The 56,590-nt window shown below is 61.1% G+C and carries 54 protein-coding genes, 1 tRNA gene and 1 riboswitch (2 of these 56 only partly in view); of the genes, 18 read left to right on the top strand and 37 right to left on the bottom strand.

From position 1 onward, the window contains the following. From pstB to tadA, 4 genes are all read right to left on the bottom strand, one after another. A protein-coding gene (gene pstB / locus OKC41_RS01115) for a phosphate ABC transporter ATP-binding protein PstB (protein WP_010675264.1) crosses the window boundary here: on the bottom strand, positions 1–18 show its beginning. Its footprint begins 801 nt before the window's first position; only the first 18 of its 819 coding nucleotides appear in the window; the start codon lies at positions 16–18; its stop codon lies beyond the left edge, outside the window. A 104-nt stretch (positions 19–122) separates the two neighbouring features. Then, complete coding sequence (gene pstA / locus OKC41_RS01120) at positions 123–1,772, bottom strand: phosphate ABC transporter permease PstA (RefSeq protein WP_219595921.1); 1,650 nt, start codon at positions 1,770–1,772, stop codon at positions 123–125. A gap of 17 nt (positions 1,773–1,789) precedes the next feature. Then, complete coding sequence (locus OKC41_RS01125) at positions 1,790–4,027, bottom strand: ABC transporter permease subunit (protein WP_182951640.1); 2,238 nt, start codon at positions 4,025–4,027, stop codon at positions 1,790–1,792. Positions 4,028–4,196: 169 nt separating this feature from the next. Then, the gene (tadA, locus tag OKC41_RS01130; RefSeq protein ID WP_080768115.1) at positions 4,197–4,745 is read right to left on the bottom strand and encodes a tRNA adenosine(34) deaminase TadA; all 549 of its coding nucleotides are present in this window, start codon (positions 4,743–4,745) and stop codon (positions 4,197–4,199) included. A gap of 378 nt (positions 4,746–5,123) precedes the next feature. On the opposite strand from tadA, the gene OKC41_RS01135 reads away from it, so the two are divergent. The 4 genes from OKC41_RS01135 (at position 5,124) to aceA (ending at position 9,281) form a co-directional block, all read left to right on the top strand. Continuing rightward, positions 5,124–5,200: transfer RNA gene (locus OKC41_RS01135), tRNA-Pro, on the top strand. A 257-nt stretch (positions 5,201–5,457) separates the two neighbouring features. After that, complete coding sequence (locus tag OKC41_RS01140) at positions 5,458–5,598, top strand: hypothetical protein (protein WP_010675269.1); 141 nt, start codon at positions 5,458–5,460, stop codon at positions 5,596–5,598. A 692-nt stretch (positions 5,599–6,290) separates the two neighbouring features. Continuing rightward, a complete protein-coding gene (gene aceB, locus OKC41_RS01145; protein ID WP_201893614.1) occupies positions 6,291–7,898 on the top strand; it encodes a malate synthase A in 1,608 nt (535 codons plus the stop codon). A gap of 69 nt (positions 7,899–7,967) precedes the next feature. Then, positions 7,968–9,281 carry an isocitrate lyase gene (gene aceA, locus OKC41_RS01150; RefSeq protein WP_041213155.1) on the top strand — a complete coding sequence of 438 codons (1,314 nt, stop codon included), beginning with the start codon at positions 7,968–7,970 and terminating at the stop codon, positions 9,279–9,281. A 100-nt stretch (positions 9,282–9,381) separates the two neighbouring features. Here the strand turns inward: aceA and hda are convergent, their stop codons facing one another. The 3 genes from hda to upp all read right to left on the bottom strand — a co-directional run bounded on the left by hda (position 9,382) and on the right by upp (position 11,985). Next, a complete protein-coding gene (hda, locus tag OKC41_RS01155) occupies positions 9,382–10,083 on the bottom strand; it encodes a DnaA inactivator Hda (protein WP_010675272.1) in 702 nt (233 codons plus the stop codon). Between the two features lie 102 nt (positions 10,084–10,185). Beyond that, positions 10,186–11,214 (bottom strand): DUF2066 domain-containing protein, encoded by a 1,029-nt coding sequence (locus OKC41_RS01160; protein WP_042864114.1) that lies wholly within the window; start codon positions 11,212–11,214, stop codon positions 10,186–10,188. A 144-nt stretch (positions 11,215–11,358) separates the two neighbouring features. Beyond that, positions 11,359–11,985: a uracil phosphoribosyltransferase gene (gene upp / locus OKC41_RS01165; protein WP_005302745.1), complete on the bottom strand. Its 627-nt coding sequence runs from the start codon at positions 11,983–11,985 to the stop codon at positions 11,359–11,361. Between the two features lie 176 nt (positions 11,986–12,161). Here upp and purM point away from each other — a divergent pair, with 176 nt between their 5' ends. Both purM and purN read left to right on the top strand, forming a co-directional pair. After that, the gene (purM, locus tag OKC41_RS01170; RefSeq protein WP_010675274.1) at positions 12,162–13,199 is read left to right on the top strand and encodes a phosphoribosylformylglycinamidine cyclo-ligase; all 1,038 of its coding nucleotides are present in this window, start codon (positions 12,162–12,164) and stop codon (positions 13,197–13,199) included. 32 nt (positions 13,200–13,231) lie between these two features. Continuing rightward, complete coding sequence (gene purN, locus OKC41_RS01175; protein ID WP_201893612.1) at positions 13,232–13,870, top strand: phosphoribosylglycinamide formyltransferase; 639 nt, start codon at positions 13,232–13,234, stop codon at positions 13,868–13,870. A 114-nt stretch (positions 13,871–13,984) separates the two neighbouring features. On the opposite strand, the gene OKC41_RS01180 is transcribed toward purN, so the two are convergent. The 5 genes from OKC41_RS01180 to OKC41_RS01200 all read right to left on the bottom strand — a co-directional run bounded on the left by OKC41_RS01180 (position 13,985) and on the right by OKC41_RS01200 (position 19,896). Further along, positions 13,985–14,746, bottom strand: a complete 762-nt coding sequence (locus OKC41_RS01180) for a Nif3-like dinuclear metal center hexameric protein (protein ID WP_201893610.1) — start codon at positions 14,744–14,746, stop codon at positions 13,985–13,987. A gap of 107 nt (positions 14,747–14,853) precedes the next feature. Then, positions 14,854–16,188, bottom strand: coding sequence for a sigma-54 dependent transcriptional regulator (locus OKC41_RS01185; RefSeq protein ID WP_010675277.1), 1,335 nt, complete (start codon positions 16,186–16,188; stop codon positions 14,854–14,856). 70 nt (positions 16,189–16,258) lie between these two features. Continuing rightward, complete coding sequence (locus OKC41_RS01190) at positions 16,259–17,293, bottom strand: PAS domain-containing sensor histidine kinase (RefSeq protein ID WP_201893602.1); 1,035 nt, start codon at positions 17,291–17,293, stop codon at positions 16,259–16,261. Between the two features lie 105 nt (positions 17,294–17,398). After that, positions 17,399–18,817 (bottom strand): sigma-54 dependent transcriptional regulator, encoded by a 1,419-nt coding sequence (locus OKC41_RS01195; RefSeq protein WP_270671645.1) that lies wholly within the window; start codon positions 18,815–18,817, stop codon positions 17,399–17,401. A gap of 239 nt (positions 18,818–19,056) precedes the next feature. After that, positions 19,057–19,896 (bottom strand): DUF2726 domain-containing protein, encoded by an 840-nt coding sequence (locus OKC41_RS01200; protein WP_201890787.1) that lies wholly within the window; start codon positions 19,894–19,896, stop codon positions 19,057–19,059. Positions 19,897–20,154: 258 nt separating this feature from the next. On the opposite strand from OKC41_RS01200, the gene OKC41_RS01205 reads away from it, so the two are divergent. From OKC41_RS01205 to ppx, 3 genes are all read left to right on the top strand, one after another. Continuing rightward, positions 20,155–20,667, top strand: a complete 513-nt coding sequence (locus tag OKC41_RS01205; protein WP_010675281.1) for a glycine cleavage system protein R — start codon at positions 20,155–20,157, stop codon at positions 20,665–20,667. A 76-nt stretch (positions 20,668–20,743) separates the two neighbouring features. Beyond that, complete coding sequence (gene ppk1, locus OKC41_RS01210) at positions 20,744–22,813, top strand: polyphosphate kinase 1 (protein ID WP_010675282.1); 2,070 nt, start codon at positions 20,744–20,746, stop codon at positions 22,811–22,813. Next, positions 22,803–24,293 carry an exopolyphosphatase gene (ppx, locus tag OKC41_RS01215; protein ID WP_041214872.1) on the top strand — a complete coding sequence of 497 codons (1,491 nt, stop codon included), beginning with the start codon at positions 22,803–22,805 and terminating at the stop codon, positions 24,291–24,293. The genes ppk1 and ppx overlap by 11 nt, the downstream gene beginning before the upstream one ends. 58 nt (positions 24,294–24,351) lie before the next feature. Here the strand turns inward: ppx and mgtE are convergent, their stop codons facing one another. The 14 genes from mgtE to OKC41_RS01285 all read right to left on the bottom strand — a co-directional run bounded on the left by mgtE (position 24,352) and on the right by OKC41_RS01285 (position 38,886). Further along, the gene (gene mgtE / locus OKC41_RS01220) at positions 24,352–25,695 is read right to left on the bottom strand and encodes a magnesium transporter (RefSeq protein ID WP_201893601.1); all 1,344 of its coding nucleotides are present in this window, start codon (positions 25,693–25,695) and stop codon (positions 24,352–24,354) included. A gap of 123 nt (positions 25,696–25,818) precedes the next feature. Next, positions 25,819–25,988: riboswitch (M-box (ykoK) riboswitch) on the bottom strand. A gap of 177 nt (positions 25,989–26,165) precedes the next feature. Next, entirely contained in the window at positions 26,166–27,374 is a 1,209-nt protein-coding gene (gene flgL / locus OKC41_RS01225) for a flagellar hook-associated protein FlgL (RefSeq protein WP_010675285.1), read from the bottom strand. Between the two features lie 3 nt (positions 27,375–27,377). Beyond that, on the bottom strand, positions 27,378–29,375 hold the full coding sequence (flgK, locus tag OKC41_RS01230; protein WP_039040236.1) for a flagellar hook-associated protein FlgK: 1,998 nt from the start codon (positions 29,373–29,375) through the stop codon (positions 27,378–27,380). Positions 29,376–29,378: 3 nt separating this feature from the next. After that, positions 29,379–30,479 (bottom strand): flagellar assembly peptidoglycan hydrolase FlgJ, encoded by a 1,101-nt coding sequence (gene flgJ / locus OKC41_RS01235; RefSeq protein WP_042017546.1) that lies wholly within the window; start codon positions 30,477–30,479, stop codon positions 29,379–29,381. Positions 30,480–30,525: 46 nt separating this feature from the next. Continuing rightward, entirely contained in the window at positions 30,526–31,623 is a 1,098-nt protein-coding gene (locus tag OKC41_RS01240; RefSeq protein ID WP_010675288.1) for a flagellar basal body P-ring protein FlgI, read from the bottom strand. Between the two features lie 60 nt (positions 31,624–31,683). Next, on the bottom strand, positions 31,684–32,355 hold the full coding sequence (gene flgH / locus OKC41_RS01245; protein WP_010675289.1) for a flagellar basal body L-ring protein FlgH: 672 nt from the start codon (positions 32,353–32,355) through the stop codon (positions 31,684–31,686). Positions 32,356–32,371: 16 nt separating this feature from the next. After that, positions 32,372–33,160: a flagellar basal-body rod protein FlgG gene (gene flgG / locus OKC41_RS01250; RefSeq protein WP_010675290.1), complete on the bottom strand. Its 789-nt coding sequence runs from the start codon at positions 33,158–33,160 to the stop codon at positions 32,372–32,374. A 14-nt stretch (positions 33,161–33,174) separates the two neighbouring features. Further along, on the bottom strand, positions 33,175–33,921 hold the full coding sequence (flgF, locus tag OKC41_RS01255) for a flagellar basal-body rod protein FlgF (protein WP_010675291.1): 747 nt from the start codon (positions 33,919–33,921) through the stop codon (positions 33,175–33,177). 146 nt (positions 33,922–34,067) lie between these two features. Then, the gene (gene flgE, locus OKC41_RS01260; protein ID WP_039040233.1) at positions 34,068–35,414 is read right to left on the bottom strand and encodes a flagellar hook protein FlgE; all 1,347 of its coding nucleotides are present in this window, start codon (positions 35,412–35,414) and stop codon (positions 34,068–34,070) included. A gap of 10 nt (positions 35,415–35,424) precedes the next feature. Next, on the bottom strand, positions 35,425–36,162 hold the full coding sequence (locus tag OKC41_RS01265; protein WP_010675293.1) for a flagellar hook assembly protein FlgD: 738 nt from the start codon (positions 36,160–36,162) through the stop codon (positions 35,425–35,427). A 90-nt stretch (positions 36,163–36,252) separates the two neighbouring features. Then, positions 36,253–36,672, bottom strand: coding sequence for a flagellar basal body rod protein FlgC (gene flgC, locus OKC41_RS01270; RefSeq protein ID WP_005329775.1), 420 nt, complete (start codon positions 36,670–36,672; stop codon positions 36,253–36,255). Continuing rightward, complete coding sequence (gene flgB / locus OKC41_RS01275; RefSeq protein WP_042076352.1) at positions 36,669–37,070, bottom strand: flagellar basal body rod protein FlgB; 402 nt, start codon at positions 37,068–37,070, stop codon at positions 36,669–36,671. The genes flgC and flgB overlap by 4 nt, the downstream gene beginning before the upstream one ends. A gap of 62 nt (positions 37,071–37,132) precedes the next feature. Further along, complete coding sequence (locus tag OKC41_RS01280) at positions 37,133–37,957, bottom strand: protein-glutamate O-methyltransferase (RefSeq protein WP_270671603.1); 825 nt, start codon at positions 37,955–37,957, stop codon at positions 37,133–37,135. Between the two features lie 17 nt (positions 37,958–37,974). Continuing rightward, entirely contained in the window at positions 37,975–38,886 is a 912-nt protein-coding gene (locus tag OKC41_RS01285; protein WP_010675296.1) for a chemotaxis protein CheV, read from the bottom strand. 237 nt (positions 38,887–39,123) lie between these two features. Here OKC41_RS01285 and flgA point away from each other — a divergent pair, with 237 nt between their 5' ends. The 3 genes from flgA to OKC41_RS01300 all read left to right on the top strand — a co-directional run bounded on the left by flgA (position 39,124) and on the right by OKC41_RS01300 (position 40,548). Continuing rightward, complete coding sequence (gene flgA / locus OKC41_RS01290) at positions 39,124–39,729, top strand: flagellar basal body P-ring formation chaperone FlgA (protein ID WP_309295569.1); 606 nt, start codon at positions 39,124–39,126, stop codon at positions 39,727–39,729. A gap of 94 nt (positions 39,730–39,823) precedes the next feature. Next, a complete protein-coding gene (gene flgM / locus OKC41_RS01295; RefSeq protein WP_270671604.1) occupies positions 39,824–40,135 on the top strand; it encodes a flagellar biosynthesis anti-sigma factor FlgM in 312 nt (103 codons plus the stop codon). Further along, positions 40,132–40,548, top strand: coding sequence for a flagella synthesis protein FlgN (locus tag OKC41_RS01300; protein ID WP_052815062.1), 417 nt, complete (start codon positions 40,132–40,134; stop codon positions 40,546–40,548). Before flgM ends, OKC41_RS01300 begins: the two co-directional genes overlap by 4 nt. A 43-nt stretch (positions 40,549–40,591) precedes the next feature. Here the strand turns inward: OKC41_RS01300 and yfcE are convergent, their stop codons facing one another. Together yfcE and OKC41_RS01310 are read right to left on the bottom strand one after the other, a co-directional pair. Then, entirely contained in the window at positions 40,592–41,134 is a 543-nt protein-coding gene (yfcE, locus tag OKC41_RS01305) for a phosphodiesterase (protein ID WP_270671605.1), read from the bottom strand. A 10-nt stretch (positions 41,135–41,144) separates the two neighbouring features. Continuing rightward, complete coding sequence (locus tag OKC41_RS01310) at positions 41,145–42,782, bottom strand: peptide ABC transporter substrate-binding protein (protein WP_270671606.1); 1,638 nt, start codon at positions 42,780–42,782, stop codon at positions 41,145–41,147. A 289-nt stretch (positions 42,783–43,071) separates the two neighbouring features. On the opposite strand from OKC41_RS01310, the gene OKC41_RS01315 reads away from it, so the two are divergent. After that, the gene (locus OKC41_RS01315; RefSeq protein ID WP_270671607.1) at positions 43,072–43,974 is read left to right on the top strand and encodes a DMT family transporter; all 903 of its coding nucleotides are present in this window, start codon (positions 43,072–43,074) and stop codon (positions 43,972–43,974) included. Positions 43,975–44,075: 101 nt separating this feature from the next. Here the strand turns inward: OKC41_RS01315 and rsuA are convergent, their stop codons facing one another. Then, positions 44,076–44,768, bottom strand: coding sequence for a 16S rRNA pseudouridine(516) synthase RsuA (gene rsuA, locus OKC41_RS01320; RefSeq protein WP_124244230.1), 693 nt, complete (start codon positions 44,766–44,768; stop codon positions 44,076–44,078). A 172-nt stretch (positions 44,769–44,940) separates the two neighbouring features. Here rsuA and OKC41_RS01325 point away from each other — a divergent pair, with 172 nt between their 5' ends. Beyond that, positions 44,941–46,131, top strand: coding sequence for an HD-GYP domain-containing protein (locus OKC41_RS01325; RefSeq protein WP_270671608.1), 1,191 nt, complete (start codon positions 44,941–44,943; stop codon positions 46,129–46,131). Between the two features lie 128 nt (positions 46,132–46,259). On the opposite strand, the gene OKC41_RS01330 is transcribed toward OKC41_RS01325, so the two are convergent. After that, positions 46,260–47,486 carry a transposase gene (locus OKC41_RS01330; RefSeq protein WP_270671609.1) on the bottom strand — a complete coding sequence of 409 codons (1,227 nt, stop codon included), beginning with the start codon at positions 47,484–47,486 and terminating at the stop codon, positions 46,260–46,262. Positions 47,487–47,543: 57 nt separating this feature from the next. Between OKC41_RS01330 and tnpA the strand changes: the two genes are divergently transcribed. From tnpA to OKC41_RS01345, 3 genes are all read left to right on the top strand, one after another. After that, positions 47,544–47,948, top strand: coding sequence for an IS200/IS605-like element ISAs26 family transposase (gene tnpA / locus OKC41_RS01335; protein ID WP_010674034.1), 405 nt, complete (start codon positions 47,544–47,546; stop codon positions 47,946–47,948). Between the two features lie 268 nt (positions 47,949–48,216). Beyond that, positions 48,217–49,110 carry an EamA family transporter gene (locus tag OKC41_RS01340; RefSeq protein WP_010675306.1) on the top strand — a complete coding sequence of 298 codons (894 nt, stop codon included), beginning with the start codon at positions 48,217–48,219 and terminating at the stop codon, positions 49,108–49,110. A 135-nt stretch (positions 49,111–49,245) separates the two neighbouring features. Then, complete coding sequence (locus OKC41_RS01345) at positions 49,246–51,051, top strand: extracellular solute-binding protein (protein ID WP_270671646.1); 1,806 nt, start codon at positions 49,246–49,248, stop codon at positions 51,049–51,051. Positions 51,052–51,358: 307 nt separating this feature from the next. On the opposite strand, the gene OKC41_RS01350 is transcribed toward OKC41_RS01345, so the two are convergent. Then, positions 51,359–51,751 (bottom strand): DUF2750 domain-containing protein, encoded by a 393-nt coding sequence (locus tag OKC41_RS01350; RefSeq protein WP_039040225.1) that lies wholly within the window; start codon positions 51,749–51,751, stop codon positions 51,359–51,361. Positions 51,752–51,845: 94 nt separating this feature from the next. After that, positions 51,846–52,394: a hypothetical protein gene (locus tag OKC41_RS01355; RefSeq protein ID WP_045524136.1), complete on the bottom strand. Its 549-nt coding sequence runs from the start codon at positions 52,392–52,394 to the stop codon at positions 51,846–51,848. 246 nt (positions 52,395–52,640) lie between these two features. Between OKC41_RS01355 and OKC41_RS01360 the strand changes: the two genes are divergently transcribed. Further along, positions 52,641–52,889, top strand: a complete 249-nt coding sequence (locus OKC41_RS01360) for a TIGR02647 family protein (protein ID WP_010675310.1) — start codon at positions 52,641–52,643, stop codon at positions 52,887–52,889. Here the strand turns inward: OKC41_RS01360 and OKC41_RS01365 are convergent. From OKC41_RS01365 to pdhA, 5 genes are all read right to left on the bottom strand, one after another. Beyond that, the gene (locus tag OKC41_RS01365; protein ID WP_089503662.1) at positions 52,876–53,187 is read right to left on the bottom strand and encodes a hypothetical protein; all 312 of its coding nucleotides are present in this window, start codon (positions 53,185–53,187) and stop codon (positions 52,876–52,878) included. The two genes, OKC41_RS01360 and OKC41_RS01365, sit on opposite strands and share 14 nt — an antisense overlap. Positions 53,188–53,263: 76 nt before the next feature. Further along, positions 53,264–53,473 (bottom strand): cold-shock protein, encoded by a 210-nt coding sequence (locus tag OKC41_RS01370; RefSeq protein WP_005302803.1) that lies wholly within the window; start codon positions 53,471–53,473, stop codon positions 53,264–53,266. Between the two features lie 206 nt (positions 53,474–53,679). Then, the gene (locus OKC41_RS01375; protein WP_270671610.1) at positions 53,680–54,780 is read right to left on the bottom strand and encodes a dihydrolipoamide acetyltransferase family protein; all 1,101 of its coding nucleotides are present in this window, start codon (positions 54,778–54,780) and stop codon (positions 53,680–53,682) included. Positions 54,781–54,874: 94 nt separating this feature from the next. After that, complete coding sequence (locus tag OKC41_RS01380; protein ID WP_052814703.1) at positions 54,875–55,861, bottom strand: alpha-ketoacid dehydrogenase subunit beta; 987 nt, start codon at positions 55,859–55,861, stop codon at positions 54,875–54,877. Next, positions 55,858–56,590 carry the 3' portion of a pyruvate dehydrogenase (acetyl-transferring) E1 component subunit alpha gene (gene pdhA, locus OKC41_RS01385; protein ID WP_041213175.1) on the bottom strand. It continues 356 nt past the right edge of the window, so the window shows 733 of its 1,089 coding nt (coding positions 357–1,089); its start codon lies off the right edge, out of view; the stop codon is at positions 55,858–55,860. The genes OKC41_RS01380 and pdhA overlap by 4 nt, the downstream gene beginning before the upstream one ends.

A 56,590-nucleotide genomic window follows, 5' to 3' on the forward strand; every position in this document is an offset into this window, starting at 1 on the left:
CGGTGTTACGTTGATCATCTGTTTACCTCAAATTCTCTTGGTGGCAGCGGGCAAACGTCTTGCCCGCTGCCGGAATATCTGGTTGGCAGGGAAGGTCCCTGCCCGTCTCTGTAATGGCTGGATTAATGTTCCAGCGACCGGAATTTCTCGCGCAGGTGGTTACGAATACCGATCGCCGTCAGGTTGAGGCCGACGATCACCGTCACCAGCAGGAAGGAGGTGGCGTAGACCAGAGGACGCGCCGCCTCGACGTTCGGGCTCTGGAAGCCCACGTCATAGATGTGGAAGCCCAGGTGCATGAACTTGCGCTCCACGTGCAGGTACGGGAAGTTGCCGTCCATCGGCAACGTGGGAGCAAGCTTCACCACCCCCACCAGCATTAGCGGCGCCACCTCGCCCGCCGCACGGGCAATCGCCAGGATAAGGCCGGTCATGATGGCTGGGCTGGCCATGGGCAGCACGATGCGCCAGAGGGTCTCGGCCTGGGTGGCACCCAGCGCCAGCGAACCCTGGCGAATGGTGCTCGGGATCCGGGCCAGCCCCTCTTCGGTGGAGACGATCACCACCGGCAGGGTCAGGATGGCCAGGGTCAGGGCAGACCAGATGACACCGGGGGAGCCAAAGGTCGGGCTCGGCAGCGCTTCCGGGTAGAAGAGGCGGTCGATGCTGCCCCCCAGGGTGTAGACGAAGAAGCCCAGGCCAAACACGCCGTAGACGATGGAGGGCACCCCCGCCAGGTTGATCACCGCGATGCGGATGATCTTGGTCAGGCTGTTCTTGCCCGCGTACTCGTGCAGGTAGACCGCCGCCACCACCCCGAGCGGGGTCACGATGATGGCCATCAGGATCACCATGAAGACGGTGCCGAAGATGGCCGGGAAGACGCCGCCCTCGGTGTTCGCCTCCCGTGGGTCATCGGAGACGAACTTGCCAATCTGGTGGAACCAGTGACCCACCTTGGCCATCAGGCTCATGTCGTTGGGCCAGACCACATCCAGCACCCGGGACATGGGCATGGTCACCAGCTCGCCGCGCATGTCCTTGACAGTGATGCTGTCTCTGTCCGCCTGGGTACGCAGGGAGAAGAGCTCTTTCTCCAGCACCTGGTAACGGTCGTTGAGCGCCTGACGCTCGCTCGCCAGCTCAGTTTTAAGCTGATCGGTCAGCTTGTCATCCAGCTCGGCCTTGCGCTCTTTCAGGCGCAGGCGCTCCAGCTGGTAGTTGATGCTGCCGATGGCCCCTTTTTGCAGGTCGTTGGCTTGGCTTGAGAGGCCGTTGGCACGGGCCAGCACCCGCTGCAAGGCGGGATGCAGATCCGTGGTCAGCTCCTGGCCATCTTCCTTCACCGAGGTGATGTAACCATAGAAGTTGCCGTTGGTGGCGCGTTCAACCATGGCGAGCTCCGCCGGCTGGGTGCGCGATTTGATATCGGTCTCCAGCACCCAGCGAAAATCGAGGTCCACGAACTCCCGGTTGCCGGTCTTGACCAGATAACGGGTAATCTCTTCGCGATCCTCCCCTTCCAGCGCCTGGCCTGCGGCGCGCAGGCGCTCCACCGGCACCAGCTCCCGGTCGTTGATCTCGCCAATCAGGACGCTCTTGTTGCCGCTTGCATCTTCAAGTTGCCACTCATAGATGGGATGGGGCCAGAAATAGACCAGACCACGCCAGCCAATCAGCAACAACAGACCCAGTACGGCCACCAGACTCAGGCTGACGGCGCCCCCCGTCATCCAGATCCAGGGGGCCCCCGATTTAAACCACTTACCCATTGTCGATTCCTTAGTCCTTACAGAGAGCTGTACTTTTCACGCAACCGCTGGCGGACGAATTCGGCCAGGGTATTGAACAAGAAGGTGAACACAAACAGCACGAAGGCGGCGAGGAAGAGCACCCGGTAGTGGGAGCTGCCCACTTCCGATTCCGGCATCTCCACCGCAATGTTCGCCGCCAGGGTCCGCAGCCCCTGGAACATGGAGAAGTCCATGATGGGGGTGTTGCCGGTGGCCATCAGCACGATCATGGTCTCGCCCACGGCGCGGCCAAGGCCCATCATCACCGCCGAGAAGATGCCCGGGCTCGCGGTGAGGATCACCACCCGGCTCAGGGTCTGCCACGGGGTCGCCCCCAGCGCAAGCGAGCCCTGGGTCAGGTGCTTGGGCACCGAGAAGACCGCGTCTTCGGCGATGGAGAAGATGGTGGGGATGACCGCAAAGCCCATGGCGATACCGACCACCAGGGAGTTGCGCTGGTCAAACTTGATGCCCATGTCGTGGGTCAGCCAGATGCGCGAATCACCGTGCATGAAGGCGTTCTCGATGATGGGGCTCAAGGCGAAGGCGCCCCATCCGATGAACAGCAGCACAGGGATGAGCAGGATGGCGTGCCAGCCTTCCGGCAGCCAGGTGCGGCCGCGCTCCGGCAGATAGTTCCACACCAGGGCGGTGAGCAGCATGCCCATGGGCAGTAGGATCAGCAGCAGGATCACCCCGGGCAGGGCCCCTTCGATGATGGGCGCAAGCCACAGACCCGCCAGGAAGCCGAGGATGACGGTCGGCAGCGCCGCCATGATCTCCACCGTCGGCTTGACGTATTTACGCAGCCCCGCCGACATGAAGTAGGCGGTATAGATGGCGCCGGCGACGCCGAGCGGCACCGCGAACACCATGGCATAGAAGGAGGCTTTCAGGGTACCGAACACCAGGGGCACCAGGCTCAGCTTGGCTTCGAAGTCGTTGCTGGCGGAGGTGGACTGCCACACGTACTGGGGCTCGGGATAGCCTTCATACCATACCTGTTGCCAGAGGGCAGACCAGGTTACCTCGGGGTGATCGTTCTCGACGTCAAAGACCTTGAAGTCATCCCCCTGCTGGGTCAACAGCAGGTTGTGGCGAGGAGAGATGGCAACGGCAGCCAGGTTGCCCCCGTCAACCTTCTCGCCAAGCAGCTTGGCTTCGCCGGTGGCATGGAAGAAGTTGATGGTGCCGTCGCTGCCTGCGCTGATGAAGCCCTTGCGAAAGTGCTCGGGGGTCAGCAGGGCGACCGGCGCGTCACCCTTGAAGTCACGGATCTGGGTGAACTGGCGCTTGCCATCCTTTGCCACCTCGAACCACTGGGAGATGACGCCGTTGTCGTTGCCCACCAGCAGGGAGGACGCACCGGAGAGCAGGGCCACCTGGGTCACGCTGGCATTGGGGGCGTTGATCTCCATGACATTGCGCAGGGAGATGTCGCTCAGGTTGTGGATGTCATAGACCGACAGGCGGTTGCCCTCGCGCACGAACAACAGACGCAGGTTCGGGGTCAGCAGCATCTGGTCAACATGGCGTGGCAGGGACGGAATGGTGTAAGTCTGATTGCTCCACTCGATTTCGCCGGAGAGGAAATTCTCCTCACCGCTCATCACCATCAGCACACCACGACCATCTTCGGTCACGGCCGCGGTGGCCATCTTGTCCTTGGTCGCCTCGAAGACCATGCGCGTCAGCGCCTTGCCCTGGGGATCGATTACCACGGGGGTCTCGCCGAAGGGATATTGCAGGCTGGGCTCAATGACGCGCACGTCATTGGGATAGGAGATCTTGAAATAGGGTTGTACCACCTGAGCCTTGCCGTCGGCAAACCCGTAGGCGATGAGTTTCTGGCCTGGCGCAGGCGGCGCGACCGCCGTGATCTCGCCGTTCACCTGCGCCTCGCCAATCACCTGTCCGGTCTTGATCTTGCCATCCGGTTGCACGGCAAAGAATTTGACCTTCCCCTGGTCGCTGAAGCGGTAACCTATCTCGTTTTGCTCCTCGACCCCGAGCCAGGCGGTCTTGCCCTTGATGGGCAGGGTGAAGGAAGCGGTGCTCTCCATGCTGGCGCCATTGAAGATGGGCTTCACCACATAAAGCAGGTAGAAGAAGATGAGCAACAGCGCCACCAGCACCAGGGCTCCCCCTGTGGTGACGCCATATTTGGCCAATTTATCCTTGATCCGGCGTTTTCGACTGCCCGCCATGACCAGATTTAACGATTCCGATGACATGCAAGACCTCAATGTGAGCTAGGCTTGGCGGCATTATATGGCGGATGCATGACAGTTTTGTTACATCAACAGCGGCAAAGAGCGCAGGCTCCATCGGGGGGTGTGGCAGTTGGTATTCGGGGGGAAGCAGGCCGCCGGTCTGGCAGTGAAATAAAAGCAAACGGGGCCATCAGGCCCCGCTGTCATCTTGAGGAAGCGCCTCTTTCGCGGCGAGTCTGGCCGCCTTCTTCTCGGCGCGGCGCCGTTTGAAGAAATCCGACAGCTGGGCCGAGCAGGCGTCGGCGAGCACCTCCCCCGTCAGTGCCACCTGGTGGTTGTGGCGGGGATCCAGCAGGATGTCGAACACAGAGCCTGCCGCCCCCGTTTTCAAATCCCGGGCACCATAGACCACCCGCTTGACCCGGCTGTGGATGAGGGCGCCGGCACACATGCAGCAGGGCTCCAGCGTCACATAGAGGGTGGTGTCGAGCAGGCGATAGTTTTCAAGCTGCTTGCCCGCTTCCCGAAGCGCCATCACCTCGGCATGGGCGCAGGCGTCGTGCTCGCTGATGGAGCGATTCCACCCCTCTGCCACTATCTTGTCCCCCAGCACCAGCACGGCGCCCACCGGGATCTCGCCTATCCCCTCTGCCCTGGCGGCCAGGGCCATGGCATGGCGCATCCAGCGTTCGTCCTCCTCGCGCTGGCTGATCTGTGCTGCAACTTCAGATGGTTTCACGCCCTGATCCTCTCGTCGATATGATGTCGGCTTGCCTGGCCCCTGCACGGCATCGGCCTCGCACTCCCGGATTTCTGCGTCCCGGCTCTGGGCACAGCGGGCCCCTTCCCCCTCGCGCTAGCCGGTAGCCCCCGGCAGAAGATGCTGTCAATGAAAGAGAGGCCAAAGGCCCCGGCGACATCGGAACGCCCCGAGTTGGGTGTTCGCCACCCTGTGCCCGCCTAAGGGGGCGGCGATTATGCCAAAACTCCGGCCAGGGCCCAAGTTGCATCTTGGCTGAACAATAAAGAAGCAGTCGGCATCTCCCTGATAAAAAAGGAGTTGCGCCCGCCAAATCATCCGATTAGACTTCCTCCCCGTCAGCCGAGCTGACTCCGTCGGTGTGTAGCGCAGCCAGGTAGCGCATCTGCATGGGGTGTAGAGGGTCGGAGGTTCGAATCCTCTCACACCGACCAAATTCCCCGAAAATAGCCCAGTCAAACGACTGGGCTATTTTTTTGCCTGCACGCCCGACGCTTGCCTCTTTTTCCTCTCGCCTCCCCCGTTCATCGGGTCGCCGCTTTTTATTGGCATGAATTTTATACAGAACCACTTGAAGCTTTCATAAAGTGCCGCTAGGATACGCAACTTTTCCGCCGGCCATAAAAACAGGGAGGTGGACACTAGGGTGATGGAATCACCGACCGGCTTGCAATCAATGAGGCAAGCATCCATGACCCAAGCTGTTGACTCCCAGCCCGTTCAGCCCCTGATCTCCCCCACGCCCTCCGAGCTCGATTCCGCAGAGCACGGGTTTGGCAGTTCAGTGCACCTCGATGTGATCGATCTCGCCGCCCCGGATGAAGATTACTGAGACGAGCCCGTGCCATAGTGCGGTTCAAGACGCCGGTTTTGCTGTCCGGCACCGCCCTTGACCCCGGCCAACAGACCGCCACCGCAAATAACGACAAAATGCTGGTTTTTCTTAAAAAATCAGTTTAATTGACTATCTGCTGCGTTCCAACCTCCCTCTCCTTCATGGACACGCCTTGATACAAACCTACGTTATTGCTCGTCATTTCCCTCTCTCCTGTTCGCCTTCGCCATTTTGACTCAATTTGACATTTTAGTTTTAAACGCCAGTTCACTACCCGGTTACTTCATAGCCCCCATCCAGGCTGGATTGAACGAAGGCATTTCATACAGCTGTTTTTGCAAAGCTTGGAGTAATGTCGGGATTTGTTTTTGCACTTGTAATTTTATTACGTAATTAATTACATTTTTAACCCATCCCCTCTACCGAAATCCTCCCCCCTGCCGCCCCGGCAACCCAAGAGCATAACCATCTGCAAAGAGCTTTTGCACTAATCACATAAACCCATTTAAAACAGCATCTTAACTATCATCAAAAAACACCTGTTTTAAAAATCAAGTTGACGAATCCGCCATTCTTTTGCACCTTATGAATCGTGTTACCCCGCTGTTACGGGGAGTTTGAAAGAAAGGGATATAGACGTTAGTCGTAGTTAATAAATTCAAAATGTAACTTTTGGAGGAGTACCCACTATGTCGGCACCGGCCCAGACCATCAGCAGCACCCGCCTGCGCATTCAAGGCGAGATGCTTCCCGATTACGCGCAGATCCTGACGCCGGATGCGGTGGCCCTAGTGTCCGAACTGGTGGAACGTTTCGCTCCCCAACGCAACGAGCTGCTGAAGCAGCGAGTCGCACGCCAGGCCCGTATCGATGGCGGCGAGTTGCCGGACTTCCTGCCAGAGACCGCCCATATTCGCGATGGTGACTGGACGGTGCGCGGCATCCCCGCCGATCTGCAGGACCGCCGTGTGGAGATCACCGGCCCGGTCGAGCGCAAAATGGTGATCAATGCCCTCAACGCCAACGTCAAGGTCTTCATGGCCGACTTCGAGGACTCCCTGGCCCCGGCCTGGAACAAGGTGATCGAGGGCCAGATCAACCTGCGCGATGCGGTCAACGGCACCATTGCCTACCAGAGCCCGGAGGGGAAGGCCTATACCCTGAATCCCAATCCGGCCGTGCTCATCTGCCGGGTTCGCGGTCTGCATCTGCCGGAGAAGCACGTCACCTTTGATGGTGCCCCCATTCCCGGCGGCCTCTTCGACTTCGCCCTCTATTTCCTGCACAACCACAAGGCGTTGCTGGCCAAGGGATCCGGTCCCTACTTCTACGTACCCAAGCTGCAGAGCCATCTGGAAGGGCGCTGGTGGAGCGAGGTGTTCGCCTGGACCGAGGACAAATTCGGTCTGCCCCGCGGTACCATCAAGGCCACCGTGCTCATCGAAACCCTGCCGGCAGTATTCGAGATGGACGAGCTGCTCTATCAGATGAAGGAGCACATCGTCGCCCTCAACTGCGGCCGCTGGGATTACATCTTCAGCTATATCAAGACCTTGAAGAATCACCCCGATCGCGTCCTGCCGGATCGTCAGGTGGTGACCATGGACAAGCCGTTCCTCTCTGCCTACTCGCGACTCCTTATCAAGACCTGCCACAAGCGCGGCGCGCTGGCGATGGGGGGCATGGCTGCCTTTATTCCAGCCAAGGACGCGGCAGTCAACGAACAGGTGTTTGCCAAGGTGCACGCGGACAAGCAGCGCGAGGCCGACAACGGCCACGATGGCACCTGGGTCGCCCACCCCGGTCTGGCCGATACAGCCATGGCGGTGTTCAACGCCACCATTCCGGCGGGTGCCCAGAACCAGATCGGCGTGCTGCGCGAGCAGGATGCCCCCATCACGGCCGCCGACCTGCTGGCCCCCTGTGAGGGTGATCGCACCGAGGCGGGTATGCGCACCAATATCCGCGTCGCCCTGCAATACCTGGAAGCCTGGATCAACGGCAATGGCTGCGTGCCCATCTACGGACTGATGGAAGATGCCGCCACCGCCGAGATCTCCCGCACCTCCATCTGGCAGTGGATCCGCCACGGCAAGACCCTCTCCAATGGTCAGGCGGTGACCAAGGCGCTGTTCCGCCAGATGCTGGCCGAGGAGCAGGAGGTGGTCAGAGGCGAAGTGGGCGAGGCCCGCTGGCAATCGGGCCGTTTCGCCGAGGCGAGCGCCCTGATGGACGAGATCACCTGCGCCGACACACTCATCGATTTTCTGACGCTGCCCGGCTACGAGCGGCTGTGAGACCCGGGCCGGTAACGGCCCCCATAACAAGTCAATGGAAACGTGAAATCAATGAAAGAGGGAACTGATATGGCACTGACCCGTGAGCAACAGATCCAGGCTATCGAGAAAGACTGGGCAGAAAACCCCCGCTGGAAAGGGATCAAGCGCGGCTACAGCGCCGAGGACGTGGTGAACCTGCGTGGCAGCCTGCAGCCGGCACACACTCTGGCCCAACGCGGCGCCGACAAACTGTGGGAGCTGATCCACGGCGGCGCCAAGAAAGGCTATGTAAACTGCCTCGGCGCCCTGACCGGCGGCCAGGCGGTGCAGCAGGCCAAGGCCGGCATCGAAGCCATCTATCTCTCCGGCTGGCAGGTGGCGGCGGACAACAACCTCTCCTCCACCATGTACCCGGATCAGTCCCTCTACCCGGCCAACTCCGTCCCCTCCGTGGTGGAGCGCATCAACAACTCCTTCGCCCGGGCCGACCAGATCCAGTGGGCCAACAAGGTTGGACCAGAGGACAAAGGCTTCATCGACTACTTCCTGCCCATAGTTGCGGATGCGGAAGCCGGTTTCGGCGGCGTGCTGAACGCCTTCGAGCTGATGAAGGGGATGATTGAAGCGGGCGCCGCCGGCGTGCACTTCGAAGATCAGCTCGCGTCCGTGAAAAAGTGCGGCCACATGGGCGGCAAGGTACTGGTCCCGACCCAGGAAGCGGTGCAAAAGCTTGTCGCGGCTCGCCTCGCGGCAGATGTCTGCGGCACCACCACCCTGGTGATCGCCCGCACCGACGCCAACGCAGCGGATCTGCTGACCACGGATGCCGATCCCTACGATGCCGGCTTCCTGACCGGTGAGCGCACCTCAGAAGGCTTCTACAAGGTGCAGGCCGGCATCGAGCAGGCCATCTCCCGCGGCCTGGCCTACGCCCCTTACGCCGACATGGTGTGGTGCGAGACCGCCAAGCCCGATCTGGACGAGGCGCGCAAATTTGCCGAGGCCATCAAGGCCCAGTACCCGGACAAGATCCTGGCCTACAACTGCTCCCCGAGCTTCAACTGGAAGAAGAACCTGGACGATGCCACCATCGCCCGCTTCCAGCAGGAGCTGTCCGACATGGGCTACAAGTACCAGTTCATCACCCTGGCGGGTATCCACAACATGTGGTTCCACATGTACGAGCTGGCCTACCAGTACGCCCGTGGCGAGGGAATGAAGCACTATGTCGAGATGGTGCAGCAGCCGGAATTCGCCGCCGCCGAGCGGGGCTACACCTTCGTGGCACACCAGCAGGAAGTGGGTACCGGTTACTTCGACAAGGTGACCACCGTCATTCAGGGCGGCCAGTCGTCGGTGACCGCGCTGACCGGCTCCACCGAAGAAGATCAGTTCCACTGATAGACAGTGCCCCGTGAGATAGCAAAACCCCGGCCTGAAGCCGGGGTTTCGTTTTATTCGTGGCCTCGGCGTTGCCGAGCCTCAAACCAGCCTGACGGGCTCAGAGCTCGAGGATCTCTTTGACGAAAGGGATGGTGAGCTTGCGCTTGGCGCGGAAGGAGGCGTTGTCGAGACGATTGAGGGTGGCAAGCAGGGTGCGCATGTCGCGGGAGAGGCGGTTGAGCAGGAAACGGCCCACGTCGATGGGCAGCTTGAAACCCCGCAGCTCGGCGCGCAGTTGCAGGGCGCTGAGTTTGCCCTCGTCGTCCAGCTCGTCGAGGTGGAAGCTCACACCCCAGTCGAGACGGGACGCGAGATCCGGCAGTTGCAGCCCCAGCTTGCGTGGCGCGCTGCAGCCGGTAACGATGAGCGTCCCCTCCCCCTTCTCCTTCCAGCGATTGTAGAAGTCGAACAGGGCCCGCTCCCACAGGGCGTTGCCGGCGATCGCCTCCAGGCTGTCGAGACAGACCAGGGGCAGGCTCTCCAGTGCATCGAGCATGCTGGGGTCGAGCTGTTCGAACTGATCGAGGGAGAGATAGGCCGCCGCCGCGTCGCGGGCGTTGACCTCGGCGCAGGTGGCATGGAGCAGATGGGAACGGCCCGACCCCTTGGCTCCCCAGAAATAGAGGAAGGGCGAGCCCTGACCGATGGCCGCATTCTTGAGGGCGGTGATCAGATGGGCGTTGTTGCCGGGATAAAAACTGACGAAGGTTTCATCATCCGGTAGTTGTACGGCTAAAGACAGTTGGGCCGGTTGCTTCACTCGTTGGGCTTTGACTGTGATATTTGCGGGCAAGTGTATCACCAGCGGGGCAGATAGAGAACCGCCCGGACCATGCCGGGCGGTCAGGATCCTTCCCCGGGATCAGGGCTGCGACCATTGATAGCGCAGGCCGCTCTCGTTGTCCTCCACCTGATGCAGGCGGCTCTCCAGTTGCAACCCCCTCACCAGCTCGGCCTTGTCCCCCTGCAGCGAGAGGTTGAAGGTCACCTTGTCCCCTTCCAGCTTGCCGATGGCCACCTTGGTGACACTGGCCATCCCCTGCAACAGCTTCTGGATCTGGATCATGCCATCGATGTCGGACAGCCCCTCCACCACCAGGGTCTGGCTGGAGGCGACACCGGAGAGACGGGTACCGTACTGCTGCACCAGCCAACCGGCCAGGGCATCGGCAAAGCCCTTTGCCACCTCGGCCTGGGTACCTGAACCCGAGCCCTTGGTCAGCTCGGTCAGCTCTCCTGCCTGCGCCCCCGGCTTGGTCCCATAAAGACCCCAGTCGATGCTCCAGGCCTCCCCCTCAGGGCTCAATTTGCCGAGCACCACCATTTCGGCGCCGTAACGCTGGCTTGCCTTGAGCACGGGATCGGCAAAGCGGCCCCAGACATCGGTGGCATTGACCGCCATGTTGTCATCCAAGTCCATCAGCGGGAGACTGACCGGCAGCCCCATGGCCTGGGTCTGGGCACGCAGCGCCTCGGACCAGCCATCGCCGGACTGATCCGGCAGAATGCGCCGCTCCCCTTCGTCGACCACCAGCCAGATGGCGACCTGCGGCCGCACCGGGCCAAGCAGGGCAAACTTGCTCTGGCCGACCAGGGCGTTCACCTTGGCCACATTGAAATCCGCCTTGAGAAACTTGACCGAGCCGATGTCCTGATAGCTGTATTGCTGCACGTAATCCGCCGGCGCCGCCAGGGCCTTCACCACATCCGGCTGGGTGAGGATATCGCGCTTGCCCGTCACCTTGACAAGCACATCCCCCAGCGCCTGGGACTGGGCGGCCGTCATGTCTCCACTGGTGGGAGCCTTGCCCTGATAGAGGTCGGTTACCTGGGCGGCCGACACCACGAGTGGCAGACAGCAGCAGAGGAGAGTCGCTAAGCGTTTCAGCATAAAGAAGATTCTCGAAATGGGGGATGGTGCTTATGGTAGCGGCAAGGCGCGCATGGCAGCAAGCAAAGGGGGGGGGGAGAAACAGCGGAGCCGGCAGGATGCCGGCTCCGTTTGCGCGCCTTGGGCGCGGCGATGGGGTGATGCTTACTTGGTGCCGAAGATCTTGTCGCCGGCATCCCCCAGACCCGGGACGATATAGCCCTTCTCGTTCAGCCCCTGGTCGATGGAGGCACAGAACAGCTCCACGTCCGGGTGAGCGGCTTCCAGCGCCTTGATGCCTTCCGGCGCGGCAACCAGCACCAGCACCTTGATGGACTGGCAACCTTTCTTCTTGAGCAGATCGATGGTGGCGATCATGGAGCCGCCGGTGGCCAGCATGGGGTCGATGACCAGGGCCAGACGCTCTTCGATGTTGCTGACGATCTTCTCGAAGTAGGGGACAGGCTGCAGGGTCTCTTCATCGCGATAGATACCGACCACGCTGACGCGGGCGCTCGGCATGTGCTCCAGCACGCCGTCCATCATGCCAAGACCGGCACGCAGGATGGGCACGACGGTGACCTTCTTGCCCTTGATCTGGTCGACTTCCACAGGGCCGTTCCAGCCATCGATGGTCACTTTTTCGGTTTCGAAGTCAGAGGTCGCTTCGTAGGTCAACAAACTGCCCACTTCCTTGGCCAGTTCACGGAAACGCTTGGTGCTGATGTCGCCTTCGCGCATCAGGCCGATCTTGTGCTTGACCAGGGGGTGTTTGACTTCAACGACTTTCATTATTATCTCCTCTAACCGGCGCCAAAAAAATCGCGGAATCATACAACAAAAGCCACGGCTTGTAGAGCTTTTCGATTCAAAAACGCGCAAACGATTTTCTTTCTGGTTTTTCATGCCCGCTGGTAGAATACGCCCCGAATTTTACCCTCCACTTCTTTATATGACGGGGAATACGCGTGACTGACAAAACCTCACTGAGCTACAAGGATGCTGGCGTAGATATCGATGCCGGCAATGCACTGGTTGAACGTATCAAGGGCGTGTCAAAACGCACTCGTCGTCCTGAAGTCCTTGGTGGTCTTGGCGGCTTTGGGGCCCTGTGTCAAATCCCTGCTGGCTACAAGGAACCGGTACTGGTCTCCGGTACCGACGGGGTGGGCACCAAGCTGCGTCTGGCCATCGACCTGAAGAAGCACGACACCGTGGGGATCGACTTGGTCGCCATGTGCGTCAATGACCTCATCGTGCAGGGCGCCGAGCCCCTCTTCTTCCTCGACTACTATGCCACCGGCAAACTGGACGTGGACACTGCCGCTGCCGTGGTCACCGGCATCGGCGCCGGCTGCGAACAGTCCGGCTGTGCCCTGGTCGGCGGTGAAACTGCCGAAATGCCTGGCATGTATGAAGGGGAAGATTACGACATCGCCGGTTTCTGCGTCGGCGTGGTGGAAAAGAGCGAGATCATCGACGGCAGCAAGGTTGGCGAAGGGGATGCCCTGATCGCCCTGGCCGCCAGCGGTCCCCACTCCAACGGCTTCTCCCTCATTCGCAAGATCCTGGAAGTCTCCAAGGCCGACGTGCAGCAGCCGCTGGGTGACACCACCCTGGCCAACGCCCTGCTGGAGCCGACCCGCATCTACGTGAAGCCCGTGCTCAAGCTCATCAAGGAGTGCGAGATCCACGCCCTGTCCCACATCACCGGCGGCGGCTTCTGGGAGAACATCCCGCGCGTGCTGCCCGCCAACACCCAGGCGGTCATCGACGAGCAGAGCTGGCAGTGGCCGGCGGTGTTCAGCTGGCTGCAACAGGCAGGCAACGTCACCCGCCACGAGATGTATCGCACCTTCAACTGCGGCGTCGGCATGATCATCGCCCTGCCGGCGGATCAGCTGGACAAGGCCCTGGCCCTGCTCAAGGCCGAAGGCGAGAACGCCTGGCACATCGGCCACATCGCCAAGGCGGCCGATGGTGAGGAGCAGGTCATCATTCAATGAATGATCGGATCAACGGCCAGATGACCTCCCCTATGAAACGCATCCTCGTCCTCATCTCAGGCAGCGGCAGCAACCTGCAGGCCATCCTCGACGGCTGTGCCGGCGGCAAGATTGCCGGTCAGGTGGTCGGCGTCATCAGCAACAAGGCTGATGCCTATGGCCTGGTGCGTGCCAGGGAAGTCGGGGTGGCAACCGCCATCCTGGCCCAGCAGCAGTTCGCCAGCCGGGAGGAGTATGATGTCGCCCTGCTGGCTCTGATGGCGGATTATCAGCCGGATCTGGTGGTGCTGGCCGGCTTTATGCGGATCCTGAGCGCCGACCTCGTGCGTCACTTCGCGGGGAGGATGATCAACATCCACCCCTCGTTGCTGCCGAAATACCAGGGTCTGCACACCCACCAGCGCGCCATCGAGGCCGGTGATGACGAGCACGGCGCCAGCGTCCACTTCGTCACCGAAGAGCTCGACGGCGGCCCGGTGATCCTCCAGGCACGGGTCCCCATCTTCGAAGGGGACAGTGCCGACGAGGTCGCCGCCCGAGTCCAGGTACAGGAGCACAGCATCTACCCCCTGGTGGTGCAGTGGTTCTGTGAAGGGCGCTTGCAGATGCGAGAAGGGTCTGCCTTCCTCGATGGCAAGCAGCTTGGCCTGGCAGGCTATGCCAGCGAGTAACCGCTAGCAGCAGTAAGACACAACAAGGGAGGCTCAGGCCTCCCTTGTCATTTCCATCGACCAGCGCAATGGCTGTCATCACGTCCGATGACGCCGCTGCGCGGCTAATCGGCCCTACACCGGATTGTCGATATCGATAAAGGTCACCTCCAACCCGTGTACGGTGGCGAGCCACTCTCCCAGCGCCTTGACGCCGTAACGTTCGGTGGCGTGGTGGCCTGCGGCGTAGAAGTGCATGCCCATCTCGCGGGCGGTGTGGATGGTCTGCTCGGAGGCTTCGCCGGAGATGAAGGCATCGATGCCCTGCTCCGCCGCCTGGCTGATGTAGCTCTGACCACCGCCGGTGCACCAGGCCACGGAGCGGATGAGCTCGGGACCACTGTCACCACAATGAAGCGGCTCGCGACCGAGACGCTCGGCAATCAGCTTGGCAAAATCGCTGCCGCTCATGGGCTCCTCCAGCTTGCCCACCATGGCGACGCTCTTGCTGTTCCAGGGTTCGAGCCCGCGACGCACCTTGATGCCGAGCAGCTTGGCAAGCTGGGCGTTGTTGCCCACCTCGGGGTGCACGTCCAGCGGCAGGTGGTAGGCAAACAGGTTGATGTCGTGGGTCAGCAGAGTCTTGATGCGGCGCTGCTTCATGCCGGTGATCTGGGCCGGCTCGCCGCTCCAGAAGTAGCCATGATGGACCAGGATGGCGTCAGCATCAGCGGCCACGGCGGCATCGATGAGGGCCTGGCTGGCGGTGACGCCGGTCACCACCTTGCGAATGCGCTCGCGCCCCTCCACCTGCAGGCCGTTGGGGCAGTAATCCTTGATGGCATGGGGTTCGAGCAGGTGGTTGAGCAGGCTTTCCAGTTTACGATGAGAGATCATGGGGGTCTCCTAGCTGGGCTCCCCACACACTGTGCGGGGAGCCGGATTCCGATCGTCAGGGCCCATGATAATCGAGCCGGACCGGCAAGGCCATGCGCCTGTCAGGCCTAGGCGGGCAGCTCGATGCCGGCGTCACGCATCTGGGCCAGCTTGTAGCGCAGGGTGCGCGGGCTGATGCCGAGCTTGTCGGCCACCGCTTTGCGACTGCCGTTGCACTCCTGCAGGGTGTCCAGAATGATCTGGTGCTCCTGCTGCTTGAGTTCGCCGCCGAGCCCCTCCCCTGACAGCCGCTCGAGCGGCCGCACCAGGGTCTCGTCCGTCTCTTCCAGGATCAGGTGCTCACAGTCGATGAGGCCGTCTGGGCAGAGGATCAGGGCCCGCTGCACCACGTTGTCGAGCTCGCGCACGTTGCCGGGCCAGGGGTGAGCCATCAGACGCTCTCGGGCGTCCTCTGCGAGCTGCGGCGTCGGCAGCCCCATCTGGCTGGCATGCAGCGCCAGCAGATGCTCCGCCAGGGGAAGAATGTCCCCCGGGCGCTCCCAGAGCGCCGTCCAGCGCAGGGGAAAGACGTTGAGGCGGTAGTAGAGATCCTCGCGGAACAGCCCGTCCTGCACCGCTTTTTTCAGATCCCGGTTGCTGGTGGCAATGACCCGCACATCGAGGGGGATCATCTTGCGACTGCCGAGCCGCTCCACCTCTTTCTCCTGCAAGACCCGCAGCAGCTTGGCCTGCAGCCCCAGATCCATCTCGGTGATTTCGTCGAGCAGCAGGGTTCCTCCCTGAGCCTGCTCGAACTTGCCAGGGCACCCCTGCACCGCACCGGTGAAGGCGCCCTTCTCATAGCCAAACAGGGTCGCTTCCAGCATGTTCTCCGGAATGGCGGCGCAGTTGATGGCGACGAAGGCCTGCTCTGCCCGGCTGGAGTGGTCGTGAATGTAGCGAGCCAGCACCTCCTTGCCCGTCCCGCTCGGTCCGGTCACCATGACGGTGGCTTCGCTTCTGGCCACCCGGGTCGCCAGCTGGAACAGCTCCGCAGTCCTGGGGTCCCCGTACACCACGGCACGCTTCTCCACCTTCTGGGCCGGCACATAACGGCTGACCTGGTTGAGCAGCACCTCGGGAGAGAAGGGCTTGGCCAGATAGTCGATCGCCCCCTCGCGCATGGCGCGCACCGCCCCGTCGATGTTGGCGTAGGCAGTCATCAGGAGCACAGGCACCTGGGGATATTGCTGGCGGATATTGGCGAGCAGGGTCAGACCATCCATGCCCCCCATCTGGATGTCGGAGATCACCATGTCAAAGCGCTGACGGGACAGAGCAAGCAGGGCCCGCTCGCCGCTGTCCACCTCGCGGCACTCATAGCCACCGAGCAGCAGGGTATCCACCAGCGCCTCGCGCAGGCCGTTGTCATCTTCCACCACCAGAATGCGAGCCTGGGTCATGCCACACCTCCTACAACCAACATGGCCTTGTCGAGAATCATCTTCACCGGCGCTCCGGCTTTTGCGCGCATCATGCCACGCCCCCCAACTGAACCTGTTGCTGATGCAGGGGGAAGGACAGGGTAAAACAGGTGCCCTCGCCAGGGACCGAGGCCACGCTTACCTCCCCCTGATGGGCTCGTACCACCGACTGCACCACCGCAAGACCGAGGCCCGTGCCCTGGGAACGGGTGGTAAAGAAGGGTTCGAAGATCTGGTTGAGCAGGGAGGGGGCCATCCCCTTGCCGTTGTCGATGACCCGCATCTCCACCCGGTTGCCGCTGCGTACAGCGCTCACCAGGAGCGAATCGGCACCGGCCTGCCGGGCGTTGGCGATGAGGTTGTTGATGGCCCCCGCCAGGGCACTGCTGTTGGCAAGCAGACAGAGATCGGGCTCAGGGGCCTCCAGATGCAAGGCGCAGCCCTGCTGCTGGCAGAAGGCTTCGGCCCCCGCCTGCACTTCCGCCAGCAAGCCCTGCACCGAGAGGGGCGCCACCACCTGGTTGTCGCCATTGCGGGCAAACAGCAGGATGTCGTTGATCTGTTTTTCCAGGTCTTGCAACCTGGCCATCAATTTTTGCTGGAACTGGCTGCGGGATTCAGGCTTGAGGGTGCGGTTGGCCAGGTTGGCCGCATAGAGCATGGCGGCGGAGAGCGGGGTGCGGATCTGGTGCGCCAGAGAAGCCGCCATGTTGCCAAGGGCGGAGAGGCGCTTCATGTGGTTGACCCTGTCCTGCAACTGGCGGGTCTCGGTCAAGTCGGTAATGAACACCAGTTGGCCGGTCTGATCCGGCAGCGGCTGGGTCGACAGCTGGACCCGACGGCCGTCTCGCAAGGAGATCTCGTGACCGTCATCCTCACGGGGTTCGAAGCAGCGGGCGATGATCTGGCGCCAGGAGAGGCCTTCAAGTGGCTCTCCCAGCAGCGCCAGGGCGGCAGGGTTTGCGCGGGTGATCAGCCCCTCGCCATCGAGCAGCAGCACGCCGGTCGGCAGCGCCGTGAAGATGGCGTAAAGCTGACTCACTTCATGTGACTGGAGGGGGGCATCCTGCTGCAAGATTGTCATAAAGCTGACCTCAAACTGGCGATTGAGTCAGCTTATTCAATTTCCATGCCAGCAAAATAGACGTTATTTATCAATGCATTGGGTCAATGCGTCAAAGCATTGACCTCAATTGTCCTTGCTCATGCCGTACTTCTTCATCTTCTCCACCAGGGTGGTACGGCGCATGCTGAGCAGGTCGGCGGCGCGGGCCACCACCCCGTCCTGGCACTCCAGGGCCTGGCGGATCAGCTCCACCTCGAGATCGGCCAGCATCTCCTTGAGGTTGACCCCCTCCTGGGGCAACTGCATGGGCAGGGGCATGGCGATGCCGGGATCCAGCTCTGGTGGGGACTGAAACACGGCAGCCAGGGCGTCCCGCTCGTCCATCTCGGTGAGCCGTTCATCTCGTGGCTCGCAGGGCAGCAGGCGATAGCGGCCGGGCAGATCCGCCACATCGACGATCTGGTTCGGATAGAGGATGAGCAGGCGCTCGATGAGGTTGGACAGCTCGCGCACGTTGCCGGGCCAGGCGTACTGCATCAGGGACTCCATGGCGCGCTGGGTCAGACGGATGATCCCCTTGTGCTGTTCGGCATGGCGATTGAGCAGCTCCTGCAGCAGCAGCGGGATGTCGTCGGCCCGATCCCGCAGGGGGGGCGTCTCGATGGGGAACACATTGAGGCGGTAGTAGAGATCTTCGCGAAATACCTGGGTGCGGATCATGGCTTCCAGATCCCGGTGGGTCGCCGCGATCACCCTCACATCTGCCTGGACGGCCTTGCCGCCCCCGACCCGGTCGAACTGGCGCTCCTGCAGCACCCGCAGCAACTTGACCTGCATCGGCAGCGGCATGTCGCCGATTTCGTCGAGGAAGAGGGTGCCCCCCTGGGCCAGTTCGAAGCGGCCGCGCCGGGCGGCAATGGCACCGGTGAAGGCCCCCTTCTCGTGACCGAACAGCTCGCTCTCGAGCAGCTCCGCCGGAATGGCGCCGCAGTTGATGGGCACGAAGGGGCCCGCGCTTCGGGCAGACAGCTCGTGGATGGCGCGAGCCACCACCTCCTTGCCGGTTCCGGACTCACCGAGGATCAGTACGTTGGCGTCGGTCTCGGCCACCTGGCCGATGAGACGGCGCACCTCCTGGATGCCCCTCCCCTTGCCCACCAGCAGGCGCAGCAGGGTCTGACCCTTGTCGTGGGTCTGATGACGGGGATGCAGGGAGATGAAGGCCTGGCAGAAGTGCAGATGACGGGTGAGGGACTCATAGGTAAAGGGCGCCTCGGCCACCCCGATGAAGTTGCTGCAACCATGGCTCGCTGGCATCAGGGAGAGAAAGGGCAGACGAGGGTGGGCGGCAAGCAGCTCACTCAGGGCGCGCTCGCGCAGTTCCCCGGCCAGAATCCCCTGCAAGGGCCCGGCAGTCTCGATGGCCACATCGAGATCGCTCTCCACCACCTCCTGCCAGGGGATCCCCATGAAGGAGAGCACAGTCCCCAGTTGCTGGCGCCGCACATCATCGGCATCAACAAGCAGCACACCCATAGCCATCCTATCCATATTTTCACACCTGACGCCAAGTTATTGTTTTTTAAGTGCTTATTCAAACCAATTTCGCACAGTGTCATAAGGGGGACAAAGTGCCAAAATTCTGGCGGATTGTCAAAACTTGTCGCATCCTCCCGGACCCTGGCGGGACGGGGATCACGCTTCCAACCAGATTGAGTATCGGATGAAAACCAGCGAAGGGAAAAGAATGACGCCGACAGGGGGCGGCGTCAGAGGAGGGATCAGTGCTTCACGCTCTCCTGGGGAGCGGCATAGCGGCACTCGGGAAACCGGCTGCAGGCGAGGAACAGGCGACCGGCATGGGGACCCTTTCGTGCTTCCCGTGCCACCAGGGGCGCGGCACAGCGGGGGCAATGAGGGGTCGTCTCCCGGGGCTCCTCCTCATCCGGATCGAGGAAGGGATTCTCCCCCATCAACACGGGCATTGCCTCTTCGGCCTGGGGGGGCGGCACCTGGGGCTCCCTGGCAGCCCCCGGGTGTGACGTGCCCAGATCGACACCATCGAGCAGCAGCGGGCTGAAGGTCGGTTCGCGGCGCTCGCCGGGCAGCAGGTCATCCACCGGCGCCGTCGTTCTCGCCAGCAGGGGCAGCAGTTGCTCCCGCAACTCGTCGACCTGGTAGTGGCTGCTGGCCGGGATCTGCAACAGCGGCAGACCGGCGCCATCGCAGGCCGCCTTCAGGAAGAGATCCCGCGCCTTGCGCTTCTGGTGGCGGTGCCCCTCGTCATCCAGCTCCACGGCACACAGGAAAGAGAGATCCGCCGGGTGGCAGAGCAGAAAATCGAAGTGCTTCTCCCCTATCTTGCCGAGCGCCTGCTGGCGCTTGCCTTTGCCAAGGTGCGCCTCGGGCGTCAGTACATAGGAGGCTCGTACCTTGGCAAAGACACGGGCCTTGTCCCCCACCGCCTGATCAAGCACCCCGAAGAAGGTGCGCTCCGCTGGGCTCATCAAGGTTTCCTGCAGATCATAGGGCTCGGCCTTGCCCCCTTTCTCCCTGCGCCAGACGATCACCAGCAGGAGCAACCCCAGCAACACGGCTCCCGATACGACAAGGCTATTCATACACGCACATCCCGTTTACAAGACAAATTCAGTTCACACCAGAGGAAGGGGCACACTCTACCACGGGGAAAGCGACTCAGGCAGCGCAGAAATCAAGCCCGTCCCGGCATTCGCGTTTTTTCACTGAATTTGCGCAAGGCGGGCTTCATATGGCCTGTCACAGCAGGCACAATGCTAGAGCCCATGGACGTTCTGGCGCACTCCCCGTCACCGCCAGGCGTCAACGGACCCCACGCAGCCCCATTCAAGGAGAGCAGGATGCAAAAGCAATTGGTCGTCACCGTGATCGGCGCAGACAAACCCGGGATCGTCGAGAGCCTGGCCGATACCATCACCCGGCAGCAGGGCAACTGGCTGGCCAGCTCCATGAGCGAGCTGGCGGGGCAATTTGCCGGCATTTTGCACGTCGCCGTGCCTGACGAGCATTACCGCAGCCTGTGCGAGGCCCTGGTGATGCTGCCTGGCCTCACCGTGAGCTTCGCCGAAGGGCAGCTCAGCCCGCAACCGGCCCATCAGGTGATGCTGAGCGTCACCGGCAACGACAGACCGGGCATCGTCCACGAAGTGGCCAGCATCCTGCGCCAACTCAACATCAACGTCGCCGACCTCACCACAGGTTGCGAACCTGCGCCCCACTCAGGCGCCCCCCTCTTCTATGCCCACGCCCTGGTGGCCCTGCCGCCGCAGCTCGAGCTGGACGATCTCGTCACGGCCCTGGAGTCCCTCTCCGACGACCTCGTCGTCGACATCGATCAGGATCTGAGCGAATAGTGTCGCCTGTCATAAATTTGTCATGGTTTGACGCCATAACTTCCGCGCAGACGCAACCAGAGCAAAGAGGCACCAGATGAGCACCGACAAGCAGTATGAAGAGAAAGAGCTTAGCTGGCTCTCATTCAATGAACGGGTGTTGCAAGAGGCGATGGACAAAACGGTACCCCTCATCGAGCGGGTCCGCTTCCTCGGGATTTTCTCCTCCAATCAGGACGAGTTCTTCAAGGTACGGGTGTCGGACGTCAAGCGCCGCATCCTCATCAACGAAGTCCACGGCGGCGACGACGAGGCCAAGGTGCTGCTGCGCGCCATCCAGCAGAAGGTGATGGCGCTCGGCGAGGCGTTCGACAACACCTACAAGGAGCTGCTGATCGCGCTGGCCCGCCACAATATCTTCCTGGTGAACGAAAGCCAGCTTTCCGAGTCCATCCAGCAGTGGCTGCGGATCTTCTTCCGGGAAAAGGTGCTGCGCCACATCATCCCCATCCTCCTCAACAAGGAGGTCAACCCGGTCAAGTTCCTGAAAGACGAGCACACCTATCTCGCCATCGAGATGAAGAAGAACGGCCAGGTGATCCAGTACGCCCTGGTGGAAGTGCCCACCGACGATCTGCCCCGCTTCTTCCAGCTACCGCCGGAGGGCACCCGTCGCAAGAAGCAGATCATCATCCTGGACAACGTTATCCGCTTCTGTCTGGACGAGATCTTCAAGGGCTTCTTCGACTACGACGAGATTGCCGCCTACGCGGTCAAGCTGACCCGGGATGCCGAATATGACCTCTCCGACCAGCTGGACCTCAGCCTGGTGGACAAGATGAGTGACGGCTTGAAACAGCGCCTCACCGCCATGCCGGTGCGCTTCGTCTACGAGCGGGAGATGCCGGCGGCCATGATAAGCTTCTTGAAGCTCAAGCTGCAGATCAGCTCCTACGACGCCATCATGCCCGGTGGGCGCTATCACAACTTCAAGGATTTCATCGGCTTCCCCAATGTGGGCCGGGATTATCTGGAAAACCCCAAGCTGCCGGCCCTGGACTGCCGCGACTTTGACGGCTTCGTCAACGCCTTCGACGCCATCGCCAAGCAGGACATCCTGCTCTACTACCCGTACCACAAGTTCCACCACTTCACCGAGCTGGTGCGCCAGGCGGCCTTCGACCCGGCGGTCAGCGCCATTCGTATCAACATCTACCGGGTGGCCAAGAAGTCGCGGATCATCCACTCCCTCATCGACGCCGCCAACAACGGCAAGAAGGTGACCGTGGTGGTGGAGCTGCGCGCCCGCTTCGACGAGGCAGCCAACATCGACTGGGCCAACATCCTGACCGACGCAGGCGTCAAGGTGGTGTTCGGGGTGCCCAGCCTCAAGATCCACTCCAAGCTCTGCCTCATCACCCGCCACGAGAACGGCGAGGCGGTGCGCTACGCCCATATCGGGACCGGCAACTTCAACGAGAAAACCGCCAAGATCTACACCGACTTCTCCCTGCTGACCCGCCATCCGGACATCACCGCCGAGGTGGAAAGCGTGTTCGAGTACATCGAGTACCCCTATCGGCGCTACAAGTTCAACCACCTGCTGGTCTCCCCCATCAACAGCCGCCGCCAGCTCTATCGCCTCATCGATAACGAGCTGGCCAACGCCAAGGCGGGGCAGCCCAGCGGCATCACCCTCAAGATCAACAATCTGGTGGACAGAGACCTCATCAACCGGCTCTATGCCGCCGGCCAGGCCGGGGTGCCCATCCAGATGATCATCCGGGGCATGTGCGCCCTGCGCCCGGGGGTGCCGGGTCTGAGCGACAACATCCGGGTCATCAGCATCATCGACCGTTTCCTCGAACATCCGCGGGTGATGGTGTTCCACAACAAGGGCAATCCCCAGCTCTATATCTCCAGTGCCGACTGGATGAGCCGCAACATCGACGGTCGCATCGAGGTGGGCACCCCCATCTATGACGAGCGGCTCAAGCAGCGCATCCTCGACATTCTCGAGCTACAACTGAGTGATACCTGCAAGGCGCGGGTGATCGATGCCGACCAGAAGAACGAGTACGTGAAGCGGGGCAACCGCCGCAAGGTCCGTTCCCAGGTGGCGATTTACGACTACCTCAAACGCATAGAGTCAAACCATGGACAATAGTCTGTACGCCGCTGTCGATCTGGGCTCGAACAGCTTCCACATGGTCATTGCCCGCCTCACCGAGGGGCGGATGCAGATCATCGATCGCATCAAGGAGCGAGTGCGCCTCGCCGAAGGGATGGATGAGCAGCGCCGCATGTCCCAGGAGGCCATGGCGCGCGGGCTGGACTGCCTCGCCCTGTTCGCCGAGCGGCTCACCAACATCAAGCCGGATCAGATCCGCATCGCCGGCACCTACACATTGCGCCGCGCCAGCAACGCCCGCGACTTCGTGCGCGAGGCGGCCAAGGTGCTCAACCACCCCATCGAGATCATCAGCGGCCAGGAAGAGGCCCGCCTCATCTATCAGGGGGTCGCCCATACCCAGCACATCGAGGGCCAGGTGCTGGTGGTGGACATCGGCGGCGGCAGCACCGAGCTCATCATTGGCGAAGGGTTTGAGCACAAGGCGCTCACCAGCCGCAAGATGGGCTGCGTGAGCTTCACCCAGAGCTTCTTTGGCAACGGCAAGCTCGGCGAGAAGGCCTTCAACGCCGCCGTGTTGGAAGCCCAGCATCAGCTCGCCCCCATCATCAACCAGTACCGCAAGCTGGGCTGGCAGAGCTGCCTCGGCAGCTCTGGCTCCATCCGCACCGTGCGCGACGTGTTGCAGGGAGAAGAGTGGACCGATGGTGCCATCACCCTGGCGGGACTCGAGCGGCTGAAGGAAGAGATGCTCAAGCACAAGCGGGTCGACCAGCTCAAACTGGCAGGCCTCACCGAGGAGCGTCAGGGGGTCTTTGCCGCCGCGGTGGCCATCCTGCTCGGGCTCTTCACCTCCCTGCCCATCGAGCGGATGGAGTACTCCGACGGCGCCCTGCGCGAAGGGCTGCTCTACGAGTTCGAGGAGCGTCTGCAGCATCACGACATTCGCGAACGTACCGCGCTTGCGCTCAGCACCCACTATCGCATCGACAAGCGCCAGGCCACCCGGGTAGAGAGCAGCGTCCTCTCCCTGTTCGACGCTCTGAGCGGCCCCTGGGAGATGCCGGAAGAGCCCTATCGCGCCATCCTCGGCTGGGCGGCGCGGCTGCACGAGATCGGCCTTGCCATCAACTACAGCGGCATCCACAAACACTCCGCCTACATCTTGCAAAACACCGACCTGCCCGGCTTCAACCAGGACGATCAGGCCCTGCTGGCGGCCCTGGTGCGCTTTCACCGCAAGGGGCTCAAGCTCTCCGAGCTGCCGGCCCTGCCCAACCACGACGAGCAGACGGTGCTGCGCTGCATCCGCATCCTGCGCCTCGCGGTGGCGGCCCACCACAGGCGTCAGGACAACCTGCTGCCCGAGTGGAACGTGCAGGCCGCCGGGGATCAGCTGGTGGTCACCCTGCCCCTGGACTGGTGCGACGAGAACAAGTTGCTGATGCAGAACCTGGAAAAGGAGCACCGCTACTGCCACGAGCAGGGCTGGCCCCTGCTGTTCCAGCTCGGGTGATCCGCCCCTCTGTGCAAAAAGGCAGCCGATGGCTGCCTTTTTTGTCTCTTGCCCTTTCCTACTGCAGATCCGGCAGGATCAGCTTGGCTATCTCGAAGTAGATGATGAGGCCGGTACCGTCCACCAGGGTGGCGATGAAGGGGGCGGAGACCACCGCCGGGTCGATGCGAAAGCGACGCAGCACCATGGGGATCACCGAGGCGACGGTGGCGCTCCAGAGCACGATGGCGACGATGGTCAGGGTCACCACCATGCCGATCTCGGGCCCCACCCCCAGGCTCCAGGCCCGCACCCAGGCCGCCAGCGCGATGGCGGCCGAGATGAGCAGACCGGTGGAGATCTCCTTTTTCAGCACAGTGCCGAGGTTTTTCAGGCTCACCTCCCCCACCGCCATGGCGCGCACTATGGTGGTGGTGATCTGGGTACCGCTGTTGCCACCGGTGCCGATGAGGAGCGGGATGAAGAAGGCCAGGGCGATGGCTGCCTCCAGCTGCTCTTCAAAGGCCCGCAGCACGGTGCCTGTGTAGGCTTCCGCCACGAACAGGATCAGCAGCCAGCCCACCCGCTTGCGCCACAGCTGCCAGGGGGTGGCCTGCAGATAGGGAGTGTCGAGTGGCGAGGAACCCCCTTGCAGCTCCGCATCCTCGGTGGACTCCAGCTCCAGGATGTCGGCGGCATCGTCCACGTGGAAGACCCCCACCAGACGCCCCTGATCTTCCACCGGCAGGAGCGAGAGGTCGCGGTCAATGAGCAGGCGGGCCGCCAGCTCCTGATCCGCCCGGGCGTTGATGCGCACCGCCTCCCCCTCCATCAGCTCCCCTACCGGCAGCAGAGGATCGGCGATCAGCAACGACTTGAGGGAGACGCTGCCAAGCAGGCGCTGCTCGCCGTCAACCACATAGAGATGACCGAACAGCCTGGCCTGATCCCAGGCCCCGTGGATCAGCTGCTTGGCGCTTTCCACCGTCGCATTGGCCTCCACTGCCAGGTATTCGTGGCGCATGTTGGCCCCCACCGACTCGTTCGGCCAGGCCAGCAGTGACTGGAAGGCTTTACGGGCGGGGTCTGGCAGCCGGGCGAGCAGGGTCTTGCGATCGTGCTCGTCGAGCCTGCGCAGGATGGCCAGCAGGTCCCGACGGGCCAGGGTGCCCTGTAGTATTCCCACGATGCTGCCATGCAGCCTGAGCAGCAGATGGCCGGCACACTCCGCCGGGAGGGAGGCGAGCAAGGACGCCCCTTCCGGCATGGAGAGGGTATCGAAGATGCAGTTGAGCTCTTCCGGGCGCAGGGTCAGAAGCTGATCGGCACGGGCCACCGGATCCAGGTTGTGCGCCAGCCAGTTGCGCAGGGCAACCGGGTCGAGCAGTTGATGACGATTGAGCAGGGTGTGTGTTTTCTTCATCACAGATGTCCTCATGTGATTTCAGGCGAACCTGAACGCCTCCGGCACCTGGCCGGATGCAACGGCAAGAAAACAGCAATTTGATTGACGAGTAACAGGCAGGAAATGACGCCGTCCGGCGTGTTTTCATCCCCACGTACCAGCTTTAGCACTGCATAACGTATCCGGCATGCCGGAAGCCACTTGGGTTGACACCTTAATCCGATGAAAACTGTCCTGATCTTGGGCGTCTCTGGACGTCGTGAGATCAGTGGCCTGTGTTTATGCAGGAGCCTCGCCTAACGAGATGCTGCGAACATTGATTGCACGGCGCTACCGTGCGGGCGGCATCATCTGCCCAGGCGCAGGTCGAGTCAAGGCAAACGGGCCCCTGGCAACGGGTTGTTACAAATTGGCCGGACGGTGGGCCCTTCATGAAACGAGGCTCTCCCGTGCGTGGCACGGGGGAGCCTGCGGTCAACGGACGAACGTCAGCGGATATAGTCGAAGAGGGTCAGCTTGCTTATCTTGCTGAAGGCGAGCTGGGAGGCGCTCATGGCTGCATCCTCCTTGGAGAGGGCCGCGATCACCTCGTACATGTCCGCCTCGGACACCTTGGCCCGCGCCTGCTGGTTCAGGGTGCTGAGTCCGTCGTTGGAGCTCATCACCTGCTCCAGGCTGTTCATCCTTCCCCCCAGCTCCCCCAGTCCCCGGTCTATCTTGGTTCTGGCGTTGCTCATGTGGGTGGTGGCATCGGAGACCGCCAGCTGGAAATCGCTCTCGGACAGGGTCGGATCGCGCATGGCGGAGATGAAATCGGACATGCCATTGAGGATGTTGTCGTTTTTCGGGGTATCCAGCACGAAGTTCTGGGTCGCCGACCCCGCAGGGAGGTCGAGGGTGAGCGCCAGGCCGTTGAAGGGGATCTTGTTGCCCGCCACATAGTCGCCGCTTTGCAGCAGGGTGCCACCGCTGTCACGGATCTCGTAGGTGTCCGGCGGCCCGGCCAGGGTGCTGACCGCATACTGGTTGCTCGGCAGGGAAGCATCATAGTTGTTGCGATAGAAGCTCTCGAAGTTCCCCTGATCCGCCACCGACACCTGGATGTTGCCACTGGCGGCGCTGGCGGTGCGCCGGGTCGCCACCATCTCGAACAGATCGAAACCGGAGTCGTTGGCCGGGATCTGCACCGTGGGAGAGACCTGGATGTTGCGCTGCCCCGTGTCCCCCTGGAACACATAGTTGCCGCTGGCATCCTTGACGAAGGGCTGGGTCTTGCTCTGATTGCCGCCGAAGATGTACTCCCCCTGGGAGTTCTTGCTGTTCATCAGGTCGAACATCTGCTTTTGCAGCCCCTCCAGTTCGCTCGCGATGGCGTTGCGCTCCTCGGAGCCCATGGCGGAGTTGTTCGCCTTCTGGATCAGGGTCTGGGCACTCAGCATGGCGTTGTTGAGGGAGGTCAGCACCGTCTCCTCGTGGCCCAGGCTGTTCTCCAGCAGGCTGCCGTTGACGCCGTACTGCTTGAAGAGATCGATCTCCTTGGTCAGCGCCATCTTCTGGCTCATGCCGGCCGGGTCCTCCCCGGAACGGGAGAATTTATCCCCCGTCATCAACTGGTTGTAGGCGGTGTTCTGGCGCTCGCTCACCTTGCTCATGGAGGCAAGGTTGCGGTCATAGATCATGTTGGTGGTGATGCGCATGACTTACCTCACGGAGGAGAGCAGGGTGTCGAAGATGGTCTTGGCGGTGTTCACTATCTGGGCCGAGGCCGCATAGGACTGCTGGAAGCGGATGAGGTTGGCCGCCTCCTCCTCCAGGTTGACGCCGGAGACACTCTCGAAGATGGCGGTACTCTGGGTCAGCTTCGCCTCGTTGGCCTGCAGCAGGGTCTTGGCCTGACTGGTCTTGTTGCCAATGCCGCTCACCAGACCCGAGTAGGCATCGTTGAAGGTCATCTTGTCGTTGCTGGTGGCGGCGTTGTTGTTCTTGCGCACCAGCTCCTTGTTCTGCAGCTCCGCCAGCGCCAGGCCGTTGGCGTTGTCCGCAAAGCCGTCCTTGTTGTAGCTGAGCGTGAAGCTGTCGTTGGCCTCCACCTTGCCGGTGATGCTGAACTCATAGCCCGGGCTCTGGGTCGGATCGGCGTAGACCTTGGGCCCCCCCAGGGGGCTCTCGAGGGCGGCCATCAGGTTCTTTCCCTTGCTGGAGGCGGGGGCCACACCGAGCAGGTTGTTGTTCTTGTCATAGACCTCGTAGTTGCCGCTGCCGTCGATCTTGATGACCTGGGGGGCACTCGGGTCCAGAGTGTTGGTGCCAAAACCCGAGCCCGTGCCGGTGTTGTAGACACCGCCCAGCGTTATCTCGCCCGAGCCCAGGTTCTGGGATCCCTTGTCCGCCTTCAGGGGGGATGCCAGCGCGATATCCTCGGGACGGGTGATCGCCTGCTCCAGGTTGGCAGCCGCATTCCGGGTGGGTTGCAACAAGATCTTGTCACCCGCGACCGGAGTGCCGGAGAGATCGATTTCGATGCCGTGCCCCGCCACCTCGAAGGTGGCTGGCGGCGTGGTCCCCGTGGCGAGCGAGGTACGCTGCCCGCTGCCGTCGATGGAGAATACCTCGTAACCGGTGGCGCTGTTGAACCGCACCTCGTAGTCGAAGGTGGTGACCTCGCTCCCCTTGCCGGGGACGAAGTTGACGCTGGCCGCCCCGTTACCCTGGTTGCTGGCGTAGGGCAGCCCCTGGCTTCCCTTGAGGGTGAAGAGATCCCCCCCAAGCTCGTTGTCGAGATCCATCCCCAGCCGGTTCTGCTGGTTCATGGCATCCCCCAGGGCGACGGCCAGCTGCCCCAGCTCCCGCTTGGCGGGCTCCAGATCCCGGCGCGCGGTGAAGAGGCCACCGATGGCACCGCCAATATCCTGGTCGTTGATGCTGGCCTGGTTCTTGCCCAGGGTCAGCTGCAGGGAAGGCTCACGGGAATCCGGGTCCCCCGGCACCACCTTGAACTGGGCCACGCCGCCATCGAGCACCAGGGAGTGCCCTGTGCTCATGTTGACCAGCATGCTGCCATTGGGCTGGGTCACGGTGCGGATCTCCATCTTCTCGGAGAGCTGGCGAATGGCCTCATCCCGCTGATCGAACAGCATCAGGTTCTCTTCAGGGGAGCCCTGGGTGCGGACGATGGCCTGGTTCAGATCGTTGATGCTGTTCAGCAGGCTGTTCACCCTGTCCGTCTCGTCCCCTATGGTGGCGTTGATGGTATCGGACTGCTTGTCGAGCTGGGCGGAGAGGGTATGGAATCTGTCCACCATGCCGCTCAGTTCACTCAGGGTCGTCTTGCGCCCCCCGATCTCGGACGGTGACTCGTTGGCGGTGTGGAAAGCCTTGAAATAGGAGGTGATGGTGGTCCCCACGCTGTTGCTGGCATCACCGAGCAGGCTGTCGAGTCGGAACAGTTGATCGTAGCGGGTGTTGGCCGCCTGATACGCGGACGTATCCCGGCGCACCTCGGCCTGGGCATAGGCGTTGATGATGCGCTCGCTCACCATGTCGCCCGTCCCCAATCCGACGGAATTGGTGTAGATCAGGGTGCGTTCACGTACATAGCCCTGGCTATTGACGTTCACTATGTTGTTGCTGGTGGTCTGCAGCAGTCGCTGCTGGGCCAACACACCCGAGGTCCCAATTCCAAGCAGATCGCTTGCCATAGCTTACAGCTCCATCTCTGTGTTCCTGTCTGCAATGTTGCCGGGCGTCGAGTAACCGGCGATGGCATCACTGCGCAACACTTGTTTAAGTTTCCTGGCGTACTGGGGATCGGTGGCATAACCGGCCTGCTGCAACGCCTCGAAGTAACGGTCCGGGCTGTCCACCTTGGCCAGCGCCCCCTTGTAGCGACTCCCAGAGGTCAGGAAATCCACGTAGTCGTTGAAGCTCTCTTCAAACGACTCGTAGGAGCGAAACGCCGCCTTCTGGCGCGAGGCCACCCCTTGCTCGTATTCCAGGGTGCTCACCACCGCCTTGGGGCCTTCCCAACGCGGATCGGCCTTGATGCCGAACAGGTTGTGCGTCACGTTTCCGTCTGCATCCTTGATCACCCGCTTGCCCCAGCCACTCTCAAGGGCGGCCTGGGCCACCAGCACCGCCGGGCTCAACCCCAGCTTGTCCGCCGCCTTCTTGGCCAGCGGCATCAGCCTGTCGACGAACTCTTCCGGGCTGTCAAACACCTTGGCGCTGCCATCCAGGGCCGAAGGCCTCTGGCTGCTGCCCATGGGCGGCACGGTGCGGTGGGGGCGTCTTGGCAGGGCCAGCGTACGCTCGGCCCCATTCAGCTCACCCTTCATTTCGTTATCAGCAAAATCTTTGCCAACTTTGGAGGCAGCAATCAGATCGTTGGAGGCACTGGGGGGTTGATAGGGCTTGTAGACCCGCTCGGTACGCTGGGGCAGCTTGAGTACCCGGCCATCCTGATGGGTGAAGGTCTGCTCGGGTGAGAGCTGCCTGGCCACCATCTCGGCAATGCCCAGCCCCCCCTTGCTCGACATGTCGGCAACCCGCTGCTCGTCCAGCATCCCTTCATAGAACTGGGTGTAGCTGCTGTTCATCGGGTTGCCCTCGGTGAGCACCGAGTTGGCCTGGCGCATCCCCTTGAACAGGGTCTGGGTGAAGATGGATTCGAACTGGCGGGCGGCCGCCATCAGGGCCCCTTGCTTCCCCTCCTTGCTCAGGCTCATCTGGCGCAGTTTGTCCAGGTTCTGGACGTCCTGCACCATGCCAATATTGATACCGCTCTGGGTGTCGAACTCTGCCATAACCTACCTCTTTGCCGCCCGTGGCAACCGCTTGCCGCTCACGAAATTACAGAATGACCAGTTGGCCCTGGATCGCGCCCGCCTGCTGCAGCGCCTCCAGGATCGCCATCAGATCCCCGGGGGCGACCCCCACCTGGTTCACCGCCCGCACCAGGTCGTCCAGGGTCGCGCCGGTATCAAGCTTGAACATCCGACCGGGATCCTGCTGCACGTTGATGGTGGAGTTGTTGGTGACCGCCGTCTGCCCGCCAGCGAGCGGATTGGGTTGGGAGACCTGCTGGTTCTCGGCGATGGTGACCGTCAGCCCACCGTGGCTGATGGCCGCCGGGCGCAGCTTGACCTCGCTGCCGATGACGATGGTCCCGGTGCGCGAATTCACGATGATCTTGGCGGACTCGCTCGCCGGGTCCACTTCCAGGTTCTCGATGGTGGAGAGGTAGGAGACCCGCTGGGCCGGATCCCTCGGTGCGAATACCTTGATGGAGGTGGCGTCCATCGCCTGGGCGGTGTTCGGACCCACCAGATCGTTGACCACGTCCGCCAGACGGCGGGCGGTGGTGAAGTCCGGCCGGTTCAGGTTGAAGGTGATGGTGTCGCCCTGGCTGAAGGAGTTGGGAACCTCCCGCTCCACGGTCGCCCCGTTGGCGATGCGCCCCACTGTGGGCGTGTTCACCACCACCTTGGAGCCGTCCGCCCCTTCGGCCCCGAGGCCACCGACCACCAGGCTGCCCTGGGCCACCGCATAGACGCGGCCATCCAGCCCTTTCAGGAAGGTCTGGAGCAGGGTGCCGCCACGCAGGCTCTTCGCCTCGCCGATGGCGGAGACGGTGACGTCTATGGTCTGACCCGGCTTGGAGAAGGGGGGCAGATCCGCGTGGATGGCTACCGGTGCCACGTCCTTGATCTTGGGCTTGATGTTGTCAGGCACCTTGATGCCGAAGTTGTTGAGCATGGTCCTGAAGGTCTGCTCCGTGAAGGCGTTGTTCTTCTCCCCCGTGCCGGGCAGGCCCACCACCAGACCGTAACCGATCAGCTGGTTGCTGCGCACCCCTTCCACCGAGGCGAGGTCCTTGATGCGGGATGCGTGCGCCAGCCCGAAGGGCAGCAGGCAGCACAGCAGGGCAAGCAGACGGAATCGGTTCATGACATCTCCTAACAAAACCTTCCTGATCTAGGGCCCGTGAACGCCCCGGACTCTTGAGTCTTAAATGGGCCACCAGGGGCCGTTGAAGAAGCTGGTGAGCCAGCCCTGTTCCTGGGTGTTCGCCAGATCCCCGGTACCGCCGTAATAGATACGCGCATTGGCCACCCGCTGGGAGGAGACGCTGTTTTCCGAGCTCACGTCCTCCGGGCGCACCAGACCGGTGATACGGATGTATTCGTTGCCATTGTTGAGCATGATCCACTTCTCGCCGCGCACCAGCAGGTTGCCGTTTGGCAGTACCTTGACCACGCTGACCGAGATGTTGCCCTGCAGGCTGTTGCTCTGATCCGCCTTGGCCTGCCCCTTGAAGGCACTGTTCTGGCCGATGGAGGCCGACAGATCGTAGGGCCCCGCCGTGACCGGCACGCCACCTAGGGTGACGGGGTCGAGCGCCAGCTTGTTGTCCTTGCCGCTCTGGGTGTTGGCCTTTTTCGACGCCGAGGTCGACTCCGCCAACTGGATGGTGATGATGTCACCCACCCGGTGCGCCTTGATGTCCGAGTAGATGCCGTTGACCTGCTCGGGCTGGAAGATGGCGCCGGTCGGGCGCACCGACACCGGCTCCGACTCCCCGTAGACGGGGGCGAAATCCGGGTCATCCGGTTTGGCGGTATTGGGGGTACTGGTGCAACCCGCCAGCGTCAGCAGTCCCAGCATCCATATGGCTTTCATCATGACACTCCTTTCATCAGGTCCGCTGGGTCAGGAAGGACATCATGGAGTCGACGGCGGAGATGACCTTGGAGTTCATCTCGTAGACCCGCTGAGCCTGGATGAGATTCACCAGCTCCTCGGTCACGTTGACGTTGGAGGTCTCCAGCATCCCCTGCTTGATCACCCCCAGCCCGTCCGCACCGGCAGTCCCCTGAATGGGGGCGCCGCTGGACTGGGTCTCGAGGAAGAGGTTCTCCCCCATGGGCTGCAGGCCGGTGGGGTTGACGAAGTCCGTGGTGTTGATCTGGCCCACCACCTGGGATTGGCCATCCCCCTTGAGCTGGACGGAGACCTGGCCATCCTCCCCCACGGTGACGCTCTGGGCGTTCTCGGGGATCTGGATCTCTGGTTGCAGCGGGTAACCGTTGCCCGGGGTGACGATGGTCCCCTCGTCGTTCAGGGTGAACTGGCCGTTACGGGTATAGGCGGCGCTGCCATCGGGCAGCTGGATTTCGAAGTAGCCGCGACCGCTGATCATCAAGTCAAGGGAGTTGTCCGTGGTCTGGACGTTGCCCTGACTGTGGTTTTTCTGGGTGGCGACCACCTTGGCCCCCGCCCCCAGCATCAGGCCGGAAGGGAGCTCTGTGTCCGCCGAGGAGCGACCGCCAGGCTGGTTGATGTTCTGATAAAGCAGATCCTCGAAGATGGCCCGCGCCTTCTTGTAGCCCACTGTGCTGGCGTTCGCCAGGTTGTTCGAGGTGACCGAGATGTTGGTCTGCTGGGCATCGAGGCCGGTCTTGCTGATCCAGAGTGCAGGATTCATGGGGTGCTCCTTGATTAGCTGATACGCAGCAGCTGGGTTTGTGCCTCGTCGTTCTCCTCGGCGGTCTTCATGATCTTGACCTGAGTTTCAAACTGACGTTGCAAGCGAATAAGGTTGGTCATCTCGTCGACCACGTTGACGTTGCTCCCCTCAAGGGAGCCGGCGATCAGGCCCACATCCGCAGACGCGGCCTCATTCTGGCCATCCTTGCGGCGAAACAGGCCGTCCTGGCCTTTCTCCACCGCATCTGCCGCCGGGTTGACCAGCTTGATACGCTGGAAATCTTCCGGCAGGTTGGCGGCTGCCCCCTCGGGACGGCCGCTGATGGTACCGTCACGATTGATCTCAATTTTCTCCATGGGCAGGGGCAGCACGATGGGCTGACCGGCATCATCCACCACATTCAGACCGGTGGAAGTCTGCAGATTGCCGGTGGCATTGAGCTGCAGGTTGCCCATGCGGGTATAGGCTTCCGCACCGTTGGGATCCTGCACCGCAATCCAGCCCGGCCCATCGACGGCAACGTCAAGATCCCGACCCGTGGTCATCAGCATGCCGTGCTGCAGGTTCTGGCCCGGCCGCTCGGTCATGGCGAACACCCGCGTGGGCAGCCCTTCGCCAAACGCCTGCATGCTGCGCGCCTGCTCGAAGTCGGACTTGAAGCCAATGGTGTTGGCGTTGGCAAGGTTGTTGCCACGAACAGCCAGGCTGTTCATGTTCTCCTTGGCCCCGGACATGGCGATGTAAAGCAGGTGATCCATGGGATCCTCCGTCAAACAGATGACTCTCACAGCTCAACTGCAAGTTGAATGCCAATAGAGATGACGAAGACGGAATGAAAGGAGGAAATGAGGCGGGACGGAAATGACAAGGGGCGCCGAAGCGCCCCTGCCAACTACCCGCCGTCTTAGCGGATCTGCAGTATGTTCTGCTGCAGGGAGCTGTTCACTTCCAGGGAACGGGAGTTCGCCTGGAAGTTGCGCTGGGCAGTGATGAGATCGACCAGCTCGGTGGTGAGGTCCACGTTGGACTGCTCCAGTGCCGACGACTTGATGGAGCCGAAGGTGCCGGAGTTCGGGGTGCCGGGCAAGGCATCGCCAGAGAGCAGGGACTGGCGCCAGGAGGTGTCGCCGACCTGGGTGAGCCCCTGGGCATTGGCAAACTTCGCCATGGCCACCATGGCCACCTTGACGGTGGTGGCGTTGCTGTAAGTGGCGGAGACAATGCCATCCGCCCCGATCTCCACCTTGGTCAGGCGACCGACGGTGGAGCCGTCCTGGGTCAGCTTGCTCACTTCAAAGGGGGAGGCGTACTGGGTCACGGTACCAAGCTTGAACTCAATCTCCTGGGTGCCATCGGCGCCATTGGTGATGATACCGGCCCCTGTCGCCCCCAGGGGTTCCGTCTTGATGACCGCCGGGGTGGTGGGTGTGACCATCTTGCCGGAGGCATCGAAGGTCACCCGGGCGCTCAGGGGAGCCTGGCTCAGACCGGTCGCCATGGTGGTGGCCGTACCGCCTACGATGTCGATGGGCTTGTCCCCTTCATAGAGGTACATACGCCAGGCAGTCGGCACCGCCGCTTGGGTAGGATCGGCCGGATCCGCTTCCTTGGTGAAGTACTGGGTGATGGTGTGTGGCTCGCCCAGGGAGTCATAGACCACCACGGAAGTAGAGGAGGAGTAGGTGGTCGAGTCCGTGGGATCGAATTTGGAGGCATTGACATCCATCAGCGTTTTCGTGCTGGAAGGCAGGTTGAAACCAGCCTCGACCGTCGTGGTCTGCACCGGCTCACCGGCCTTGTCCGGGATCTGGATGGGCTTGGTAGCGTTGATGCTCACCGCCTTGGGGGTGCCATCAGAGTTGATCTCGTACCCCTGCAGATAACCGCCGGAGTTGCTGACCATGTAGCTGCTTTCATTGAGCTTGAAGGCGCCCGCACGGGTGTAGGTGCGATCCAGGTTGGTCAGGCCGTCCGAGGTCACGAAGAAGCCGTTGCCCTGGATGGCGAGATCCAGCGCGTTGTTGGTGAATTGCAGCGCGCCCTGGTGGAACTGCTGGGCTACCGCGCCAGTCGCCACCCCGTTGCCGACCTGGGTCTTGGCGTTGACGAAGATGGAGTTGGCATAGACGTCGGCAAACTCGGCACGGGACTCCTTGAAGCCGGTGGTATTGACGTTGGCAATGTTGTTCGCGGTGACGTTCAGGTCTTTTTGAGCCGCATTGATGCCGCTGAGGGCATTGTTGAATGACATGTCTTTCTCCTTAGATCACTGCGTTAGAGGACGAAGCCGACTGGGTGGTGGTCTTGCCGGTCGTCGCGCCAATTTCCAATACATCGGTCAGGTAGATGCCACCCAGTCCCTTGAGTTTGAGGGTGCTGGGGTTGGTGCTCGTTCCCAGGGTGACGCTCTCCACCTTGGCGTAAGTCAGGGCGGGGACGCTCTCCGACTTGCCGTCGACGGTGGCATGCGCCTCTATCGAATATTTGCCGCTCTTGGCCTGGTTGCCGGACTTGTCCTTGCCATCCCATTCGAAGGCCACGTTTCCCTTGTGGCTCCCTTCGATGGCGAACTCCCTGATGACCTGGCCGCTCTCGTCCTTCACCGTCACCTTGATGTTGCTGCCGCCATCGCCGGTGGCGATGACCCCCGTGAGGGTCCCCCCCTTCTCCACGTAACCCGTGTTGGACGGGATCAGCACGTTCTGTCCCACCAGCGCGGAGGCCTGCAGCGCCTGGCTGGAGGTCATCAGGCTGTTGAGGCTCTCCATCTGGGTGGAGAGGCTGCTGATCCCCTGAGACGTCGACATCGAGGTCATCTGGGAAAGCATCTGGGCGTTGTCCACCGGTTTGAACGGATCCTGATAGGAGAGCTGCATGGTCAGCAGCTTCAGGAAGGACTCCTGATCCAGCTCCTTTTTCTGGGTACTGGTGTTGACCGTACTGGTCTGGGCCGACGTTGTCCGGTTCACGCCCAGCAGGCTGTCATAGGTATCTGCCACTTATGCTCCCCCCTCTAGGGCGTGCCCACTGGGCCGATTGTTGCCGCCTGGCAGGCGATCACGGGTCACTCTCATCCGGGTTCACCTCTGTCAGGACTTGCCCAGACCCAGGGTCTGCTGCAACATTTTCTTGGCCGCATCGGCCACTTGGACGTTGGTCTGGTAGCTGCGCGACGCCGCTATCATGTCCGCCATCTCTTCCACCATGTTGACGTTGGGCTTGAAGATGAAGCCATCCTTGTCCGCCATGGGGTGATTCGGGTTGTACTCCTTGAGCAGGGGCGCATCACTCTCGACGATGCCCTTCACATCCACCCCGACCGAGGCCTGCTTGTCGGACATGGCCTGATCCAGCTGGGCGGCAAAGACTGGCCGCCTGGCGTGGTAAGTTTTTTCCACGCTGGAACTGACGCTGTCAGCGTTGGCCATGTTGCTCGCCACCGTGTTGAGGCGAACGGACTGCGCGCTCATGGCGGAGCCTGCAATGTCAAAGACCTTGAACAAACTCATCCTTGCTCTCCTTTCAGTGCCTTGAGCAGGCCGCTTATCTTGCCGTTCATGAATTCGAGGGAGGCCTGGTATTCGAGGCTGTTGCGCAGAAACTCGCTGCGCTCCTGCTGCACGTCCACCGTGTTGCCGTCACCGGTATCCGGTTGCAGGGGATTGCGGTACTGGGTAGACCCGGGCGCATCCATCTGCAAGGCGAAGTGCTTCTCGCTGGTGGTGCTGAGCCCGAACCCTTGCCGGCTCTGGGCCTGTTGCAGCGCCTGGGAGAAGTCGATGTCACGGGCCTTGAAGCCCGGTGTATCCGCATTGGCGATGTTGCTGGACAACACCTCGGCACGCTTGGCGCGCACGCTCAGCGTGTACTGGTGAACACCAAATGCCTTGTCGAATGAAATTGCCATAGCACACCTCCTGCTTCACGAATGTTTAGCAAGAGGTGTGCCAAAGAGGGATATAAGGAGGGTTATTTGACCTTGTAGACGATGCCGGGGTTGCAGCGGATCATCTCGAACTTGTCGGTGAGACCGGCCAGGGACTCCGAGGCCCCCAGCATCAGATAGCCGCCAGGGTTGAGGCTGCCGGCGAACTGGTTGAGGATCTTGGACTTCACCTCGGGGGCGAAGTAGATGAGCACGTTGCGACAGAAGATGATGTCAAACTTGCCGAGCAGGCTGTAGCTCTCCAGCAGGTTCAGGGGACGGAAGCTGGTCAATTTTCTGACACGCTCCGATACCCGCATCTTGTTGTCGCCGCAGGGCTCGAAGAACAGCCGCTTGCGCTCGGGGGAGAGGCCCCGGGCCAGTGCCAGGCTGTCATAGACCCCCTCCTTGCACTGGTTGAGCATGGTGCTGGAGATGTCGGTCCCCACTATCTGCACCCCGCCCGGCAGGGTGCCCGGTCGCTTGACCTGCTGCTCCAGCGCCGTCATGGCAATGGAGTACGGCTCCTGCCCGGACGAGGAGGCGGCGGACCAGATCTTGATGGGACGACCGCTCTTGCCGAGTTCGGGTAAAATCTTGTCGCTCAGCAACTGGAACGGATAGGTATCGCGAAACCACAGGGTCTCGTTGGTGGTCATGGCATCCACCACGGCCATCTTGAGTTCCCGCTCGCGCACGTTCATCGCCCGGGTGACCAGATCAGACAGACTCTCGATACCAAACTGAGTCATCAAGGGCGACAGGCGGCTCTTGACCAGATACTGTTTGTTGTCACCCAGCACTATGCCGCTCTGTTGCGCCAGAAAATTGCTGAATTGCCTGTATAAGTCGTCCGAAAGTGTCTTCATGCAGTTGTTCTTCTTGATTAGAGAGCGCCTTGTACGGCCTTGGCCAATTCATCCGGCTGGAATTTGGCAATGAAATTGTTCGCTCCGACTTTCTGCACCATGGCCTGATTGAACACCCCACTGAGGGAAGTGTGCAGGATAACATGCAAATCCTTGAGGTTGGGATTGTTGCGGATCTCGGCGGTGAAGGTATAACCGTCCATCTCCGGCATCTCGATGTCCGAAATGACCAGGGCTATCTGATCCTTGATGGGACCGTTCTTGGACATCTCCAGCAACATGTTGAGCGCTTCCCGTCCATCCTTGGCCAGCACGCACTGTACCCCGATAGCCTCCAGTGCCCGTTGAACCTGCTTGCGCGCCACCGAAGAGTCGTCCGCAACCAGCACGGGACGCCCGTGAGGATTGCGCTCCACGCTTGCTTCCACCAGTTCGGTGGACACCTCGGTGGAGACCGGCGAGATCTCGTTGAGAATGCGCTCCACGTCCAGGATCTCCACCAGCTCACCATCTACCTCGGTCACCGCCGTCATGTAGTTGATGCGACCGGCCCCTTTGGGTGGCGGCAGGATGGACTCCCAGTTCATGTTGATGATGCGCTCGACCGAGTGGACCAGGAACCCCTGAATGGAGCGGTTGTACTCGGAGATGATGATGAAGCACTTGGAGAGGTCCTGGATGGGGCGCTTGCCCATCGCCATGCTGAGATCGATCACCGAGATGGTCTGGCCACGGATATGTGCCACGCCGCGAATGCAGGAGTTGAGCTTGGGCATGACGGTCAGAGGGGGACACTGCAGCACCTCGCGTACCTTGAATACGTTGATGCCAAATCTTTGACGTCCATTGAGACGAAACAACAGCAGCTCCAGCCTGTTTTGTCCCACTAGCTGGGTTCGCTGGTTGACCGAGTCCAGAATACTCGCCATAAACACTCCCTAAAAATGCTTGGCACTGATCGTGCATGTCATTATGCATGCACATTGGCTTGCATCAGATCATCGTTGTTTCAACAATCGAATAATTCTGGAGCAAGCATAGTTAACTACGGTGGTATACGTGAATAACTTATCGACCGGTAAGCAAAAATGATTAGTAGACTTTTCCTTATCTTACTGCCGTTTTGCAGTCTGTCTCACGCCATGGCGTCCGAGGTCACCGACTATCTGCAAGAACAGGCACAGGCGTTCGTGCTCGACCAGCTCGATATTCCCCTCGATGCACAGGCCGACGTCAAGGCCGGTACCATTGACGAGCGCCTCCCCCTCACGCGCTGCGAAGATGCCCTCACCATTTCCCTCCCCGCCAGGATGGAGATCCGTCGCAACACCACCGTCTACCTCAAGTGCGAGGGAGAGAAATCCTGGGATCTCTATCTACCGGTCCGGGTCAGTATCCAGAAACCCTATGTCACCGTCACCGTCCCGGTTGCCAAGGGGGACATTCTGAGTGAACCCATGCTGACCCTGGCATACCAGGACCAGACCCTGATCCGTGGCGACTACCTTACCGACCCGACCGCCCTCATCGGGGTACGCAGCAAGCGTGAGCTCAAACCGGGCCAGCCAATCAGGCTCACCCAGGTATGCGTGGTCTGCAAGGGGGACCAGGTCACCCTGAGCGCCGAAAACAGCAGCATGCAGATCAAAACCATGGCCCGCGCCTTGCAAGATGGCAGCTTCGGAGACATGATCCGGCTTGTCAACACGCGCTCGGGCAGAACGGTGCAAGGCCAGGTCAGTGCAGTGGGCTCCGTGATTGTGACATTCTGACACATGAATGCACTGCGCAATTTTTTTCTAAAGTTCTGACCGCCGTCACCGATACACAGGTAAGCGAACAGTAAAGCAGACGAAGGTAAACCTTATGGCTATCAACAATATCAACAACTTGGCTAACAACCGCCTGCAAAACAGCGGCAGCAGTCAAGGTGTAGCCACCAAGCCGGCGACCTCCAGCGAGGGCAGCCGTGCGACCACCGTCAAGAGCGACTCTGTCTCCTTGACCAGTGAGGCGCAGCAGATGCAGAAGACCCTCAACACCGCCTCCACCGGTAACGAGAGCCGCGTCGAGAGCCTGAAGAAGGCCGTGGCCAGTGGGGAGTACAAGGTCAACAGCGAAACCGTGGCCAGAAAGATGTTCAGCTTTGAAGCCGATCTGGATAAACGGTTGGGATGATGGACCTCCCTTCGCTGCTGCGCGCTCAGGACGACAACCTCTCCCAGATGCAAGGCTTGCTGGCAGAGGAGTTCGACCTCCTCAAGGCTCACCGGGCCCTTGCCTTGCCGGCACTCGCCGATCGCAAGCAGCAACTGCTGGTGGCCATCGAGACGCTGGACAAGACTCTGGCGGAGCTACCCGACCTGAAGCAACAGCTGAGCGCCTTCCCGACCCAATTGCAGGCCCTTCAAGCCAAGCTGGAAGCCTGCCAGGAGCAGAACAATCTCAACGGACGTCTGCTCGAACTCAGTATTGTCTCCAATCGCCGTCTCGCCAGCTTCCTCAGCAAGCTCAGAGACAGCAGCTCCCTGACCTATGACGCCAAAGGCAATACCCGCTCAGGCACCCGCTCTTTCGGGATCAAGGCCTGATCTCCTCTCCCCCTTCGGGCTTCCTCTCCTTTTGGGCCCCTAGTCAGAGCACCAGCTGCATCAGGGTTTCTCCATCCTTGCAGGCATGAATGCTCATGCGGCCCTCGTGATATCGCCCATAACTGGCCACCCACTCGCTCCTTGGAAAACAGATAGACCCCGGGTTCATCAGGATCATCTCTCCTTCCTGACATAGCACAGGCACATGGGTATGACCGCTGATGAACAGGCTCCCTGCAGGCAGGGGCACGTTGCTGGGCTCATAGAGATGACCGTGGCTGACAAACCAACGCCGCCCATCCACCAGTAGCTGGTTGTAGGGCGCCGTGATGGGGAAGTGGAGCAGCATCTGGTCCACCTCCGAATCGCAATTGCCACGCACCGCCATGATGCGGGGGGCCAGCTGGTTGAGCCTTGCAGCCACGGCAGCAGGATCATACCCCGCCGGCACCGGATTGCGCGGCCCGTGATTGAGCAGATCCCCGAGCAGCAGATAGTGATCAGGCTGCCAGGGAGCGAGTTGCGCCAGCACCTGCTCGAGGGCAGTCAGACTGCCGTGCAGATCCGAGATAATAGCAATCTTCATTCCACACTCCTCATGGCTGGCTGAAATAGAGATCCTTGGTGGCGATGGCGCCCTTGAGGTTGCGGCTCGGCAAGCCGCGCAGTGCCGGGTCCACCAGTCTCATCTGGTTGTAGTGATAGACGGGGATGACGGGCACCTCCTCCATCAGCAGTTGCTCGGCCTGATGATAGATCCCGGACCGAACGTTGGCATCCAGGGTCTCGGAGGCCTGCTGCAGCAGACCATCGAAGACGGGGTTGCAGTAGCCGCTCTCGTTCTGGGGATCCTGGCAGCGGAAACTGCCAAGCATGGACGACGGCTCGACATAATCACCAAACAAAAATGAACGAGCCAGCATGAAATCACCACTGTTCTTGGCCACCTGATAAGCATTCCACTCCATGTTGTTGAGGGAGACTTCTACCCCCAGCGGTTTCCACATGGCCGCCACCGCCAGAGCCAGCTTCTTGTGGTTCTCCGACGTGTTGTAGGTCAGTGTCAACCTGAGAGGATGGGCGCTGTTGTAGCCTGCCTGGGCCAACAGCGCGGCTGCGCGGGCCAACCGAGTTGACTGGTCTTCCCGGGAGAGGGGGATATCCAGTTCGTCATAACCTGGCATGGCGGGCAGCAATGACCAGGCAGGACGTTCTCCCTGGCCGCTCACCTTCTCGGTCAGCAGGTAGCGATCAATGGCCATGGAGAGCGCTTGGCGCACCCGCACATCCTGCAATTCAGGGAGATTGAGATTGAAGGCATAAAGATAGGTGCCAAGCAGCGGCAAACCCCAGATCCGCTCCGGTGCCTCCTGCATGGTCTTCTGGTAGTACTCCAGCGCCACCTTGTTGGTGAGCTGGATCTCCCCCGCTTCGTAACGCAGCCGCTCCCCATGCTGGGAAGCGAGCGGCAGGTAGGTCACCCGCTGGATCCGGGTATGGGCGTCATCCCAGTACTGGGGGTTGCGCTCGGCTTCGATGCGCTCGTTCACCACCCAGCTCGCCAGCTTGTAAGGGCCATTGCTCACCATCTTGCCTGGCTGGGTCCACTGCTTGCCAAACTGGGTGATGACCCGTTCGTTGACCGGCACGAAGGGACGCTGGCTGACCAGTTGCAGGAAATAGGGAACGGGACGCTCCAGGGTCACTTTCAGGATCTGGTCGCTTTCTGCCTCCACCCCCAGGGCATCGAGATCGAGCGCACCGGCATAAATGGACTGGGCATTGTTGATGCCGGTCGCCAGCAACAGGCCAGCGGAGGGGGAAGCCTGCGCCGGATTCAGCAGCCGCCGCCAGGCGTAGACGAAATCCCGGGCTGTGAGGGGCTCGCCGTTGGACCATTTGAGCTGGGGACGCAGAAAGAAACGCCACACCAGTCCATCCTCGCTGGTCTCCCAGCGCTGGGCCTGGGCGGGCACTATCATGCCCTGTCCATCCTCGCTCACCAGCCCCTCGAACAGGTCCACCAGCACCACCTCCCCTGGGAAGCCGGAGCGGATCAGGGCCGGATCGAGGGACTCGGGTTCGGCGCCATTGCCTTTGACCAGGGTTTGTCTATCTGAAATGTAAGTCTGCTCAACCACGCTACTAGCCAGTGACGGCGGCACCGCCATCAACCCAAGCAGTAAGGGAGATAGCCAGCGACGGGCTGGCCTGACGGCGAAACGGTAAAACATACATTAACCTCGTTCAATTCTTTTGACTGCAATAGAGAGAAGGCCGGCGGCGCGCCTGGAAACGAATGCATGATGCCGCGCTTGTTATCCCCGAAGACGGCCCGTATTGTATCGGGCCTGCCCGATAGAGGGAGTCTTCCGGGCTATTTTTTTCATGGTTTTATGACGACATAGCGGCCACGGGTGCGTGCGACAGCAAGAAGGCACGCTCCCCTGCCCCGTAAGCAATCGGCCCGGGGTGATATGTCGCCTGTAGGTCCGGTTGTCGTCTACCGTTTCAGGGGTCTTTATGGGTTACGAATGGCTGGCGCTGGCTGCCGCCAGTTTATGGGCGATCGCCGCCCTCATCTCCGTCAAACAGGCTCGCCATCTGGGGGCCTTTGCCTACAGCCGCTGGCGGATGTTCCTGGTCAGCCTGATGCTGGCCAGCGCAAGTCTGGTGACGGGAGGCTGGCAGACCCTCACCGAGAGCGCCCTTCCCCTGCTGGCCCTCTCCGGCCTCATCGGCATCTTCGTCGGCGACACCGCCCTCTTTGCCTGCATGAACCGACTCGGCCCCAGGCGCAGCGGTCTGCTCTTCTCCTGCCACGCCCTCTTCTCCGCCCTGCTCGGGCTCTGGCTCTTTGGCGAGCAGCTCGATGGTTGGCGCCTGCCGGGCGCCTTGCTGGTCCTGGCCGGGGTCATGCTCGCCATCCTGTTTGGTCGTCGTGGCGACAACCCGCAGAACGAATGGGAGCAGGTGCGCGGCCGCCTCGTGGTCGGCATAGCCCTTGGCCTCACCGCAGCCCTGTGCCAGAGCCTCGGAGCCATCATCGCCAAGCCGGTGATGATGAGCGGCACCGTGGACGCGGTGAGCGCTTCCGGCGTGCGCATGGGCAGCGCCCTCTTGGCACACTGCGTCTTGCGGGCACTGCGCCTGCCGCTCGCCATGCCGCACAACCCCATCAACCGGCAAGTGCTCGGCATGATAGGCATCAACGGATTTCTGGCGATGACGCTGGGAATGACCCTGATCCTGGTGGCACTGCGTCAGGGAGATGTGGGCATGGTGGCCATCTTGTCTTCCACCACGCCGGTCATTCTGCTGCCCTTGCTGTGGTGGCACTCGGGGATGCGTCCCTCGCTCCCCGCCTGGGCCGGTGCCCTACTCGCCACCCTGGGCACGGCCCTGGTGCTCGGAATGGGGAACTGAGCCCCGTCTCTCCTGCAAGAAGGAAGGACCAACACGCCCATCGGCGGCACTGAGCCGCCGATGCTCCCCCGTGCCGGACAGGGAGAGAGGCGATCGCGCCCCTAGAACAGAGCCACTTCCTCTTCGGTCAGCTCCCGGTATTCCCCCGGTGCCAGCTCATCGTCCAGAGCCAGATCGCCGATGCGTTCCCGATGCAGCCCGATCACCTTGTTGCCGATGGCGGCGAACATCCGCTTCACCTGGTGATACTTGCCCTCGTGGATGGTCAGGCGTGCTTCCCGCTCGTCCAGGATTTCCAGCTCCGCAGGGCGGGTCTTGTCGTTCTCGTTGCGCAGGTAGATACCGTCGGCAAAGAGCGAGATAGCCTCTTCACTCACGGGATCAGCCAGCCAGACATGGTAGGTCTTCGCGCACTCGTGCCGGGGCGACGTGATGCGATGGGACCACTGGCCGTCATCGGTGATCAGCACCAGCCCGGTGGTATCGAGATCGAGGCGCCCCACCACGTGCAGTTTGCCCATGGCCGGCTCGTCGAGCAGGTGGAACACGGTGGCGTGATCCGGGTCCTCGTTGGAGCAGACATATCCTTCCGGCTTGTGCAGCATGAAGTAGCGATTCTGCAGGTTCAGGGTCAAGGTCACACCGTCAAACTCGATCTGGTGTTGCTCATTGATGTGAAAGGCGGGCTGCTTGACCAGCACGCCGTCTACCAGCACTTCCCCCTGACGGATCAGCTTGCCCGCCTGGGAACGGGTCAAATCGGAGCAATCGCAAAGAAATTTGTCGAGCCGCATGCAAAAACCTCGGAATCCATCATGATTGGGGGCGACATTATATCGGTCAGACCCGACAACACCAGTACTAAGCGACAGGGACTCAAGATGGCGCCTGACGCCATGATGTGCCAGTGATAGACTGCCGTCAGCAGACCGACATCACACATAATAATAAGCCCAGGATGTACCCATGAAGCCGACGAAGTCTCACCCCATCATCCCCGTCAGCCAGTTGAAACCTGGCATGTATGTCATTGCCATTGCCAGCCAGACCGGCGCCATGGAAATTGCCCAGACGGGCATGGTGACCAACCCTCAACAGGTGGAGGCGCTGATCCGGCGCGGCGTGCTGACGGTGCGGGTGGATCTTGCCCGCAGCAAGCTGCCGGGAGGGGGCACGGCAAGCCCGGCGGATGTGGTGACAAACGGGGCGGGCTCCTCTCGTCAGATCGGCAGTAGTGAAGGGCGCGAGCTCAAGATCCGTCGGCTCTATCAGGAAGCGCGCGAACTGCAAGGCAAGTTCATTCGCCATCTCAAGGCCGGAGAGCCCATCGACATCACGCCCCTTGCCGCCGTGGCCGAAGAGATGGTCGATACCATTTTCACCCACGGCGATGCCATGCTCTGTCTGGCGCGGATCCGTGCCAAGGATGCCTACCTGATGGAGCACTCCATGAATGTCGCCATCCTCCTGGCGAACTTCGGCCGCTACCTGGGGCTGGATCGCAGCGTGCTCAAGGAGCTGACCCTCGGTGGCCTGCTCCACGATGTGGGCAAGATCATGACCCCGGACGAGGTGCTCAACAAACCGGGCAAGCTCACCGATGAGGAGCTGGAGGTGATGCGCGAGCACGTCATCCACAGCCACGACATCCTGGCCGCCACCGCCGGCATCACCCCCATCATGCTGGAAGTCGCTTCCAATCATCACGAACGGATCGATGGCACCGGCTACCCGCGGCGCCTCAAGGGGGATCAGCTCTCCCTCTACACCCGCATGAGTGGCATCGTCGATGTCTACGATGCGGTGACGGCAGACAGGGTCTACAAACAAGGCATGCAGCCTACCCAGGCGTTTCGCATTTTGCTCAAGGGGGTTGATCTGCATTTTGATGCCGACCTGGTGACCAAATTCATCAAGTGCATGGGGGTCTATCCGGTGGGCACCCTGGTGCAGCTCTCCAACCAACGTTTGGCTGTCGTAATGCAACGCAATGAACAACAACCGCTCAAGCCCGTGGTCAAGGTGATCTATCACGCCGGTCGTCGACACTATCTCGATGTGCAGTGGCTGGATCTCGCTAAGAAAGGGGTTCAAGAGACCATAGAGAGCACGGTGGACCCCAAGGAGTTTGGCATCAACCTGGCCAACTTCGTCTAACCTGTCCGGCTTGTTGACGGCTGCTCGCGGCAATGGTGTTCGCTGAGCCAGCGCACCGCGCGGCGCAAGTCTTCACCTTGACATCCTCCCCCACCTTAGCGCTTCGCGTCACAGGAGGGGGATTCCCATTACTGGGTGATAGCTGCTCGCGCAGTACCGGGTTCCTGCTTCATCGGGCGGCCTGATTGCACCACGCCTCCACAGGCTAAAACGGCGTGTCCCGCCGCTAAAATATTGCGAGCGCCGTTCACATCGGCGTTCGCCTCATAACCACACGCAGCGCATTTAAACTGGCTTTGCGTCTGGCGGTTATCCTTCGCAGTATGCCCACAACAGGCGCACTGCTGGCTCGTGTAGGCCGGGTTTATCGCCAACACCTGACCGCCTCGCCATGCCTGCTTATATTCGAGCTGGCGGCGCAGCTCAAACCAGCCCTGATCTAATATCGAACGATTCAGCCCTGATTTTGCCCGGACGTTGCGCCCCGGCTGGCTGGTCGTGCCCGCTGCTGATTTTGACATGCTGGCAACCTTCAAATCCTCAATGACGATCATCGCGTGGTTTTTGCTGATAGTCGTTGTGACCTTGTGAAGGTAATCGCGGCGGGTATTGGCGATATGTGAATGCAGCCGCTGGATCTTGGCTTTTTGTTTCTTCCAGTTGCTGCTGAACTTTACCTTTTTGCTCAACTGGCGTTGGAGCCTTGCCAGCTTGGTCTGATTGGTTTTGAAGCTGTTGACGGGCTCAAACACCGTGCCATCTGACAGGGTTGCGAGCTTGGCGATCCCCGCATCCAGCCCGACCATTGAGCCGGAGGGGTGAATTGGCTCGGACGTCTCCTGCTCGACCTGAAAGGAGATATACCAGTGCCCGGCTGCTTGGCTGACGGTCGCGTTTTTAATTTTCCCTTCAACTGGCTGGGACTGGCGAAACTTGACCCACGCCAGCCCGGCAGGCAGCTTCACTCGACCCTTTTCAAGGCGGCAATACTTGTCGAAGTTGACGAACCGGATAGCGTCGCGGTTGTCGCTTTTTTTCTTGAATACGGGTGCCTTGGCGGCGAGTTTCTTATCAAAGTAGCGCATCCACGCGCCATGCAAATCCTTGAGCTTCTGCTGGAGGTTGTCGGTATATGCCTCGGCCAGAAAGGCCATTTCTGGGTCTTTCTTCCAACTGGTGAGCATCCTGTTCAGCTCAAAGGCAGAAGGCAGTTTTTCGCCAGCATCCAGAATGCGTTTGGTTTCTGCCAGCCCGTGATTCCAGACATAACGAGCACAACCGCCCAACTGGCGCAGGCGTTGCGCTTGTTGGGCTGTCGGTTCGAGTCGGAACTTGTAGGCTTTCAGAATTTGCATTTAGCGCTCAGTGTGTAGCATTATCGCCATATCTATTAAGCCCGATTGAGTGACAGAATGCAATTCACTAAAATTAATAAATCACGCCATGCGGCCTACGTTTTGCACGTACATTTGGTGTTTATTACCAAGTATCGAAAGCCGATACTGGGGGATCTGCATCACGCTTCATTCGGTCAGTGTGCGGCAGAGGTTTGCAGAGATTTTGGTGCGGAACTGAAAGAGTGTGACGGAGAGGCTGATCATGTTCACATGCTGATAGAGTACGCGCCAACGGTGCAGCTATCGGTACTGGTGAACTCGTTAAAGGCGGTCACATCAAGGCGACTGCGTAATGAATTTCTGGACTTGAGAGGTGCTTACAGCAAACCCGTACTCTGGTCACGCTCTTACTTTGCGGGCTCTTGCGGCGGAGCACCGTTGGAGGTGATCAAGCAATACATTCAAAACCAGCGGGGCTGACGCCCCGGCGAAATTCCCCTCCCACCTACGTCGGAGGGAGTCCCCTTTCGCATTTAAGATGGGGCAGCAGGGTATGGTCGCTCATGGAATACCTCCGGTTAGCCATCGACGCCAACCCGTCAATCGGGGCGCTCACTTTTTAGCTTAGCCCGCGCTCGCCCGGTGTGCAGGTAGACACCTGCGCCCTTGACGGTGCCCACCCTGTAGCAGGTATGCTCGACCCCTTCGGCGCCCTGCCGTGCGGGCGCCGCTCAAACAAGGATGCCGCATGCAAACCAAGGACAAGTGTCTGGCCGCCCTGGTCATTCTCTGCTGGGGACTCAACTTCGTCGCCATCAAGTGGGGGCTGGAAGGCATCCCCCCACTGCTGCTGGGAGCACTGCGTTTCGTCGGAGTCGTCTTCCCGGCCATTCTGCTGGTCCCCAGGCCTGCCATGCCCTGGCGCTGGCTGCTGGCCTATGGCGGTGCGATCAGCCTGGGCCAGTTTGCCTTCCTGTTCTGCGCCATGAAATTCGGCATGCCCGCCGGCATGGCCTCCCTGGTGCTGCAATCCCAGGTGGTCTTCACCCTGCTGTTCGCCATGATCTGGCTCGGAGAGCGCTGGCAGCCCCACCACTGGGTGGCACTGCCGCTGGCGGGAGCAGGTCTTTATCTCATTGCCACCCATGGCGAGGGCAACCTCACCCTCATCGGGTTTGTGCTGACGCTGTGCGCAGCCGCCTGCTGGGGCCTTGGCAACGTCATCAATCGCCAGATAGGTCTGCGCTATCGCACCTCTCTGCCGAGCCTGGTCGCCTGGGGCGGGCTGGTGCCCATCCTGCCCTTCTTCGCGCTCTCCTGGCTGTTCGAGGGGCCCGAACTCATCGCAAGCAGCCTGCTCAACATCCGTTGGCAGGGCGTCTTGTGCGTGCTCTATCTCTCGTTTATCGCCACCTGGCTCGGTTATGGCCTGTGGGGGAGGCTGCTGATGCGCTATCCGGTGGCCCAGGTTGCCCCCCTCTCCCTGCTGGTTCCCTGTGTCGGCATGGTGGCCGCCGCCCTGCTGCTCGATGAACACCCCACTCCCCTGCAATGGCTGGGCTCGGGTCTGGTGTTGCTCGGCTTCGTGGTGCATCTGCTGGGGGGCAAGATGCGCTTCTTGAAGACCCAAACCGAGGATTGACCTCGCCCGGGAAACTTCCCATCATGGGTCAGGCCCTCTTGGGCCCACCCCGTTATTTCGGCAGGATGCCATCATCAGGAGAGCAAGGACATGCGTCATCCGTCATTTTCGATCATCCCCTCTTTACCAGGCATCATGCGGGTCATGGCCATGCTGCTCCCCTTCTGCTGGAGCCCGTTCGGCTGGAGTGCCACCCTGCCGGCAGATCTCAAATGGGAGAACAACGACACCGATCCCGTCTATGCAGACCCCGAGGCCAAGCGAGGCGGCACCTTCCGGGATTTCATGTCGAGCTTTCCGCTCACCTTGCGCAAATACGGGCCGGATTCCAACGGCGGCTTTGCAGCCTACGTGCGCGAGACCAACCTGCCGCTCCTGAGCACCCATCCCGTGACGCGCAATCCCATCCCCATGCTGGCCAACCAGTGGGCTTTCGGCGCGGATAACAAGACGCTCTATTTTCGTATCAACCCCAAGGCCCGCTGGTCGGACGGCCAGCCCGTCACTGCGGACGACTGGGTCTTCACCCTCAAGATGATGCGCAGCAAGGAGATCAACGACCCCTGGTACAACAACTACTACAGCACCCAGATAAGCGAAGTGACCAAGTTTGACGATCACACCCTCGCCATCACCAGCGGCACCGAGAAGAGCCGGGAAGATCTGCTCGAAGCCCTCCCCTTCACCCCGGAGCCCAGCCACGCCATCAAGCTGACCGCCAACTGGGTCAAGGAGTACAACTGGAAGGTGCTGCCGGTCACCGGCCCCTACCAGATTGGCGAGCTCAAGAAGGGCAAGTCGGTTACCTTCGACCGGGTCAAGGATTGGTGGGGGAACGACGAGCGCTACTTCCAGCACCGCTTCAATCCGGATCGCATCGAGATCAAGGTGCTCAGGGATCAGAACATCGCCTGGCAGCACTTCCTGCGCGGTGAGCTCGACACCTTCCCCCTCGTGATGCCCAACTGGTGGCACGACAAGAGCAAGACCGCCGAATTCGAGAAGGGTTATATCGAGCGGCTCTGGTTCTACAACCAGACGCCTCAGCCCCCCATGGGGCTCTATCTCAACACCGCCGATCCCTTGCTGAGCAATCTCGACGTCAGACTCGGCATCCAGCACGCCCTCGCCCTGGACAAGATGATCGCGACTTTGCTGCGGGGGGACTACCAGCGTCTCAACACCTATGGCTCGGGCCAGGGAGAGTTCACCAATACCGACCTCAAGGCGCGCCCCTTCGATCCCGCCCTTGCTCGCGAATTCTTTGCCAAGGCGGGCTTTACCAAGACCGGACCGGATGGCATCTTGCGAAACGACAAGGACCAGCCCCTCTCCCTCAGCATCACCTACACCACGGCGGAACATGCCCAGCGTCTCACCCTGCTGCGGGAAGAGGCGAAAAAGGCGGGGCTCAACCTCGAGCTCAATCTGATGGATGCGTCTGCCGGCTTCAAATCCATGCTGGAGAAAAAACACCAGAGTGCCTGGATGGCCTGGAGCGGTGGTCGTTATCCCGCCTATTGGGAACACTTCCACAGGGTCAATGCCAACAAGCCCCAGACCAACAACATCATGAACATCGATGACGACAGGATCTCGGCCCTGGTGGAGCAATACGACAAGGCGTTCGATTTCGGCAAGAAGGCCGACCTCTCCCGCCAGATCCAGGAGCGACTCTATGAGCTCGCCAGCTTCGTCCCCGCCTATCAGGTGCCCTATACCCGGGCCGGCGCCTGGCGCTGGATACGCCTGCCCAAGGTGCCGGCAACCCCCCAGAGCGACTTGCTCTACTGGCCCCTCGACGGCTCCAACTCGGGTTACAGCTTTGGCGGCCTGCTCTGGATTGACGAAGCGGCAAAGGCGCAGACCCGGGCCGCCATCAAAGGGGGGCAGACCTTCCCGCCAGTGACCATCACGGATACCACCTACCAGCAAAAATAGGGCAGCTGGCACCGTCAGCCCTAAAACAAAAGACCCCGCACATTGGCGCAATGCTGTTCACTTAAGAGAATTTGAGTTCCAGTCCACGTAGTATCAGGGCTAAAAAATGAGGGAGGCATGATGCCTCCCTCTTTCTATTGCAAGCCACGCTGGATAAAGGCTGAAGGAACATCGACTGGAAACAGCCTTGCTCCCCCAACTCAAGTCGCATTTATGAATAATTAGTCAAAAATGTGCTTATCTGAACAGCATTGCGCACATTGGCGGGGTCTTTGTTACAACCGGGATGGCACCAGGCAGAGGGCATTCAGCTGCGTTTGGCCTGCTTTTGCGCAATGGCGTCGGCGACGTCGGCCGGGTCCAGCACAATGCCTTCCTGATCCGGCGTCGGGAACACGGCCACGCAGAGATCATCCTGCTCCATGCCGTCCACCCAGCGATCCAGCCACACCTTGAGGGTGATGGACTGCGGCTTGCACTCGGCCCACTCCCCTTCGGCCCAGGCCTTGGCGTAGTCGGGATGCGGCCATACCGGGATGCAATCTTCCTCTTCGGTCGTCAGCATCATGACGCCGTGTTCGTCGGTCAGGACAAACAGCTCTTCGTGCTCGACCAGCTTGCTGATGAAGTGATCAAAGCGGTAATCGGCGTTCAGTTGCAGCGCGGCATTGCGCTCGGTGTCGCTAAGTTCATAGCTCATCGGTCAAGTCTCTCGTTCAATAAAGGGCGACATGTTCACATCTTGCCGACCCCTTGTCCAGCAGGAGTAATAGGTCATCCGTCTTTCCATCGCCTCACCCCAGCTCGGGGGTCAACAGCCGGAGTCCCGCGGTCTCACCCAGTCGCTCCCTCAGCCAATAGGCGGACTCCACTTCCACAAAGCAGAGCTGATCCCGCCCCGCAGCGACCCCCACCATGATCTGCTCAAGCCGTGCTTGCTGGGCGGCACTCCAGGCAGCAACCAGCTTGCCGCCATGGGCCTCGTCCACCACCTCGCGGCGCAGCTCGAACAGGTTATCGGTGATCGGGCTGTTTATCTTGCTCGGGTGGCGCCAGTACATCTGCAGGTTGTCCAGCATCTCCTCATCGTAACTTGCCAGCGCATCGAGCTCCGGCGTCTCTTTGCTCTGGGCCGCGAATTCACACCAGCCTGCCGACAAGGTAGCCAGACTCTGGGCATCCTTGCCATGCTGACGCAGGGTTGTCACGTCTTCCCCACGAATGGCCGGCAGCCAGAGATCTCCTTGATGTTGCGCTAGGAGAGGGAGCAGCAAGGAGGGAGCATAAACAGGAAAACGGGGACCCAGAGAGTGCAGCAGAGAGACCAGAGTGACAGTGATCATGAGACGCGCCTTGAACAAGATGACCTGGCATCACGCCTGGTCATGAGGGTGAACGAGGGTGCCATTCTAGCATGTTTGCCTTGCTGGGGGCGTTTGCGTCCAGCCGGACCGGTGATAGATAGCGTCCAAAAAAGCAGCGTTTGAACCAGAGCGGCCCCGATAAAGGCTAATTGTTTGAGCCAGCGCCCACTAAAGAGGCACCGGGGATGCTAGGTTGCATACATCTTTAGCGTAAGGAGTGCATCCATGAGTGGGATCAACCAGGTTTCTGACGATTTTGTGAATGAGCTGAAAATACTGGCGTGTTTTGATCCGGCCAACATGAGCCTGGGGATCAAGCTGCGCAGCGACATGTCGGAAGCGCTTTGCCAGGCGGCAGCGCGCCTGCACAGCCAGGGCCTGATCACCGCGGCAGATGGCGGCTATCTGACCCCTTTCGGCATGACCATGCTGGAGCATCTCCAACACCTGCTGGTCGCACTCAAGCCGAATTGAGCGGTTGTGGTGCCCAGAGCGAGAAGTTGAGCAACTCCCAGCGCTCTCCTTGTCGCAGCAGACAAGCAAACAGCAAAGGACCTTCGGGTCCTTTTATCTTGCCATCGACCAGCCACTCCCCCGCCCGTTTTGGCACCGGCTGTACCCTGATCTCATCGGGTTTCACCGCGTTTCCCAGACGAACATGTACAAACTGTTGGCACACGGACACGGCATCATTCACCGCAGGATCCGGCGTTGGCGGGCTGGCCTGACCGGTCAACGCCACGGTCAGCAAGAGGGAGGAGAGCAGGGTCATGACGCGTATTGAGAAGCCATGAAAACAAAAAGCCGTGGCACCAGAGGTACCACGGCTTTCTTAAATTCTGCAAGAATTACAGAGCAGTTACGTTCTCAGCCTGCGGGCCTTTTTGACCTTGGGTCACAGAGAACTGTACGCGCTGACCTTCAGCCAGGGTACGGAAGCCGTTACCTTGGATGGCGCTGAAGTGAACGAAAACGTCCGGGCCGTTTTCTTGCTGGATGAAGCCAAAACCTTTGGTTTCGTTGAAAAACTTAACGGTACCGGTGATCATGTTAGACATATCTTTAAACCTGTATTCAAAATAATTACTTATGCTTTTCAGCGGGTAAAGCTCAAAAAACGGGATTACTTATGAACAACAGGAAAAGATGTAAAACATCATATTCATTGACATAACTATCGCCTTTTCAAGCTGGTTAACATTATACGTGCCTTTGTCGATTACGCAAACAAATTTGTACCCCGCCAGCGGCGGGGTACAGCGGGTCAGACCTGTGCCGACTCCAGTGCCTGGACCAAGGCTTTGAGGAAGCGAGCCGCCTCTCCACCGGTGCAGGCTCTGTGGTCAAACGTCATCGACAAGGGAAGTGCACGCACCGGGCGCGCCTCACCGTGGATGAACACCACCTTCTCGAACAACTTGCCCGCACCTATGATGGCCACCTGGGGTGGTGTGACGATGGGGCTGGCGTAACGGCCAGCGATGGCGCCAAAGTTGGTGAGGGTGATGGTTGCCCCCTGCAGCATTTCCCGCGGCACGGCACGGGCCTTGACATCGGCGATCATCCGATCCAGTCCCTGCCGTATGTCAGCCGAGTCCCGTTCAGCCACGTTCTCCATCACGGGCACATAGAGCCCATGCTTGGAGTCAACCGCGATGGCCACATTGACCTCCCTGAACAGACGCCGCGACAGGGTCTCTCCGTCAAACCACGCATTCATGGAGGGTTCGGCCCGACACGCCACGCCCATCGCCTTGATAAGGCGCACAGTCACATCTTCATCCGGGCGCCAGTGGCGCAAGTCCACTTCGTCGGTGATGCTCACCGGCACCACAGTCCGGTGCGAGAGCTCCATCGCCTTGGCCATGGCCCGGCGCGAGCCTTTCAGGAATTCGTTGCCGCTCTCCTGCTGGGCCTCGAACGCCTGCTGCACATCCTGCTCGGTCACCATGCCAGCGCTGCCGGTTCCCTTGACCTTGTCGATATCCAGCCCCAGTTTTTGCGCCAGCAGACGGACCGCTGGCATGGCTTGCACCAACGTACCGCCGGGCGCCATGGCCCCCACCACGAAATGATCCTCGATATGCTGCTGATGGGCGCTGACCTTGCCAACGACGGTGCCGTCATCCTCGCCCCCTTCAAACTCCACCAACGGTGCCCCGATGTGGAGGATGTCCCCCTCCTGCCCGCACAATCTGGCGATGACCCCGGCCACCGGCGAGGGCACATCCACCAACGCCTTAGCCGTCTCCACCGACAGCAGTACCTGATCTACCTGCACCGTATCACCGGCGCTCACCTTCCACTCGACGATCTCGGCCTCGACCAGTCCTTCGCCCAGATCCGGCAATTTGAAAAATTTCATGACCTGCTCTCCCTCTGCTGGGACATCACCAAACATTGACAGACACCATGGAGCCCTGTGGCCCAGGCACTTGCGCATCCGTACCTGTCGCGCGTCATAGCCACTGGTTCTCCATCAGTTGCCGAGCTGCCTGCGCGATCTCCTGCTCGGTGATGAGGTAATACTCCTCGTTGCGATAGTAGGGGACGGCGGCATCCACGCCGGTGAGGCGTCTTGGCGGCGCCTTGAGGGCAGTCATCGCCTCTTCGGTCACCTGGGACACGATTTCGGCCCCCACCCCAAAACTGCCACAGGCTTCGTGTACTACCAGCAACCTCCCGGTCTTGCGTACCGAGGTCAGGATGCTCTCCATGTCCAGGGGTTTGATGGTGGCAAGATCCAGCACCTCGCACTGGATGTCCTGCTCCGCCAGCAGGTTCGCCGCCCGCATGACTTCCTGGATGCAGGCTCCCCAGGCCACCACAGTGATGTCCCGGCCGGGACGCAGGGTAAAGCAGACATCCAGCGGCAGGCCGATGCCGTCATCCACCACATCCGACTTCATGGAGCGATAAATGCGATCCGGCTCGAAGAACATCACGGGATCCGGATCCCGAATAGCCGACAGCAGCAGGCCGTAAGCTCGCTTCGGGCTCGAAGGGATAACGACCCGCAGCCCGGGGATATGGGCAAACAGGGCCTCGACGCTCTCGCTGTGGTGCTCGGGCGAATGGATGCCGGCGCCGTAGGGGGAGCGGTAGACGATGGGACAGGTGACACGGCCACGGGTCCGGTTTCGCATCCGTGCCGCCTGGCAGATGATCTGCTCCATGCCCGGGAAGATGAAGCCCTGGAACTGGAACTCGGCCACGGGTTTGAGCCCCTGGGTCGCCATGCCCACCGCCACTCCGGCGATGAGCCCTTCGGCCAGCGGCGTATCGATGACCCGCTTGAACCCGAATTTATCGCGAAGCCCCACTGTGGCGCGAAACACACCGCCGTTGACCCCCACATCCTCCCCCAGTACCACCACATCAGGATCGCGTGCCATCTCGTGGTGCAACGCCAGATTGATCGCTTCAAGCAGCGTGATATCGCTCATAGTCCCTCCCCGCTCTGCTGCATGCCCTTGGCGATGATGCGTTGACGCTGGGCAAGATAGGCCTTCGGCAGCTCGGCAAACTGGTAATCGAGCAGGGTCTCCGGCGCCTGGGGCGTGATGGCCTCGTAGGCGGCAACGGCGCGTTCCACTTCCCGGCCCGCCTCTGCCAGCAGTGCCTGTTCCTGCTGCTCATCCCACCAGTCCCGTTCAAACATGAACTGGCGCAGCCGCTTGACCGGTTCCCTGGCCCAGGCCGCTTCCACCTCGGCGCCGTCACGATAGCGAGTCGCATCATCGGCGGTGGTGTGATCCCCGAGCCGGTAGCTGACGGCTTCGATGAGCGTCGGCCCCTTGCCGCTGCGAGCCCGCTCGACGGCGGCGCGGGTCGCCTCATAGACCGCCACCACGTCATTGCCGTCCACCTGGAGGCTGCGCACCCCGGCCCCTATGCCCTTCTGGGCCAGGGTGGGCGCGCTCGACTGCAACTTGCGCGGCACCGAGATGGCCCACTGGTTGTTGTTGATGATCATCACCATGGGGAGATGCCAGACACCGGCACAGTTGAGCCCCTCGAGGAAGTCTCCCTTGGACGTGCCGCCATCGCCGATGGTCACCACGGCGACCCTGGGCTGGTTGCGCAGCTTGAAGGCGGCCGCGATGCCGGCAGCATGGGTGATCTGGGTGGCGATGGGAACGCAGATGGGCAAGTCTTCCGACAACTCGCCATCG

It is taken from the genome of Aeromonas sp. QDB17 (assembly GCF_027705305.1).
Taxonomy (GTDB): domain Bacteria; phylum Pseudomonadota; class Gammaproteobacteria; order Enterobacterales; family Aeromonadaceae; genus Aeromonas; species Aeromonas caviae.

Excerpts from the sequence above, each read along its gene's own strand:
- OKC41_RS01340 (WP_010675306.1), top strand. The coding sequence starts at position 48,217 with ATGCAAACCAAGGACAAGTGTCTGGCCGCCCTGGTCATTCTCTGCTGG.
- OKC41_RS01240 (WP_010675288.1), bottom strand. The coding sequence starts at position 31,623 with ATGAACCGATTCCGTCTGCTTGCCCTGCTGTGCTGCCTGCTGCCCTTC.
- mgtE (WP_201893601.1), bottom strand. The coding sequence starts at position 25,695 with ATGAAGAAAACACACACCCTGCTCAATCGTCATCAACTGCTCGACCCG.
- OKC41_RS01300 (WP_052815062.1), top strand. The coding sequence starts at position 40,132 with ATGATGGACCTCCCTTCGCTGCTGCGCGCTCAGGACGACAACCTCTCC.
- aceB (WP_201893614.1), top strand. The coding sequence starts at position 6,291 with ATGTCGGCACCGGCCCAGACCATCAGCAGCACCCGCCTGCGCATTCAA.
- pstA (WP_219595921.1), bottom strand. The coding sequence starts at position 1,772 with ATGGGTAAGTGGTTTAAATCGGGGGCCCCCTGGATCTGGATGACGGGG.
- OKC41_RS01180 (WP_201893610.1), bottom strand. The coding sequence starts at position 14,746 with ATGATCTCTCATCGTAAACTGGAAAGCCTGCTCAACCACCTGCTCGAA.
- OKC41_RS01355 (WP_045524136.1), bottom strand. The coding sequence starts at position 52,394 with ATGATCACTGTCACTCTGGTCTCTCTGCTGCACTCTCTGGGTCCCCGT.
- OKC41_RS01370 (WP_005302803.1), bottom strand. The coding sequence starts at position 53,473 with ATGTCTAACATGATCACCGGTACCGTTAAGTTTTTCAACGAAACCAAA.
- flgM (WP_270671604.1), top strand. The coding sequence starts at position 39,824 with ATGGCTATCAACAATATCAACAACTTGGCTAACAACCGCCTGCAAAAC.
- flgB (WP_042076352.1), bottom strand. The coding sequence starts at position 37,070 with ATGGCAATTTCATTCGACAAGGCATTTGGTGTTCACCAGTACACGCTG.
- OKC41_RS01375 (WP_270671610.1), bottom strand. The coding sequence starts at position 54,780 with ATGAAATTTTTCAAATTGCCGGATCTGGGCGAAGGACTGGTCGAGGCC.
- flgG (WP_010675290.1), bottom strand. The coding sequence starts at position 33,160 with ATGAATCCTGCACTCTGGATCAGCAAGACCGGCCTCGATGCCCAGCAG.
- flgK (WP_039040236.1), bottom strand. The coding sequence starts at position 29,375 with ATGGCAAGCGATCTGCTTGGAATTGGGACCTCGGGTGTGTTGGCCCAG.
- OKC41_RS01315 (WP_270671607.1), top strand. The coding sequence starts at position 43,072 with ATGGGTTACGAATGGCTGGCGCTGGCTGCCGCCAGTTTATGGGCGATC.
- OKC41_RS01360 (WP_010675310.1), top strand. The coding sequence starts at position 52,641 with ATGAGTGGGATCAACCAGGTTTCTGACGATTTTGTGAATGAGCTGAAA.
- aceA (WP_041213155.1), top strand. The coding sequence starts at position 7,968 with ATGGCACTGACCCGTGAGCAACAGATCCAGGCTATCGAGAAAGACTGG.
- OKC41_RS01185 (WP_010675277.1), bottom strand. The coding sequence starts at position 16,188 with ATGACCCAGGCTCGCATTCTGGTGGTGGAAGATGACAACGGCCTGCGC.
- OKC41_RS01160 (WP_042864114.1), bottom strand. The coding sequence starts at position 11,214 with ATGCTGAAACGCTTAGCGACTCTCCTCTGCTGCTGTCTGCCACTCGTG.
- yfcE (WP_270671605.1), bottom strand. The coding sequence starts at position 41,134 with ATGAAGATTGCTATTATCTCGGATCTGCACGGCAGTCTGACTGCCCTC.
- OKC41_RS01330 (WP_270671609.1), bottom strand. The coding sequence starts at position 47,486 with ATGCAAATTCTGAAAGCCTACAAGTTCCGACTCGAACCGACAGCCCAA.
- OKC41_RS01325 (WP_270671608.1), top strand. The coding sequence starts at position 44,941 with ATGAAGCCGACGAAGTCTCACCCCATCATCCCCGTCAGCCAGTTGAAA.
- OKC41_RS01350 (WP_039040225.1), bottom strand. The coding sequence starts at position 51,751 with ATGAGCTATGAACTTAGCGACACCGAGCGCAATGCCGCGCTGCAACTG.
- rsuA (WP_124244230.1), bottom strand. The coding sequence starts at position 44,768 with ATGCGGCTCGACAAATTTCTTTGCGATTGCTCCGATTTGACCCGTTCC.
- tnpA (WP_010674034.1), top strand. The coding sequence starts at position 47,544 with ATGCAATTCACTAAAATTAATAAATCACGCCATGCGGCCTACGTTTTG.
- ppx (WP_041214872.1), top strand. The coding sequence starts at position 22,803 with ATGGACAATAGTCTGTACGCCGCTGTCGATCTGGGCTCGAACAGCTTC.
- purN (WP_201893612.1), top strand. The coding sequence starts at position 13,232 with ATGAAACGCATCCTCGTCCTCATCTCAGGCAGCGGCAGCAACCTGCAG.
- OKC41_RS01285 (WP_010675296.1), bottom strand. The coding sequence starts at position 38,886 with ATGGCGAGTATTCTGGACTCGGTCAACCAGCGAACCCAGCTAGTGGGA.
- OKC41_RS01125 (WP_182951640.1), bottom strand. The coding sequence starts at position 4,027 with ATGTCATCGGAATCGTTAAATCTGGTCATGGCGGGCAGTCGAAAACGC.
- flgC (WP_005329775.1), bottom strand. The coding sequence starts at position 36,672 with ATGAGTTTGTTCAAGGTCTTTGACATTGCAGGCTCCGCCATGAGCGCG.
- flgH (WP_010675289.1), bottom strand. The coding sequence starts at position 32,355 with ATGAAAGCCATATGGATGCTGGGACTGCTGACGCTGGCGGGTTGCACC.
- OKC41_RS01205 (WP_010675281.1), top strand. The coding sequence starts at position 20,155 with ATGCAAAAGCAATTGGTCGTCACCGTGATCGGCGCAGACAAACCCGGG.
- OKC41_RS01365 (WP_089503662.1), bottom strand. The coding sequence starts at position 53,187 with ATGACCCTGCTCTCCTCCCTCTTGCTGACCGTGGCGTTGACCGGTCAG.
- OKC41_RS01195 (WP_270671645.1), bottom strand. The coding sequence starts at position 18,817 with ATGGCTATGGGTGTGCTGCTTGTTGATGCCGATGATGTGCGGCGCCAG.
- OKC41_RS01190 (WP_201893602.1), bottom strand. The coding sequence starts at position 17,293 with ATGACAATCTTGCAGCAGGATGCCCCCCTCCAGTCACATGAAGTGAGT.
- OKC41_RS01140 (WP_010675269.1), top strand. The coding sequence starts at position 5,458 with ATGACCCAAGCTGTTGACTCCCAGCCCGTTCAGCCCCTGATCTCCCCC.
- flgL (WP_010675285.1), bottom strand. The coding sequence starts at position 27,374 with ATGCGCATCACCACCAACATGATCTATGACCGCAACCTTGCCTCCATG.
- OKC41_RS01345 (WP_270671646.1), top strand. The coding sequence starts at position 49,246 with ATGCGGGTCATGGCCATGCTGCTCCCCTTCTGCTGGAGCCCGTTCGGC.
- flgJ (WP_042017546.1), bottom strand. The coding sequence starts at position 30,479 with ATGGCAGAGTTCGACACCCAGAGCGGTATCAATATTGGCATGGTGCAG.
- flgE (WP_039040233.1), bottom strand. The coding sequence starts at position 35,414 with ATGTCATTCAACAATGCCCTCAGCGGCATCAATGCGGCTCAAAAAGAC.
- OKC41_RS01280 (WP_270671603.1), bottom strand. The coding sequence starts at position 37,957 with ATGAAGACACTTTCGGACGACTTATACAGGCAATTCAGCAATTTTCTG.
- upp (WP_005302745.1), bottom strand. The coding sequence starts at position 11,985 with ATGAAAGTCGTTGAAGTCAAACACCCCCTGGTCAAGCACAAGATCGGC.
- OKC41_RS01200 (WP_201890787.1), bottom strand. The coding sequence starts at position 19,896 with ATGAATAGCCTTGTCGTATCGGGAGCCGTGTTGCTGGGGTTGCTCCTG.
- OKC41_RS01380 (WP_052814703.1), bottom strand. The coding sequence starts at position 55,861 with ATGAGCGATATCACGCTGCTTGAAGCGATCAATCTGGCGTTGCACCAC.
- flgF (WP_010675291.1), bottom strand. The coding sequence starts at position 33,921 with ATGGATCACCTGCTTTACATCGCCATGTCCGGGGCCAAGGAGAACATG.
- OKC41_RS01310 (WP_270671606.1), bottom strand. The coding sequence starts at position 42,782 with ATGTTTTACCGTTTCGCCGTCAGGCCAGCCCGTCGCTGGCTATCTCCC.
- ppk1 (WP_010675282.1), top strand. The coding sequence starts at position 20,744 with ATGAGCACCGACAAGCAGTATGAAGAGAAAGAGCTTAGCTGGCTCTCA.